57 protein-coding genes (1 of these 57 only partly in view) are annotated in these 55,500 nt (G+C 68.5%); 24 read left to right on the top strand and 33 right to left on the bottom strand.

The window, feature by feature from the left end; all coding sequences use genetic code 11:
• The first annotated feature begins 67 nt into the window (after nt 1–67).
• Both ACWDXS_RS03870 and ACWDXS_RS03875 read left to right on the top strand, forming a co-directional pair.
• Nucleotides 68–1,024, top strand: a complete 957-nt coding sequence (locus tag ACWDXS_RS03870) for an LLM class F420-dependent oxidoreductase (RefSeq protein ID WP_378990271.1) — start codon at nt 68–70, stop codon at nt 1,022–1,024.
• A 71-nt stretch (nt 1,025–1,095) separates the two neighbouring features.
• Entirely contained in the window at nt 1,096–2,118 is a 1,023-nt protein-coding gene (locus tag ACWDXS_RS03875; RefSeq protein ID WP_449963401.1) for a CaiB/BaiF CoA transferase family protein, read from the top strand.
• 75 nt (nt 2,119–2,193) lie between these two features.
• On the opposite strand, the gene ACWDXS_RS03880 is transcribed toward ACWDXS_RS03875, so the two are convergent.
• Complete coding sequence (locus ACWDXS_RS03880; RefSeq protein ID WP_449961721.1) at nt 2,194–3,213, bottom strand: 2Fe-2S iron-sulfur cluster-binding protein; 1,020 nt, start codon at nt 3,211–3,213, stop codon at nt 2,194–2,196.
• A gap of 95 nt (nt 3,214–3,308) precedes the next feature.
• Between ACWDXS_RS03880 and ACWDXS_RS03885 the strand changes: the two genes are divergently transcribed.
• The 5 genes from ACWDXS_RS03885 to meaB are packed head-to-tail and all read left to right on the top strand — an operon-like array spanning nt 3,309 to nt 8,351.
• Complete coding sequence (locus tag ACWDXS_RS03885; protein ID WP_449961724.1) at nt 3,309–4,712, top strand: class I adenylate-forming enzyme family protein; 1,404 nt, start codon at nt 3,309–3,311, stop codon at nt 4,710–4,712.
• Complete coding sequence (locus ACWDXS_RS03890; RefSeq protein WP_067445220.1) at nt 4,690–5,592, top strand: acyl-CoA dehydrogenase family protein; 903 nt, start codon at nt 4,690–4,692, stop codon at nt 5,590–5,592. Before ACWDXS_RS03885 ends, ACWDXS_RS03890 begins: the two co-directional genes overlap by 23 nt.
• A complete protein-coding gene (locus tag ACWDXS_RS03895; protein ID WP_449961728.1) occupies nt 5,579–6,667 on the top strand; it encodes an acyl-CoA dehydrogenase family protein in 1,089 nt (362 codons plus the stop codon). Before ACWDXS_RS03890 ends, ACWDXS_RS03895 begins: the two co-directional genes overlap by 14 nt.
• Before the next feature lie 2 nt (nt 6,668–6,669).
• Complete coding sequence (locus ACWDXS_RS03900) at nt 6,670–7,437, top strand: enoyl-CoA hydratase/isomerase family protein (RefSeq protein WP_387444578.1); 768 nt, start codon at nt 6,670–6,672, stop codon at nt 7,435–7,437.
• 26 nt (nt 7,438–7,463) lie between these two features.
• Nucleotides 7,464–8,351: a methylmalonyl Co-A mutase-associated GTPase MeaB gene (gene meaB / locus ACWDXS_RS03905; protein WP_449961732.1), complete on the top strand. Its 888-nt coding sequence runs from the start codon at nt 7,464–7,466 to the stop codon at nt 8,349–8,351.
• 520 nt (nt 8,352–8,871) lie between these two features.
• Here the strand turns inward: meaB and ACWDXS_RS03910 are convergent.
• The 5 genes from ACWDXS_RS03910 to ACWDXS_RS03930 form a co-directional block, all read right to left on the bottom strand.
• Nucleotides 8,872–9,168 (bottom strand): hypothetical protein, encoded by a 297-nt coding sequence (locus ACWDXS_RS03910; RefSeq protein WP_449961735.1) that lies wholly within the window; start codon nt 9,166–9,168, stop codon nt 8,872–8,874.
• Nucleotides 9,165–9,638 (bottom strand): type VII secretion target, encoded by a 474-nt coding sequence (locus ACWDXS_RS03915; protein WP_449961738.1) that lies wholly within the window; start codon nt 9,636–9,638, stop codon nt 9,165–9,167. The genes ACWDXS_RS03910 and ACWDXS_RS03915 overlap by 4 nt, the downstream gene beginning before the upstream one ends.
• Before the next feature lie 340 nt (nt 9,639–9,978).
• A complete protein-coding gene (locus ACWDXS_RS03920) occupies nt 9,979–10,197 on the bottom strand; it encodes a hypothetical protein (RefSeq protein WP_449961741.1) in 219 nt (72 codons plus the stop codon).
• A complete protein-coding gene (locus ACWDXS_RS03925) occupies nt 10,194–10,670 on the bottom strand; it encodes a DNA-directed RNA polymerase subunit beta (RefSeq protein ID WP_449961744.1) in 477 nt (158 codons plus the stop codon). Before ACWDXS_RS03925 ends, ACWDXS_RS03920 begins: the two co-directional genes overlap by 4 nt.
• Before the next feature lie 160 nt (nt 10,671–10,830).
• Nucleotides 10,831–11,121, bottom strand: a complete 291-nt coding sequence (locus ACWDXS_RS03930; RefSeq protein WP_449961747.1) for a hypothetical protein — start codon at nt 11,119–11,121, stop codon at nt 10,831–10,833.
• A gap of 254 nt (nt 11,122–11,375) precedes the next feature.
• Here ACWDXS_RS03930 and ACWDXS_RS03935 point away from each other — a divergent pair, with 254 nt between their 5' ends.
• Together ACWDXS_RS03935 and ACWDXS_RS03940 are read left to right on the top strand one after the other, a co-directional pair.
• Entirely contained in the window at nt 11,376–12,485 is a 1,110-nt protein-coding gene (locus ACWDXS_RS03935; RefSeq protein ID WP_449961750.1) for a hypothetical protein, read from the top strand.
• Between the two features lie 23 nt (nt 12,486–12,508).
• Nucleotides 12,509–13,435: an inositol monophosphatase family protein gene (locus ACWDXS_RS03940; protein ID WP_449961753.1), complete on the top strand. Its 927-nt coding sequence runs from the start codon at nt 12,509–12,511 to the stop codon at nt 13,433–13,435.
• A 34-nt stretch (nt 13,436–13,469) separates the two neighbouring features.
• On the opposite strand, the gene ACWDXS_RS03945 is transcribed toward ACWDXS_RS03940, so the two are convergent.
• From ACWDXS_RS03945 to ACWDXS_RS03985, 9 genes are read right to left on the bottom strand one after another with little or no spacing between them, the layout of a single operon-like run.
• A complete protein-coding gene (locus ACWDXS_RS03945) occupies nt 13,470–14,345 on the bottom strand; it encodes an acyl-CoA thioesterase (RefSeq protein WP_449961754.1) in 876 nt (291 codons plus the stop codon).
• 32 nt (nt 14,346–14,377) lie between these two features.
• A complete protein-coding gene (locus ACWDXS_RS03950; RefSeq protein WP_449961757.1) occupies nt 14,378–15,037 on the bottom strand; it encodes a TetR/AcrR family transcriptional regulator in 660 nt (219 codons plus the stop codon).
• The gene (locus ACWDXS_RS03955) at nt 15,034–15,783 is read right to left on the bottom strand and encodes an acyl-CoA dehydrogenase family protein (protein ID WP_449963404.1); all 750 of its coding nucleotides are present in this window, start codon (nt 15,781–15,783) and stop codon (nt 15,034–15,036) included. The genes ACWDXS_RS03950 and ACWDXS_RS03955 overlap by 4 nt, the downstream gene beginning before the upstream one ends.
• Nucleotides 15,784–15,834: 51 nt before the next feature.
• Nucleotides 15,835–16,935 (bottom strand): acyl-CoA dehydrogenase family protein, encoded by a 1,101-nt coding sequence (locus tag ACWDXS_RS03960; protein WP_449961760.1) that lies wholly within the window; start codon nt 16,933–16,935, stop codon nt 15,835–15,837.
• The gene (locus ACWDXS_RS03965; RefSeq protein ID WP_378990423.1) at nt 16,932–17,339 is read right to left on the bottom strand and encodes a nuclear transport factor 2 family protein; all 408 of its coding nucleotides are present in this window, start codon (nt 17,337–17,339) and stop codon (nt 16,932–16,934) included. The genes ACWDXS_RS03960 and ACWDXS_RS03965 overlap by 4 nt, the downstream gene beginning before the upstream one ends.
• Entirely contained in the window at nt 17,335–18,546 is a 1,212-nt protein-coding gene (locus ACWDXS_RS03970; RefSeq protein WP_449961763.1) for an amidohydrolase family protein, read from the bottom strand. Before ACWDXS_RS03970 ends, ACWDXS_RS03965 begins: the two co-directional genes overlap by 5 nt.
• 2 nt (nt 18,547–18,548) lie before the next feature.
• Entirely contained in the window at nt 18,549–18,875 is a 327-nt protein-coding gene (locus tag ACWDXS_RS03975; protein ID WP_387444603.1) for a hypothetical protein, read from the bottom strand.
• The gene (locus ACWDXS_RS03980; RefSeq protein ID WP_067444784.1) at nt 18,856–20,127 is read right to left on the bottom strand and encodes an aromatic ring-hydroxylating oxygenase subunit alpha; all 1,272 of its coding nucleotides are present in this window, start codon (nt 20,125–20,127) and stop codon (nt 18,856–18,858) included. The genes ACWDXS_RS03975 and ACWDXS_RS03980 overlap by 20 nt, the downstream gene beginning before the upstream one ends.
• A gap of 4 nt (nt 20,128–20,131) precedes the next feature.
• Nucleotides 20,132–20,665, bottom strand: a complete 534-nt coding sequence (locus ACWDXS_RS03985) for a carboxymuconolactone decarboxylase family protein (protein WP_067444787.1) — start codon at nt 20,663–20,665, stop codon at nt 20,132–20,134.
• A 157-nt stretch (nt 20,666–20,822) separates the two neighbouring features.
• Here ACWDXS_RS03985 and ACWDXS_RS03990 point away from each other — a divergent pair, with 157 nt between their 5' ends.
• Genes ACWDXS_RS03990 through ACWDXS_RS04020 form a run of 7 tightly spaced genes read left to right on the top strand, consistent with a single transcriptional unit; the run spans nt 20,823 to nt 27,472 of the window.
• On the top strand, nt 20,823–21,131 hold the full coding sequence (locus ACWDXS_RS03990; RefSeq protein WP_449961768.1) for a hypothetical protein: 309 nt from the start codon (nt 20,823–20,825) through the stop codon (nt 21,129–21,131).
• A gap of 14 nt (nt 21,132–21,145) precedes the next feature.
• Complete coding sequence (locus ACWDXS_RS03995; RefSeq protein ID WP_449961771.1) at nt 21,146–22,324, top strand: acyl-CoA dehydrogenase family protein; 1,179 nt, start codon at nt 21,146–21,148, stop codon at nt 22,322–22,324.
• Between the two features lies 1 nt (nt 22,325).
• A complete protein-coding gene (locus ACWDXS_RS04000) occupies nt 22,326–23,093 on the top strand; it encodes an SDR family NAD(P)-dependent oxidoreductase (RefSeq protein WP_449961774.1) in 768 nt (255 codons plus the stop codon).
• Nucleotides 23,093–24,313: a CaiB/BaiF CoA transferase family protein gene (locus ACWDXS_RS04005; RefSeq protein WP_449961777.1), complete on the top strand. Its 1,221-nt coding sequence runs from the start codon at nt 23,093–23,095 to the stop codon at nt 24,311–24,313. The genes ACWDXS_RS04000 and ACWDXS_RS04005 overlap by 1 nt, the downstream gene beginning before the upstream one ends.
• Entirely contained in the window at nt 24,313–25,143 is an 831-nt protein-coding gene (locus ACWDXS_RS04010; RefSeq protein ID WP_449961780.1) for an enoyl-CoA hydratase/isomerase family protein, read from the top strand. The genes ACWDXS_RS04005 and ACWDXS_RS04010 overlap by 1 nt, the downstream gene beginning before the upstream one ends.
• 17 nt (nt 25,144–25,160) lie before the next feature.
• Nucleotides 25,161–26,306 (top strand): thiolase family protein, encoded by a 1,146-nt coding sequence (locus ACWDXS_RS04015; RefSeq protein ID WP_449961783.1) that lies wholly within the window; start codon nt 25,161–25,163, stop codon nt 26,304–26,306.
• 17 nt (nt 26,307–26,323) lie between these two features.
• Nucleotides 26,324–27,472 (top strand): acyl-CoA dehydrogenase family protein, encoded by a 1,149-nt coding sequence (locus ACWDXS_RS04020; protein ID WP_449961785.1) that lies wholly within the window; start codon nt 26,324–26,326, stop codon nt 27,470–27,472.
• A gap of 64 nt (nt 27,473–27,536) precedes the next feature.
• On the opposite strand, the gene ACWDXS_RS04025 is transcribed toward ACWDXS_RS04020, so the two are convergent.
• Nucleotides 27,537–28,430 (bottom strand): alpha/beta fold hydrolase, encoded by an 894-nt coding sequence (locus ACWDXS_RS04025; RefSeq protein ID WP_067444810.1) that lies wholly within the window; start codon nt 28,428–28,430, stop codon nt 27,537–27,539.
• The gene (locus tag ACWDXS_RS04030; RefSeq protein WP_449961789.1) at nt 28,427–28,618 is read right to left on the bottom strand and encodes a hypothetical protein; all 192 of its coding nucleotides are present in this window, start codon (nt 28,616–28,618) and stop codon (nt 28,427–28,429) included. The genes ACWDXS_RS04025 and ACWDXS_RS04030 overlap by 4 nt, the downstream gene beginning before the upstream one ends.
• Before the next feature lie 125 nt (nt 28,619–28,743).
• On the opposite strand from ACWDXS_RS04030, the gene ACWDXS_RS04035 reads away from it, so the two are divergent.
• Together ACWDXS_RS04035 and ACWDXS_RS04040 are read left to right on the top strand one after the other, a co-directional pair.
• Nucleotides 28,744–29,934 (top strand): Zn-ribbon domain-containing OB-fold protein, encoded by a 1,191-nt coding sequence (locus ACWDXS_RS04035; RefSeq protein ID WP_067444818.1) that lies wholly within the window; start codon nt 28,744–28,746, stop codon nt 29,932–29,934.
• A complete protein-coding gene (locus ACWDXS_RS04040; RefSeq protein ID WP_449961792.1) occupies nt 29,931–31,109 on the top strand; it encodes a thiolase C-terminal domain-containing protein in 1,179 nt (392 codons plus the stop codon). Before ACWDXS_RS04035 ends, ACWDXS_RS04040 begins: the two co-directional genes overlap by 4 nt.
• A 163-nt stretch (nt 31,110–31,272) precedes the next feature.
• On the opposite strand, the gene ACWDXS_RS04045 is transcribed toward ACWDXS_RS04040, so the two are convergent.
• From ACWDXS_RS04045 to ACWDXS_RS04055, 3 genes are all read right to left on the bottom strand, one after another.
• Complete coding sequence (locus ACWDXS_RS04045; protein WP_449961795.1) at nt 31,273–31,485, bottom strand: DUF2283 domain-containing protein; 213 nt, start codon at nt 31,483–31,485, stop codon at nt 31,273–31,275.
• A 248-nt stretch (nt 31,486–31,733) separates the two neighbouring features.
• The gene (locus tag ACWDXS_RS04050; RefSeq protein WP_387444624.1) at nt 31,734–32,267 is read right to left on the bottom strand and encodes an NUDIX hydrolase; all 534 of its coding nucleotides are present in this window, start codon (nt 32,265–32,267) and stop codon (nt 31,734–31,736) included.
• A gap of 286 nt (nt 32,268–32,553) precedes the next feature.
• Complete coding sequence (locus tag ACWDXS_RS04055; RefSeq protein ID WP_449961799.1) at nt 32,554–34,101, bottom strand: AMP-binding protein; 1,548 nt, start codon at nt 34,099–34,101, stop codon at nt 32,554–32,556.
• A gap of 90 nt (nt 34,102–34,191) precedes the next feature.
• Between ACWDXS_RS04055 and ACWDXS_RS04060 the strand changes: the two genes are divergently transcribed.
• The gene (locus tag ACWDXS_RS04060; protein ID WP_449961802.1) at nt 34,192–34,908 is read left to right on the top strand and encodes an enoyl-CoA hydratase/isomerase family protein; all 717 of its coding nucleotides are present in this window, start codon (nt 34,192–34,194) and stop codon (nt 34,906–34,908) included.
• Nucleotides 34,909–34,929: 21 nt separating this feature from the next.
• Here the strand turns inward: ACWDXS_RS04060 and ACWDXS_RS04065 are convergent, their stop codons facing one another.
• The 11 genes from ACWDXS_RS04065 to ACWDXS_RS04115 form a co-directional block, all read right to left on the bottom strand.
• Nucleotides 34,930–35,466, bottom strand: a complete 537-nt coding sequence (locus tag ACWDXS_RS04065) for a carboxymuconolactone decarboxylase family protein (RefSeq protein ID WP_067445225.1) — start codon at nt 35,464–35,466, stop codon at nt 34,930–34,932.
• Between the two features lie 56 nt (nt 35,467–35,522).
• Nucleotides 35,523–36,266, bottom strand: a complete 744-nt coding sequence (locus ACWDXS_RS04070) for an SDR family NAD(P)-dependent oxidoreductase (RefSeq protein ID WP_449961805.1) — start codon at nt 36,264–36,266, stop codon at nt 35,523–35,525.
• On the bottom strand, nt 36,263–37,090 hold the full coding sequence (locus ACWDXS_RS04075; protein ID WP_449961808.1) for a TauD/TfdA dioxygenase family protein: 828 nt from the start codon (nt 37,088–37,090) through the stop codon (nt 36,263–36,265). The genes ACWDXS_RS04070 and ACWDXS_RS04075 overlap by 4 nt, the downstream gene beginning before the upstream one ends.
• A 10-nt stretch (nt 37,091–37,100) precedes the next feature.
• Nucleotides 37,101–38,531, bottom strand: coding sequence for an aldehyde dehydrogenase family protein (locus tag ACWDXS_RS04080; protein ID WP_449961811.1), 1,431 nt, complete (start codon nt 38,529–38,531; stop codon nt 37,101–37,103).
• A gap of 7 nt (nt 38,532–38,538) precedes the next feature.
• On the bottom strand, nt 38,539–40,245 hold the full coding sequence (locus ACWDXS_RS04085) for a thiamine pyrophosphate-binding protein (protein ID WP_449961814.1): 1,707 nt from the start codon (nt 40,243–40,245) through the stop codon (nt 38,539–38,541).
• Nucleotides 40,235–41,161, bottom strand: a complete 927-nt coding sequence (locus tag ACWDXS_RS04090; RefSeq protein WP_378990236.1) for an SDR family NAD(P)-dependent oxidoreductase — start codon at nt 41,159–41,161, stop codon at nt 40,235–40,237. Before ACWDXS_RS04090 ends, ACWDXS_RS04085 begins: the two co-directional genes overlap by 11 nt.
• A gap of 24 nt (nt 41,162–41,185) precedes the next feature.
• The gene (locus ACWDXS_RS04095; protein ID WP_449961817.1) at nt 41,186–43,027 is read right to left on the bottom strand and encodes a flavin-containing monooxygenase; all 1,842 of its coding nucleotides are present in this window, start codon (nt 43,025–43,027) and stop codon (nt 41,186–41,188) included.
• Between the two features lie 48 nt (nt 43,028–43,075).
• Nucleotides 43,076–44,449 (bottom strand): aromatic ring-hydroxylating oxygenase subunit alpha, encoded by a 1,374-nt coding sequence (locus ACWDXS_RS04100; protein ID WP_067444854.1) that lies wholly within the window; start codon nt 44,447–44,449, stop codon nt 43,076–43,078.
• A gap of 8 nt (nt 44,450–44,457) precedes the next feature.
• Nucleotides 44,458–45,315, bottom strand: coding sequence for an SDR family NAD(P)-dependent oxidoreductase (locus ACWDXS_RS04105; protein WP_067444857.1), 858 nt, complete (start codon nt 45,313–45,315; stop codon nt 44,458–44,460).
• Nucleotides 45,312–46,910, bottom strand: coding sequence for an SMP-30/gluconolactonase/LRE family protein (locus tag ACWDXS_RS04110; protein ID WP_449961822.1), 1,599 nt, complete (start codon nt 46,908–46,910; stop codon nt 45,312–45,314). The genes ACWDXS_RS04105 and ACWDXS_RS04110 overlap by 4 nt, the downstream gene beginning before the upstream one ends.
• 475 nt (nt 46,911–47,385) lie before the next feature.
• Nucleotides 47,386–48,189 (bottom strand): FadR/GntR family transcriptional regulator, encoded by an 804-nt coding sequence (locus ACWDXS_RS04115; RefSeq protein ID WP_067444864.1) that lies wholly within the window; start codon nt 48,187–48,189, stop codon nt 47,386–47,388.
• Nucleotides 48,190–48,307: 118 nt separating this feature from the next.
• Here ACWDXS_RS04115 and ACWDXS_RS04120 point away from each other — a divergent pair, with 118 nt between their 5' ends.
• The 5 genes from ACWDXS_RS04120 to ACWDXS_RS04140 are packed head-to-tail and all read left to right on the top strand — an operon-like array spanning nt 48,308 to nt 53,466.
• Complete coding sequence (locus ACWDXS_RS04120) at nt 48,308–49,459, top strand: acyl-CoA dehydrogenase family protein (protein ID WP_449961826.1); 1,152 nt, start codon at nt 48,308–48,310, stop codon at nt 49,457–49,459.
• Complete coding sequence (locus ACWDXS_RS04125; RefSeq protein WP_449961829.1) at nt 49,456–50,418, top strand: acyl-CoA dehydrogenase family protein; 963 nt, start codon at nt 49,456–49,458, stop codon at nt 50,416–50,418. The genes ACWDXS_RS04120 and ACWDXS_RS04125 overlap by 4 nt, the downstream gene beginning before the upstream one ends.
• The gene (locus tag ACWDXS_RS04130) at nt 50,415–51,197 is read left to right on the top strand and encodes an enoyl-CoA hydratase/isomerase family protein (protein WP_449961832.1); all 783 of its coding nucleotides are present in this window, start codon (nt 50,415–50,417) and stop codon (nt 51,195–51,197) included. Before ACWDXS_RS04125 ends, ACWDXS_RS04130 begins: the two co-directional genes overlap by 4 nt.
• Nucleotides 51,194–52,366, top strand: coding sequence for an acyl-CoA dehydrogenase family protein (locus tag ACWDXS_RS04135; protein ID WP_449961834.1), 1,173 nt, complete (start codon nt 51,194–51,196; stop codon nt 52,364–52,366). Before ACWDXS_RS04130 ends, ACWDXS_RS04135 begins: the two co-directional genes overlap by 4 nt.
• Complete coding sequence (locus ACWDXS_RS04140) at nt 52,363–53,466, top strand: acyl-CoA dehydrogenase family protein (RefSeq protein ID WP_449961837.1); 1,104 nt, start codon at nt 52,363–52,365, stop codon at nt 53,464–53,466. Before ACWDXS_RS04135 ends, ACWDXS_RS04140 begins: the two co-directional genes overlap by 4 nt.
• Before the next feature lie 16 nt (nt 53,467–53,482).
• On the opposite strand, the gene ACWDXS_RS04145 is transcribed toward ACWDXS_RS04140, so the two are convergent.
• On the bottom strand, nt 53,483–55,144 hold the full coding sequence (locus ACWDXS_RS04145; protein ID WP_449961840.1) for a class I adenylate-forming enzyme family protein: 1,662 nt from the start codon (nt 55,142–55,144) through the stop codon (nt 53,483–53,485).
• Nucleotides 55,145–55,223: 79 nt separating this feature from the next.
• Nucleotides 55,224–55,500: the 3' portion of a MaoC family dehydratase gene (locus ACWDXS_RS04150; RefSeq protein WP_449961843.1), read on the bottom strand. Its footprint extends 920 nt past the window's final position; only the last 277 of its 1,197 coding nucleotides appear in the window; its start codon lies off the right edge, out of view — the gene reads right to left on this strand; its stop codon occupies nt 55,224–55,226.

Here is a 55,500-nt window from a genome sequence, read left to right on the forward strand (position 1 = left end):
GTCGGGTCGGTCGCAGCGGCGCTGACCACCGTGGTCGCGCGAAAAGTAGTGGAAGACGGAGGAATTCGTGCGTATCGGAGTGATGATCGGGCCCGAGAAGGGCGATGCGGCCCGCAAACTGTCCCGGATGCTCGACGACATCGCGTGGGCCGAGTCGGCGGGCCTGGACACCGCGTGGATACCCCAGATCCCGACCGATTTCGACGCGCTGATCACCATCGCGCTGATGGGACAGGTGACCACCCGGATCGAGTTGGGCACCGCCGTGGTGCCGCTGCAGGCCCAGCACCCCGTCGCTCTCGCCCGGCAGGCACTGTCGGCGCAGGCCGCGGCGGGCGGACGGCTGGCGCTGGGTATCGGTCCCTCGCACCACTGGATCGTGGCAGACATGCTCGGGCTGCCCTACGAGAAACCGGCGGCCTACACCGCGGACTATCTCGAGGTGCTGAACGCGGGACTGCGCGGGCCCGGCACGGTGGACGTCGAGAACTCGACCTTCACAGTGCACAATCCGCTCGACCTCGGGCCGGTGGCCCCGGTGCCGGTGCTGGTCGCCGCGCTCGGTCCGGTGATGCTGCGCATCGCCGGCGAACAGGCCGACGGGACCATTCTCTGGATGGCCGACGAGCGCGCGGTGGGAGCCCATGTCGTGCCGCGCATCACGAAGGCGGCGGCCGAGGCGGGCCGTCCAGCGCCGCGCGTGGTCGCCGGTCTGCCGGTCTGCCTGTGCCGTCCCTCCGAGGTCGCCGAAGCCAAGGCCAGAGCGAACCGCATTCTCGGCGAAGCCGAGGTCTCACCGAACTACCAGCGGTTGCTCGAAACCGGCGACGCCCGCGACATCGGCGACATCTGCGTCGCCGGTGACGAGAGCGCCATCGCCGAGGGGCTGCGCCGATACGGCGACGCCGGGGCCACCGATCTGTCGGTGCGCCTGCTGCCCATCGGCGACACCCGCGACGAACTGGTCGCCTCCAAACGGCGCACCAGGGAGATGATCGCCGCGCTGGCAAAGGACTTACGGTGATCGGGGCGCGAGGCGAGAGCTTCCAGCTCTCGCGTGCTCGCGGCGCGCGGGGCGGGTCAGCGACCGGACCGCTGGCAGGCATCCGGATTCTCGAGGTCGGCACCATGCTGGCCGGGCCGTACGCCACCATGATGCTCGCCGATCTCGGCGCCGAGGTCACCAAGGTGGAACCGGCGGGCGGCGACATCTCCCGGCAGGTGAGCGACAGCTACTTCGCCAGCCTCAACCGGGGCAAGCGCAGCATCAGCATCGACCTGAACACCGCGCGGGGCCAGGACCAGCTAGGGGAGCTGGCGGCGAATGCGCATGCGCTGCTGGTGAATCTGAAGCCGTCGGCGATCCACCGGCTCGGCTTGACCTACGAAGCACTACGCCGGTGGAACGAGCGCATCGTCTGTGTCGCGATCACCGGATTCGGTTTGGACGCCGGTGACGACCCGGCCTTCGACTACGTCATCCAGGCGGCCACCGGCATCGCGGCGCTCACCGGCGATCCCGCCGGCCCGCCGACGCTGCCCGGCTACTCCTCGGCCGACAACTCCACCGGATTGACCGCGGCGCTGGGTCTGCTCGCGCAGATCGTGTCCGGGCAGGGCGGCCAGGTGGAGGTGTCGCTGCGCGATGTGATGCTCTCGCAGCTGAACTACCACGCCTCGGCCTACCTCAACGACGGCACGGCGCCACAGCGGCGCCCGTTCGGGGCGCACACGTATTACGTTCCCGCGCAGATGTTCCCGACCGCCGAGGGGTATCTGGCGCTGTTCATCACCCACGACGGATTCTGGCGGCGCTTCGCCGGGGAAGCGGCGGTGGCGGGGTTCGAGACGATGGTCGAGCGGGCTCGCCGGCGTGAGGAGGTGCTCGCGGCGGTCACCACCGCGCTCGCGGCCGACACCGCGGTGGGCTGGGAATCGCGGCTGCGCCCGCTCGGCATCCCGGCCGCAGCCGTCCGGACACTGCCCGAGGCGCTGGACGCGACGCCGGAGGCGCTGGTGCAGGCGGGGCCACATCGACTGGTGGGCAGTCCGATTCGGATCGCCGGGTACGAGCCCACCTACGGCCCGCCACCGCGTTTGGGCGAGCACAACATCTGATCACGCACCGAGCCAGGGGGAGCCGGACCCCGGAACCTGTTCAGGTCCCGGGGTCCGTCGGCGTGCGCCGGGCGCTCACTCGTAGCGAACGGTGGTCTCGGGCGTGTCGGGAATCGCCTGGCAGGTGAGCACGTAACCCTCGGCGACCTCGTCGTCGGTGAGCGCGTCGTTGACGCGCATCGTCGCCGAACCCTGGGTGAGCACGGCCATGCAGGTCGCGCAGTTTCCCGATTCGCAGGAGAACGGCGGGGTGAGGCCGCCGCGTCGCGCGCTCTCCAGCAGCGTCTCGCCCGCATTGCGCGGCACGGTCACCTTCTTGCGACCGAGGATGACGGTGACCGTGCCCGCGGTGGCGGCGGGCTCCGGCGTGGCGGTGGGTTCCGGTTCGGCTACCGCGACAACCGGTTCGGCCGCGCCGAAGCGCTCACTGAAGATCGCGCCCGGACCCGGCAGCGCTTCCTCCACCATCGCCATGAACGCCTCCGGGCCACAGATGTAGCTGTCGGCCGCGCCGTCGTCGCCGACGAAGGCGCGCACGGCGGCCGGATCGAGCAACCCGCTGTCGGCATCCAGATGCCGGAGCACCTCGAGCCGGGTGGGGTAGCGCGCGACCAGCTCCTCGAGGGTGGCATCGAAGATCGCCGACGCCCGGTCACGGTCGACACACAGCAGACGCACCCGACGATCGGTCGTGGCCAGCGCGCTCTTGGCCAGCGACAGGACCGGGGTGATGCCGCTGCCGCCGGAGAAGCCGAGCAGGGGGCGCTCGCTCTCGCGCAGACAGAATTTGCCCGCCGGCCTGCTCATCTCGATCACATCCCCCTCGCTGAGGTTGTCGATCAGCCAGTTCGACACCCGGCCGCCGACGACCCGCTTGACCGTCGTCATGAGCTCGGCGTCGGTTTCGGGCGCGCTCGACATGGAGTACGACCGGAACAGCTCGACATCGTCGACCCGCACCCGGAACGTGCAGAACTGGCCGGCGACATAGGACACCGCGCCCTCGTGTGGAGCGAGGACAAAGGTGCGGGCGTCGGCTGTCTCCTTGATGATCCGGGTCACCGTCGCGCGTTGGAACAGGGGAGTTCTCGCCATGGACCGGCTCCTTCTGGTATGAAGATTCTTATGGAAAGAGAATACTATTCTCTCTTGCAAGATGGGATCTTCTCAGTCCCGGCCGCGGAGGCGAGATGAACGACCGGATCGCACTCAGTTTCGATGAGCGGCACTACACGCTCAGCGAGTTGGACGGGCTCACCGCGGGCCTGGCCGAAGCCCTGATCGAACGCGGTGTGCGCCAGGGGGATCGGGTCGCGCTGATGTCGTCGAACCGGCCGGAGTTCGTGCTCGCCGTGCGCGCGATCTGGCTGGCCGGCGGCGCGGTGGTGCTCATCAGCCCGGCGTGGAAGCGCGGTGATGTCGAGCACGCGCTGGCCGTCACCGAGCCCGCCTACGCCATCGGTGACCAGCCGGTGCTGGCCGAGCTGATGCCCACGCTCTCGCTCGACGCCCCGATCACGCCGAGCACCGCCACTTTCGCCGAGCCGGTGCCATCCGAGGACGCGGTGCTCGTCTTCAGTTCGGGCACAACGGGATTGCCGAAAGCGGTGCGCCACACGCACGCGTCGTTCGCGGCCGCGGTGGAGCACTGGCGGGTGGCGCTCGGCTTCACCCGCGATGACCGGATTCAGATCGTCACCCCGCCCTCGCACATCCTCGGGCTGCTCAATATCGTGCTGGCGCTGCGGACCGGCGCCTGGATGCGCCTGCATCGCCGGTTCGACCTCGATCGGATGCTGCACCACATCGAGGCCGACCGGATTACCGTGGAGATGGCGGTCGCGCCGATCGCGCTGGCGATCGCCTCCCATCCCGACCTCGAGTCCTATGACCTGTCGTCGCTGCGCTACATCATGTGGGGCGCGACGCCGGTGACGCCGAGCGTCGCCGAGACCGTCACGCGCCGAACCGGCGTCGCGTGGGTGCCCGCCTACGGCGCCAGCGAACTGCCGGTGATCGCCTGCAATCCGCTCGAGGGCGCACGCCTCGACAGCGTGGGACGCCCGGTGCCCGGCGTCGAGATCCGGGTGGTCTCCACGACCTCCGGCGAGGAGGTCGAAACCGGCGATACCGGCGAGATCCAGGCTCGCTCCGCGTCGTCGATGGCCGGATACCTCCCCGACGACGCGACCGCGGCGGCCTACGCCGACGGCTGGTACCGCACCGGCGATGTCGGCTATCTCGACGACGACGGCTGGTTGCGGCTGACCGACCGGCTCAAGGAGATGATCAAGGTGCGCGGTTTCCAAGTGGCGCCCGCCGAGGTGGAGGCCGTCCTGCACGGCCACCCGGCGGTGGCCGACTGCGCGGTCTTCGGAGTCCCCGATCCGGCCGACGGCGAGGCGATCGTCGCCGCCGTCACCACCACGGGCTCGGTCGACGCCGACGAACTCATAGAGCTGGTCGGCACCCGGCTGGCCTCCTACAAGCGGCCGCGCCGAGTGGTGTTCGTGCCCGAAATCCCGCGCCTGCCCTCCGGCAAGGTGCTGCGCCGAGTACTGAAGGAGAGCCATGGACGTCCGGCTGACCTCTGAACAGCGACAGCTGCGCGACGCCGCTGCGAAACTGGCCGACGACCTCGGCCCCGGCTCGGTCAGCGACCTGGCCGACGAACAGCGGATCGCCCGGCTCGAGAAGACGGTCGCCAGCACCGGCTGGCGGGCCCTGCGCTCCGACGGCGCCTCCGGCGTCGAAGTGGCCATCGTGGCCGAGGAATTCGGCCGCGGGCTCGTCGACGTGCCGTTCCTCGGTCCACTTCTCGCTGACGACCTCTGGTCGCCCCCCGAATCGGTACCGCACTGGACCGTCGCCGTCGACGACCGCGCGATCGACGCGCGAGGTGCCCGCCAGGCCCTGATCGTGCGAGGCGAGTCGATGCTGGCCAGCGCGGTCGCCACCGCGACGACCGGCGCCGATCAGACACGGGCCGAGGCCGCGCTCACCGGCGTACCGAAACTGCTCGGCGAGCTGTCCCCGGCGCAGGTCACCCAGTGGCGAGCGCTGGCGCTCGTGAGCACCTGCGCCGATCTGGTCGGCACCGCGCGCGGTGCGCACGCACTGGCCACCGATTACGCGAAAGTCCGTGCGCAATACGGCAAGACGATCGGTTCCTATCAGGCCGTCGCCCATCTGCTCGCGGAGAGTCTCGCGCTGATCGAGGGCTCGGTGAGCGTGCTGCGCCATGCCGCGTGGGCCGTGGACGCGATCGAACCCGAGCGCGCCGTGCAGGCGGCCGTGATCGCCAAACTCTATTGCGCCAGAGCGGCATTGACCGTGTGCGAGACCGCGGTGCAGGTGCACGGCGGAATCGGCAACACCTGGGAGTGCCTGGCGCACGTGTATCTACGGCGGGCGCTGACGTCCACCGAGCTGTTCCCCACGAGCCTGGAGGAGATCGACCGTGGACTTTCGTGATTCGCCCGAGGAAGCGGCGTTCCGGGAACGCTTGCGCGAGTGGCTGTCCGGTGTCGCGGGACAGTTCCCGACCTCGGGTGACGAGTACTGGGCCAAGCAGGGCGAGTGGCACCGAGCGCTGCACGCGGCGGGTTTCTTCGGGCTGTCGTGGCCGCGCGAACACGGCGGCCACGAACTGCCCCCGGTCTACGACGTCATCCTCGACGAGGAGCTCGCCCTGGCCGGCGCGCCACCGCGGCCCAGCCTGGGCTATCTGATCCAGGGTCTGGGCAGGCACGCCGGCAAGCAACTGCAACAGCGCTTCCTGCCCGGCATGATCGACGGGACGCAGCGCTGGTGCCAGGGGTTCAGCGAACCGGACGCGGGTTCGGACCTGGCCGCGCTGCGGACCACGGCCACCCGTGAGGGCGATTCCTATGTGCTGCACGGGCACAAGATCTGGACGAGCTATTCCGACGTCGCGGACTGGTGCCTGCTGCTGGCCCGCACCGACTCCGAAGTGCCACGGCACAAAGGCATCTCGGCCTTCGTGGTGTCGATGAAACAACCCGGCGTGCAGCAGCGGCCGCTGCGCATGATCAGCGGGATCACCACCGAATTCGGCCAGGTGGCCTTCGACGGCGCGGTCGTGCCCGCCGATCAGATGGTCGGATCACCCGGCGACGGGTGGAAATTGGCGATGACGGTGGTCGGGCACGAGCGCGAACCCTCCACGCTCGGCTACGCGGCCCGCTACGGCAAGCTGGTGCGCCAGATGGCGGCCCGGACCTCGGGCCCGCTGCCCGCCGAGCTGGCCTGGGCCGCCGTGCAGACCGAGATGCTGCGCCTGCACGTGCGCCGGCGACTGTCCGAACAACTCGACGGCGTCTCGCACGGCCCAGAGGGTTCGCTCGACAAACTACTCATGACCTGGGTGGAACAGTCGGTCGGCCACGCCGCGCTCACCGTCGGCGGCACCCGCGATCCCGAACTGCTCAGCGCCTACCTCTACAGCCGCGCGCAGAGCGTCATGGGCGGGACGTCACAGATTCAGAAGAACATCATCGCCTCGCGCATTCTCGGATTGGGAGCCTGACCATGTACGACCTGCCTGCCGAAATCGACGTCCGCGCCGAAGGTCCGCTGCGGATCATCACGCTGAATCGGCCCGACGCGCTCAACGCGGTCAACGACGACCTGCACACCGGGCTCGCGCAGCTGTGGCCGCGCCTGAGCGAGGACCGGCAAGCCCGCGTCGCGGTCCTCACCGGCAGCGGCAAGGCGTTCTCCGCCGGCGGCGACTTCGCCTACCTCGCCGAGCTGAGCCGCGACGCCGACCTGCGCGCCAAGACGATCGCGCACGGCCGCGACCTCGTGCTCGGCATGGCGCGCTGCCGGATTCCGGTGATCGCGGCGGTCAACGGACCCGCCGTCGGCCTCGGGTGCAGCCTGGTCTCGCTCAGCGACATCGTCTACATCGCCGAGACCGCCTACCTCGCAGACCCACACGTGCAGGTGGGCCTGGTCGCCGCCGACGGCGGCCCGCTCACCTGGCCGCTGCACACCAGCCTGCTCTTCGCCAAGGAGTACGCGCTCACCGGCGCGCGCATCCCGGCCGAACGGGCCAGGGAGATGGGCCTGGTCAACCACGTCGTCGCCGACCCGGTGGCCGAGGCGCTGGCCTGCGCCAAGCGCATCCTGGAACTGCCTCGCCAGGCCGTCGAGAGCACGAAGCGACTGCTCAACCTGCACCTGGAACGGGCGGTGCTGGCCAGTCTCGACTACGCGACCACCGCCGAGGAGATCTCGTTCCAGACCGCGGATTTCCACGCCACCATCGAGCGGCTTACCGCGGGCAAGAAGTAGCCGGACCGGACACTCGGGAGCCGTCGATGAACACTGGCCTGTCCGACGACATCGCCGAATTGATCGCCATGGCGCGCGCGGGTTCGATCCGCGCGGCCGGGCGGTTGCTGAGCCTGGTCGAGAGCGAGCGCCGCGAACAGGTGCTCGCCCACCTCGATCCGGCCCCGATGCGTGTGATCGGGCTGACCGGGCCGCCCGGCGCGGGCAAGTCCACCACCATCGCGGTCCTGGTGACCGGTTACCGCGCGCGCGGGCAACGGGTGGCGGTGCTCGCCGTCGACCCGTCCTCGCCCTACAGCGGCGGCGCGCTGCTCGGCGACCGCATCCGGATGGCGGCACACATCGACGACCCCGACGTCCTGATCCGCTCGGTGGCCACCCGCGGACACCTGGGCGGCCTGGCCGCCGCCGTGCCCGCCGCGATCCGGCTGCTCGGCGCGCTCGGCTACGGCCTGGTCCTGTTGGAGACGGTGGGGGTGGGCCAGTCCGAGATCGAGATCGCCGCGGTCGCCGACCCGACCGTGGTCATCCTCAATCCCGGTGCGGGCGACGCGATCCAGGCCGCCAAAGCCGGGCTGCTCGAGGTGGCCGACATCCTCGTCGTCAACAAGGCCGACCGCGACGGCGCCGAGCAGACCGCGCGCGAACTCCACATCGAAACCGGCCTACCCATCCTCACCCTGGTCGCCTCACGCGGCACCGGGGTCGAGGAACTGATCGAGGCGATCGAGACCTACCACCGGACCGACACCGCCGCGCGCGGCACAGCCCGCGCACGGGCACAGATCCTGTCGCTCGCGCAGTCACGGTTGCGTGGCCATCCCGGCCTGGACGAGTTGGCCGCCGCGGTCGCTGCCGGGGACCGCGATCCCTACAGCGCGGCGGAGCAGTTGCTCGTCGGAGTGACCCACTAGAAGCTTCTGTTTATTGCGGCCAGCCGGGGTAGGGCGGTAGTACCTCCGGGGCGGGAACGCGGGCACCCGGCTGATGTGCGGATCGATCTGGGTTCAGCGATGCGGGAAATTCCGCGGGCCACTCACACGGTTGTTCTGTCCAACGGGTGGCATTGGGGGAGGAAGGAGACATAGGTTCCCAGACAACGGGCAGGGGATGGACTGGGTACCTCGAACTGCCGACCATGCGTGGCTCAGGGTCCGGGACGTTGCTTCTCCGTACAGCGAATCCCGCAACAGAATGGATAGACCATGCTTTCCCGTCCCCGCCTGGGAAAAAATCTCCGGTCTTGTTCCCGTTCCGGCCGGAAAAATATTCTCCGGTCTTGTTCCCGAAGGCCACGTCGCCGACCCATGCGCACACATCTACGGCCCACAGTTCAAAGCCATCGCGGGCGAAATAGTTTTCAACGTTGCGTATTTGAGCGAAGATGGTGCCTCGTACCTTCCATTGATAGTCGGCGGCTCGCTCGTCCAGTTGTCACATAGTCGGCGGATCGTACTTCAGAATATCGTGACCCTGTCTCTCCTTTAATTCCTCTTCGCTGAATTGTCCGGCTCCTCCCATGAACGCTGTCTCCATCATCGAACGCATTTGGGCAGCAGGTCCGGTCGCCAGATCGATGCCGGGTTCGGCAACCCACCGGAAGTTGTAGTCGAAGCGGTCGGGCCACCGGTTCGGCTGTACGGACGGCCCGGCACAGGCACTCAGCAGTAGGTAGATGGCCATCCCGATCGCGGCGGCACCGACCGCGCGCTTGCGCTTTATCGATATCATTTCGGTTCGTCCGACTCGCGGACATCACGCCATTCGGATCTGCAGTTGTATACGCCGGGAGCGTACTTTGCGAGATCTGCGTTCAAATTGGCGTAGCCAGTTTTTTGGCTATCACAGGTATTGGCAATGTCGGTCAACGAACGAAGTTCCCCGGTCTCGGGATCGAAGTATTTCCCGATATTCGAGTCATGCCCCGCGGCGGCCACGTCGGTGTCGGTGTAGGACTCGGCGGAAGTGCGCAGTAGCGAGCCGAATTCGCGGTAGCGACCACCGACGATCTGCAGGCTCCGGGTGCGCGCGGGCTCGATCCGATCCAGCTGCGGCGCGACATCGGCGCCGTGGAGAAAGGTACTGAGCGTGCCGAGCGAACCGGCCGATGTGTCCATGACCGGCAATCTGCCGATCTTGTCGTCTGCGAGTCTGTCCATTTCGGTTGCGGCAGAGCGCAACTCGGACGGCGAAACCTGCATGATCCCCCTCCGGATGATGTGCGGCCGATGGTATCAACGGCTCGATCGGGAGAGAGACTTCCGCAGAGCTGTTTGCTGAATATTCACCGATCGAGAAGGTCCTGCGCTGTCCGCGAAACGAAGCCACCTGTGAGCGCCGGTTGTCGAACAATGGTTCCGGACGAATGAAGTGATCTGCCTCCGAGTACGAGCGAGTCTGTCTCCGGCGAATGCGCTGGTGACAGACTCGCTGTGACAGGGTTGCCTTCGCGCTGCCGGAATGGGGTGAGGTGGTTCTCCGTCTTACCCGGGCGCGCCAAGGCTTTCGGGTGGTCGGGCATACGGGGATCGGTCGGGCGGGTCAGGGCTGTAGGTACAGCCGCTCGTTGGGCAGGCGAGGCAATCCGGTGCAATGGCTGGGATAGACGGCGACGGTGCCGGGACGGTGGGCGGCCACATCACAGACGAACACCAGTGCAGCGGTCAGGCATGCCGCGAATTCCATTCGCACACTGGGGAATTGGATCGCGAGATGGATGTCGGGCTCGTCAGGGCACGGTGATCGGTCGCCGATGTTCATCGCGGAGTCCGCCTCAGGATCGATTGCGCGCATTCGATGACGACCGCACCCGACGGTCGGAACACGCTGGTAGCTGGAGACACCCACGTGCGGACCATCAGCGGGTCCGGCATCGGGGATGGCAACGCGATCTCGCCGTCGCGTATCACCACCACCCGTGCCTCCCATAGCCGCGCCACTTCGTCGGGGTCACCGATCGGTCGAATATCGGCTCTGACCAAGAAGGTCCACATGTCGGCACGTGGGTGACCGACAATCGACAACGGGGCAACCCCGCGAACGTCGAGGCTGGTTTTGACGCAACGGGCCAAAGCGGTCGGCATCATCACCGCCCCGATCAACCCGGCCCCTATGGCAATCCGTCCTGTGCGTGGGTCGACCACGGCCGGAAGGCAACACGCGCTCTTGTAGAACTGACAGCGCGACAGCGGGGTTTCGGTGAAGGCCGAGGCAGGTTGGCTGGTCTGGGTCACCGGGACTCCTCGGGCAGTCCAGGAGCAGGGGCGCGTGGCCCCCTGACTTCGTCCGTGGGTGTGGCGGGCGCGCTCGTGAGCCAGCCGGCCTCACGCATCCCTTCGAGCATTCGGCGCAGTTCAGGCAGAGACTGCTGGGGCGCGGCGAGGGCGAGTCTTCTCATCGCCGGCTCTGCCGTTCCGCGAGACGCTGCCCGACGGTTACCCGCCACTGGGCGTGCTGATTCCGAAAGGCGTCACCGTTGCGGCGCAGCGAGTTCAGGGCACGCGCCACGCGCCACGGCGACATGTTCAGGTTGCGAGCGATTGTGTCGGCGGTGAGCAGACCACCCGGGGCAAGGACATCGAGCACCTGTTGCTCAACAACTGTCAGGCTCTTGGTAGTCGTGTCGGTTGGGCGGTCGGCAACACGTCGCTTGTCGGACGCTGATGCGTGGGTGAAGACCGTCATGGCTGCTAACTCCTGTGGGGGCGGGTGGCTGCTGCTAATCACCCTCCCAGTCGGCGGGGGCCCTCACACCTGCTCAGTGGTACAAGCTCCAACGGGTTTTTGGGTAGCTTGACCTGCTCGGATGACGTGAAATACAGAAGTTGCCCATTGTGATGGGTAACCTTCCTGGCAACTACTGCTCATGGGGTGAAGGGCTGTCGGTCATGGGAACGTCGTCAAGGTCACCGGGCACGAACGCACGCACGAGTCATCAGATGAGTCCGCAGGCGCGCGGCAGGGAGCTGGCCGCGCAGGGCAAGAAACTGTGGACCGAGTTGGGATCGGTACAGGGTGCGGCGGCTGAGCTGATGGCCCGATACCCGGACGTGCCGAGTTTGCAGGCGTATCGATACGCGGCAGGCCTATCCCAAGATCAGGCGGCAGTGCGATACAACGATGTGACCGGAAACCAGACCAGCCTTGGCGGTACATCTGTCAACGCCTGGGAGTCGTGGGCTCGCCGCAGGGGGCAGGGTTCCCCGCCCCCGATGTCAGGTTTGCTCATCTTGTGTGCGGCCTACGGACGGGGGCCGCTGGGGGTCGCGGAGGAGAGCATCAGCCCAACAGAGCTCATAGCCGAAGCCTACGAGCGGCTGCCAATCGAAGATCAGCTAGCGCTGAAAAGCTATACAGCGGACAAGGTTCCAGCCGGTGGACCAACATCGGCACTCGAGCGCGGCGCGATACGGAGTCAGCCTCCCGCTCTACACATTCGAGGAGGCCAAGTCGGCCCGGAGTTCATATTGACTGTTCCAACTGTCGAATACGGGAACCCGGACGTAGACGTGTTCACCCTACTCAATCCTCAGCCCGGCAGATTGATTGATCTCACGTGGGAGACCTTCGGTTATGGGGTGGAACGGTTGTCGCAACAGATCAAGAACCTTGGCAAACGCCTTGACATGGATATCTGCTTCGGAGTCAATGAAGCCGGCTTGGTTATAGCGACATTCCTGGCTTCATCTCGCTTTTCCCGATGCCGAATAGGCTACTTGCGGTGCAACAAAATGCGCGACGGCATAGACCTGGATAGTGCATCCTTCTACCCCGAAGCCAAAGAATCTCCTACGATTCTCATCTGCGACTTCGAAGTCAAGCATGCTGACGTAATCGGCTACCTCGCCCGGCAACTACGCCGCCGCTACCCCAAGGCCGAGCTGTACTTCGCCGTCTTTGGCGCGATGACCAAAGACCGACAATTGGACGTCGACAGCTTCGACGACCTAACCGGCGCCAGGATCATGCGCGCAGCAGAATTTGAAGCAATTTTCATCGCCGCAACAATGAGCCCTCCCGGAATTGAACCTCCATTGGAGTTGCGCTAGATTCGAGCAAAGGTGACCTTCGTATGAGCGACCAGAACACGACCGAGTTGGCGCAGTACATCACCGACATAGTGCCAACTATGATGGCCGAGATACGGCCCCGCTTGGTAGAAGCCGCGCTGACCGGGCACCGATCGGAGACTGAGAATATCCGCCACGAGGACAATTTCCTGTCGGAGTACGACTTGTGGATGCACGGACGCTACAAGGAACTTCTATCCGCGTACTTGCCGTCATTCATATACGCATCGGAAGAGGCTGATCCGCAAGTCGTTGGAAGCGACCCGGAACCAGACTTGTGCATCCTCGTCGATCCGCTGGATACCAGCGAATTGGCCGTTCGATCCCTGCATGGTTACACCCACATCATGGTCTACTCGCGATTTCTGAAACGGCCCATCATTGCGGTAGTCGGCGACATTTTTCATCATGTTCAGCTATACGCGGCCATGCGAGAACCGGATGGCACCGATCGTGCGTTCATGGTCACTGCAAGCGGCGACCGCCATGCACTGAACCAGCCTTCGCGCGCCCGGCTTCCCCAAGCGCTGGTCACGAACTACCTGATGCGTCCAGAGGAACGATTTCGCCCTCTGGCAAAGCAACAACAATTCTTCGATGCACTGAGCGCGGCATCGGCGGACGGAAAAAGGAGAGGGCGAATCGGGGTTGATTTCGGCTCTGTCAGTTTGTGCCACGTCGCTGCCGGATTCACCGATGCAACGGTGGAATTCGCCAAGGGGTTTGCCGTCTGGGATCTGTCACCCGGACATTATATTTTGCACGCAGCCGGGGGCGTGACGATCGATCTCGATGGTGATCCGATCCCGCTGGACTGCGGCCTCAACAGCACAGCGGAGATCAACCAGACGATGGGTACGCGCCGAAAGTTCATCGCGGCCGGCAATCGAGTCCTCGCAGAGGAGATACGCGAAACCATGCAGCGGTGACAGCGGCTGTTGCTGTGATCTGGCGTGGTCTCGACTACCCGCGCTGTGCGGCGGGCTGGGCCGAGATCGCTTCGGTCGCTTCGGCGCCGAAGCGGACGAGGGCTTCCTGGGCGAAGGAGGCGACGAGTTCGCCTGCGACGGTGAGGACGTCGCCTCGGCCGAAGGAGCGGCCGTGTGCCAGGACCGGGCTGTGCTGGCGCAGCAGTAGCCAGTCGTCGGTGCGGAACGGGCGGTGGAACCACAGGGTGTGGGCGGTGACGGCGGAGTTGAACGCGGTGCCGTTGCCGCGCTGGCTGATGCCCTCGAGTGGGCGCAGGGCGGTGCCGATGAGGTTCAGGTCGGTGGCGTAGGCGGCCAGCGCGGCGGACAGGTCGGCGTCGACGGCGGGCGTGCGCATCCAGAACTCGTACTCGGGCAGGGCGGCGGCGGTGGCGTTGAGATCGTCGAAAGCTCTTGTCTCCCAGGGGAGAAGGTCGAAGGTGACGCGGTATTCCGGATCGAGCAGCGTGGGGACGTCCTCGATGTGCTGGATTTGCGGGCCGTCCTCGTCGACGTGCATGGATACGGCGGCGGTGGCGATGACACGCCCGGACTGCCTGGCGACGATCGCGAGGGTGGCGAACGAGCGGCCTTCGTGCTGGCGGGTCACCTCGTAGCGCAGCGGCGCGTCGTAGCCGCCTTCCTTGGCGAAGAGGGTGTGGATCGACTTGACCGATTTGTCCGGGCAGGCGAGTTCGGCGGCGCGGACGAACTGCCCCAGGATCTGGCCGCCGAAGAGCCTGCGATAGTTCAGCGGCAGGTGGGGTCCTTCGAACACGGTCGTGGCAGGGCCGAGGTCGGTGGCGCTGTCGTCGGGCGGCGACACACCCAGATCCAGGCTGGCGAGCAGGCTGTTCCAGAGATCGGTCATAGTCGAATCTTCCTATTCTACCTGAAAGAGAATTATGTTCTCACGGTGCCGGTGACGCCCGCGGCGCAGAATTCCCAGACTTCCTCGGCGGTGATCGGGCGCGCTGCCAGGTCGTCCTGGCCGCCGCTGGACTGGGCGGTGAACATCACGGTCTGCATCGTCATGGCGGCCACCCGGCGGGGATTGAGGCCGGGGCGCAGCGTGCCCGCCGACGCGGCGTCGGTCACCAGGTCGACGAAGAGGTCGAGTAGTGGTGCGTGCGCGACTTTCACGTGGGCGGGATGGGTGACCAGCAGGCGCGGCGCGAAGTCGGTGAACAGCGGGTGGCGATCCCGGGGATCGGACCGGCACAGCGAGAACAGCAGCTGTACCGCGACTCCGAGCCGGGTCAGCGGATCGTCCTCCTCGGCCGCCGCCAGGCGGATCTGCTCGGCCGTGCGCAGCAGCGCGTCCTCGAACAGGGCGAGCAGCAGTTCGTGCTTGCCGTCGAATTGCAGATAGAAACTGCGCAGCGACTGGCGCGACCGCTCCACCACCTCCTGCACGGTGAAATCGGTGCTGCCGTTCTCGGAGATGATCGACTGGGCTGCTTCGAGGAAACGCTGCACCCGCTGTTCGGCCCGCAACCGGGTGGACTTGATCGACCGTTCCACCGCGCGTTGTTTCCAGGCGGGTTCCGCGCGCTCGCTCATAGCTGCACCAGCCGCGCGGCCGTGCCCGAAGCGCGCGCGATGGCGCCCGCCTCGCGGACCAGTTCGCGGGAACTGCCGAGCAGTCCGTCCAGGACCAGCACCCGGCGGATGTGGCGGTGCAGATCGTGTTCGGCGGTGAAGCCGATGCCGCCCAGCGTCTGCTGACAGTGCCGCGCGGTGATCAGGGCGGCCCGCCCCGCGGCGGCCTTGGCCAGCAGCAAGCCCAGATCGTCGGTGGCCGCGGCTAGGGTGGCCTCGGCGCCCTCGATCGCGACGAAGGTCTCGGCGAGGCGGTGCCGGATCGCCTGGAACGAGGCCACCGGCCGCCCGAACTGCACGCGATCGACGGCGTGGGTGCGGGCGAGGGCCAGCATGGCCCGGCTCGCGCCGGTGAGCCACCAGCCCAGCGCCCGTCGGCCCTGCGCCAGTGGGATCGGCGTCCCCGCCGGGACCGCGCGGATCGGCAGATCGGCGTCCAGGGTCGGGGATCGGTCAACGCCGGACGCGTCGTCGGCGTGGTCCCAGCGCACCCAGGTCCCCCCGGACCAGGGCAGCGCGACCGGGTCGTCGGCGGACAGTCCGCCCGCCGCCCGGATGACGTCGTTGAGCAGCGGCGCGTGCGCGCCGGTCTCGCCGAGCAACCGGAACACCAGGGGGACAGTGGCATCAGGCGCGTCGGTCAGCATCTCCTGCCAGCCCAGGTCGACGAGCGCTGTGTGCAGCTCCGCGCCGGAGACGTCGCGCATGGTCTTGCGCAGCGTCTGAGCCAGCAGATCGAGTTCGGCAGCATCCACGGTTCACTCTTTCCCCAGGTCGAGCAGTCGACGCGCGATGATGTTGCGTTGGATCTCGGCGGTGCCGCCGTAGATCGTCGCGGCGCGCGAGTACAGGTATTCCGCGCGCCACGGCGAATCGGCGAGCTCGATGACGCCGGGCAGCAGATCGCGGACGGTGTCGAACAGGTGCTGTTCGGCCGTGGCGAGCAGCACCTTGTCGACGGAGGTCTCCGGCCCCAGCTTGCCGCCGGCCGCCAGACGCTCCTGCGTCGCCAGCGAGCGGCAGCGGATGGTGTGCAGGGCCAGATGGACAGCGCCGAGTTCGGCGTCGTCGTGGCCCGCCTGGTCGTGCGCGGTCTGCTCGAGCAGCTGGTCGAATCGCGTGTAGAGATAAGCGATCCGGTGCCAGAAGCAGGTGGAGCGCTCGTGTGGGAGCAGATCCATCGCGATCCGCCAGCCGTCGCCCGGTCGGCCGAGCATGCGGTCGGCGGGCACGACGACCTCGTCGAAGTACACCTCGGCGAATTCGTCGATGCCGTGCATCGTGCGCAACGGCCGCACGGTGATGCCGGGGGAGTCCATGTCGACGAAGAACGCGGTGATCCCGTCGTGGCCGATTCCGGTGCGGGTCAACAGGACACAGCGCGCCGCGTACTGGGCGAGACTGGTCCACACCTTTTGACCGGTGATCACCCAGTGCTCACCGCGCTGCTCGGCCTTGGTGCTCAGGGACGCGAGATCGCTGCCCGAGCCGGGCTCGGAGAACCCCTGGCACCACTGTTCCCGGCCGCTGAGCAGTCGCGGCACCATTTCCGCCGCCAACTGCGGGCTGGCGTAGGAGATCATCGTGGGCGCGAGCACCTCGATCATGGAGTAGATGCCGGGCTCGGCGAGGTCGCGGGTCGCGACCTCCTCGCCGAGGATCGCCCGCAGCACCGCCGGTCCGCCGAGACCTCCCACCTCGGCGGGCCAGCCGTACCGCATCCAGTCCGCGTCGAAGAGCGCGCGCCGGACCCTGGCCAGTTGCTCGACCTGTGCGTCGAGCGAATGGTCGGGCCCCGCGGACAGGTCGTTCGCGTCGAGCCAGGACCGCAGACCGGTCCGAAAGTCGGCGCGGTTCACGCACTCGGTCGTTCGAAGGCGTGCGGACGGCCGGAATCGTGGTCGCCGTTGCGACGGATGAACGTCATGGCCCTGGTGCGCAGCCGCCAGCCCGCGTCGGTGCGCGCGTAGGTATCGCTGTAGTAGCCGATCCGCATGTCGTGGGTCGACTGCTCGATGAAGCACAGCGGCTGGGTGCCGCTGGCGGTGTCGCCGTCGATCTCCAATGCCGGTGTGCCGGTGAGGAACAACCCCTTCGGCGCCGCGGCGACGAGATCGGGGAACTCGTCGAGCGGGTAGGTGTCGCCGAAGGCGCTGTAGTTGCCGTCGGGGGTGAACACCGCGATCAGGCCCTCGATGTCGCCCTTGGTGATGGTGACCGCGTACCGCGCGAGCAGCTGTTCCAGCTCGATCACGTCGTCAATTCTGGACAAAGACTTTTCCGCCTTTCATCACGAACCGCACCCGCTGGGTGACGGTGATGTCGGTGAGTGGGTCGCCGGGAACCGCGATGATGTCGGCGAGCAGACCCTCGGCCAGCCGGCCCCGGTCGGTGACATCGATCAGTTCGGCGGCCGTGACGGTCGCGGCGCGCAGCACGGCCAACGGGCTCATGCCGCGATCGACGAGCGCGACCAACTCGTCGGCGTTGCGGCCGTGCGGGATCGCGGGGGCGTCGGTGCCCACCGCGATCTTCACCCCGGCCTTGTACGCGGCCAGCACCGAGGTGCGGGCGCGCGGGAACATCTGCGCCGCCTTGGCTTGGAGCTCCGGCGGTGCTTTCGACACGTCCATGGCGTCGGCCAGGCGGGTGGTCGGCACCAGGTAGGTGCCCTTCTCGACCATCAGGGCGATGGCGTCGTCGTCGATCAGGAAGCCGTGCTCGATGCAGTCGATTCCCGCCTCGACTGCGGCGCGCACCGCGTCGGCGCCGTGGGTGTGCGAGGCGACCCGCAACCCGCGCCGGTGCGCCTCGTCGACGATCGCCCGCAGTTCCTCGGACGAATAGTGTTGCGCCCCAGGCGCTCCGGTGAGCGACATGACGCCGCCGGAGACGCAGACCTTGATCAGCTGCGCGCCGTGCTTGATCTGGTACCGGACCGCCTTGCGCACCTCATCGACACCGTTGGCGATGCCCTCCTCGATGCTGAGTTCCAGCACGTGCGGGGCGAACGCGGCGAACATCGTCGGATCGAGATGTCCGCCGGTCGGGGTGATCGCGTGCCCGGCGGGCACGATGCGCGGACCGTCGACCCAGCCGGCGTCGATGGCCTTGCCGAGCGCGACGTCGAGCAGATACCCGCCGGTCTTGACGAACAGACCGAGGTTGCGCACGGTCGTGAAACCGGCCCGCAGCGTGCGGCGGGCATTGCCCACCGCACGCAGCATTCGCAGCGGGGGATCATCCTGAACGCTGGAGGCCAGCCCGGTCTCGCCGCGCCCGCCCATCAGGAGGTTGACCTCCATGTCCATCAGGCCGGGCAGCAGGACGGCGTCGCCGAGGTCGATGATCTCGCCCTCGGGTTCGCCGCCGAGGCCGACGATCCGATCACCCTCGATCCGGATGACTCCTGGTCGGACGATCTCGCCGGTGTCGATGTCGAGGTACCCGGCGGCCAACAGCGTCAGCATGATCAGACCACCGGCTCCCGGATGAGGTGGACCATGGCGGCGCCGGAGTCGGGCACCCGCGCCTGCTTCCAGACCTCGACGGGGAAGGACACGTTCACCAGCGACTGCATCAGATGCAGCAGCGCGCGGGCATCCTCGGGCAGGTCGTCGAGCGGGAACTTGTCGCAGTAGGTGATCGCGTCCTCCAGCCGGGGGAACGCCTTGTCGTAGAACTCCTGCATGTCGGGCATGCTCGAGGCGAGACGCTTGGTGTAGCGCTGCGGCTCGGTGGGCAGGACCCAGTCGGAGAACTGCTCCAGATCAGCGAATTCAGCGGGCAGCAGTGGCATCTCGGTACTCCTGAACCTTGTCCTTGGCGACCTTGTGCAGGTGGCGCAGCAAGATCTCCTGGTCGTTGAGGGGGAAATCGGACACGATGCGGGTGGCCAGCATCGTCTGGGTGGCTTCGAGGGTGTTCGCGTCCTGCAGCGCGTACTCCTTGAAGGTGACCGCGGCCAGCTCCTGGCCCAGGCGTTCGCGCGCGGTCTTGGGCGGCACGAAGTACAGGTTCGCCTCGAAGATGTGCTTGTTCACCGCGGTCGGCCAGTAGTGGTAGGTGAGGTACCAGCCGGGCTCCCAGAACAGCAGCGACATGTTCGGGAAGATCTCGAACTCGTCGACGCCCCAGGCCCGGTGGCGGGCGGGGTTGATGCCCTCGGGCAGCTTGTCCAGGCCCTCGATGTCGGGCTTGTCCCACGGTCCGAACAGGCCGCTGCGCAGCACGCGCTCGATCGGCTTGACCATGTTGGGGTCCTTGGGCGGGGCCATGCCGCCCCACGAGGAGATCATCGAGTGCGGGCTCTGCAGCTCGTAGTGCAGCGCCTCGTAACCGGTGCCCGCCAGCTTGTCGGCCTCGTCCTTGACCGCCTGCTTCATGTGCAGGATCGGCGCGTGGTAGAACTCGGCGAACGCGTCGATGAACAGCTTCCAGTTGCTGCCGATCTCGGCGCGGTAGCTGTAGACCTCGGTGAACTCGTGGAACGGGTAGCCTTCGACGCCGGCGACGAGGGTGCCCAGGTACTCGGTGAGCGGCGGGGCGTCCTCGTCGAGGTTGACGAAGATGAAGCCCTCCCATACCTCGCAGCGCACGGTTTTGAGGCCGTAGAGCTGCTTGTCGAGGTCGAAGAACTCCTTCTCCTGCTGGACGAAGTTCACCTCACCCTCGAGGCTGTAGCGCCAGGCGTGGTACTTGCAGGTGAACTGGCGGCACGTGCCCGAGGTCTCCTCGTTCGGGAAGTCGTCCCAGACCAGCTTGTTGCCGCGGTGGCGGCAGATGTTGTGGAACGCCCGCACGACCTGATCGTTGCCCTTGGCGATGATGAGCGAGGTGCCGACCGAGGGCAGTTCCCTGGTGAAGTAGCTGCCGACCTTCGGAAGTCGTTCGACGCGACCGATATTGAGCCAGGTCTTCTTGAAGATGGCGTTGCGCTCGTCCTCGTAGAAGTCGGGGTCGATGGAGTCGGTGTAGTCCACCGGCTCGGTGCCGAGCTCGGGGTAGTGCTCCGTCCAGCTACCCGCTGTCGGCTTGGTGAAGTGGGCCAAAGGATTACCTTTCCGTGTGTTCGACTTCGACGCCGAAGGTGTTGAAGGCCATGGCCAACATGCCGTAGCCGCCGACCGTGAAGACCAGATCCATGCACTGCCGCTCGTCGAGGTGCGCGCCGAGGGCGGCCCAGGTCGAATCGGACAGGTTCGCTGTGGTGTCGAGTTCGTCGGTCGCGGTGAAGATCACGCGATCGAACTCGTCGGTGGGGGGCCCGCCCTGCGCCGCCGCGATATCGGCGGCGCTCACGCCGGACTCGTGGGCCATCTCCACGTGATGGGCCCACTCGTAGGCGCAGCCGCGTCGATGGGCGACGCGCAGGATCGCCAGTTCGCGTACCCGCGCCGGCAGTGTCGACCGGAACAGCAGGTGCACACCGAGGCTCAGGTAGGCCTTCGTCAGGTCCGGATGGCGGACCAGGGTGGACAGTGCGTTTCCGGCGTCCGCCGGGTTCTGCCGGTCCCGGGGGAGCAGACCGGACAGGGCGCGCTGAACCTGCTCGTCCCATTGGTCCGCCGGCAGCGGGGGTAGGCGCATCACTGCCTCCTCTCGATTCGGAGAATCACGTTCTCGTATTTGAACTGTAAGATTTCCATGGGTTGGGCGGATAGTCAACGGGTCATTGATTCTCGCTGAATGAGAAGCTAGTTTTCATTGAGAGAGAGTGACGTAACCTCAGGAAGGGAGATCCACCATGACCGCAGTGCCACTGCGTCCCGGTGATCAACTCGCCAGCACCGTCTGCGGTACGCGGGTGGTGGTGATCCGGGTACCGGCCAATCGGACGCCCGTGATCACCTGTGGCGCGAGCCCGATGGTCCCTGCCGTCAACGCCCCCACGGTCGCCGCGAGCGGTGCGCCGAGCACGGTGATCGGCAAGCGGTATGTGGATGTGGCCGAGCACGTCGAGGTGCTGTGCATCGCGGCGGGCGCGGGCTCGTTGAGCTGCGACGGCGAGCCGATGACGGTGAAGGCGGCCAAAGCGCTGCCCGCCTCGGATTGATGGGGGAACCACGCATGTCCGGTGGGATGAGTTTCGCGCTGAGCGAGGATCAGCAGCTGATCCGCGACTCGGTCGCCGAGCTGATGAAGAAGTTCGACGACAAGTACTGGATGGAGCGCGATCAGGCCCACGAGTTCCCGGCGGCGTTCTACGACACCATCGCCGCGGGCGGCTGGCTCGGCATCACGATTCCGCCGGAGTACGGCGGGCACGGGCTGGGGATCACCGAGGCGTCGATATTGCTCGAGGAGGTCGCCCGCTCCGGCGGTGGGATGAACGCGGCCACCGCGATTCACCTGTCGATCTTCGGCATGCATCCGGTGGTGGTGCACGGATCCGAGGAGCTCAAGCGCCGGACCCTGCCCCGCATCGTCAGCGGTGATCTGCACGTGTGTTTCGGGGTCACCGAACCGGGTGCGGGTCTCGACACCACCCGGATCAGTACGTTCGCCCGGCGCGAGGGCGATCACTACGTGGTCAACGGGCGCAAGGTGTGGATCTCCAAGGCCATGGAGTCGGAGAAGATCCTGCTGCTCACGCGCACCACCCGGTACGAGGACGTCGAGAAGAAGACCGACGGCATGACCCTGTTCCTCACCGACCTCGACCGCACCAAGGTCGACATCCGGCCGATCGCGAAAATGGGTCGCAACGCCGTCACCTCGAACGAACTGTTCATCGACGACCTGCGGATTCCGGTCGAGGACCGGGTCGGAGAAGAGGGCATGGGTTTCCGGTATCTGCTGGACGGGCTCAACCCCGAGCGGATGCTGATCGCCGCCGAAGCACTCGGCATCGGCCGGGTCGCCCTGGACCGGGCCGTGCGCTACGCCGGTGACCGCGAAGTCTTCGGCAGGCCGATCGGGATGAACCAGGCCATCCAGTTCCCGCTCGCCGACTCGCTGACCCATCTCGACGCCGCCGAGCTGGTCCTGCGCAAGGCCACCTGGCTCTACGACAACGGCCAACCGTGCGGTCGCGAGGCGAACACCGCCAAGTATCTGTGCGCGGAGGCAGGTTTCACCGCCGCCGATCGCGCGCTGCAAACCCACGGCGGGATGGGTTACGCCGAGGAGTACAACGTCGCCCGCTACTTCCGCGAGGCGCGCGTGATGAAGATCGCGCCGATCAGTCAGGAAATGATCCTGAACTACCTGGGATCGCACACGCTGGGAATGCCGAGGAGCTACTGAAATGACCGTCAACACAGCACTGTTCGATCTGACCGGACGATCGGCACTGGTCACGGGCGCGGCAGGCGGCATCGGTGCCGCTGTCGCGCGGGCCCTGGCCACCGCGGGCGCCGCGGTGCTGGTCACCGATGTCGACGGCGCCGCCGCGGCCGTGGTCGCGGAGAAGATCGTGGCCGAGGGCGGCACCGCCCGCAGCGCGGCGCTCGACGTGCGCGACCGGGCGTCCGCGGACGCGGCCGTCGCCGCGGCGGCCGAGCTGGCCGGGGGAGTCCTGCACATTCTGGTGAACAACGCCGGTGTGACCGCTCCGGCCATGTTCGCCGAGACCAGCGAGGAATCGGTGTCGCTGTTGCTCGACATCCACCTGCTCGGCACGTTCCGGTGCTCGCAGGCCGCGCTGGCGAAATTGGCGACCGATGGCACCGGCCGGATCATCAATGTCACCTCGTCGGCGGGCATCGTCGGCACGCTCGGCCAGGTGAACTACTCCGCGGCCAAGGCCGGCATCATCGGCGTCACGAAATCGCTGGCGCGCGAGCTGGCCCGCAAGCAGATCCTGGTGAACGCGCTCGCCCCGCTGGCGGCGACTCCGATGACCAGCACCCTGCGCACCAACGAGAAGTTCTCCGCGCAGATGCTGAACCGAATTCCGTTGCGCCGCTGGGCGGAACCGGACGAGGTGGCGGGCGCCTTCGTGTTCCTCGCCTCCGACGCGGCCTCCTTCGTCACCGGGCAGGTGCTGCCGGTCGACGGCGGCATGGTGATGTGATGGCCGCACACGCGGCGGCGGACCCCGCGCCGTTGGCCGGTGTCACGGTGGTGGCGCTGGAGCAGGCGGTGTCCGCGCCGATGTGCACGCGCACCCTGGCCGATCTCGGTGCGCGGGTGCTGAAGATCGAGAACCCGGACGGGGGCGATTTCGCCCGGTACTACGACGATGTGGTCGACGGCCTCGCGGCGCACTTCGTCTGGGTGAATCGTGGCAAGGAATCGGTGGCGCTGAACCTGAAGTCGCCGGCCGGAATGGAGGTGCTGCACCGGCTGCTCGACCACGCCGACGTGCTCGTCTCCAATCTCGCTCCCGGCGCCACCGCGCGGCTCGGTATCACCCCGGCCGACCTCGAGCACAGCCATCCCGACCTGATCGCGGTCGAGATCGACGGCTTCGGCGCCGGCGGCCCACTGTCGGGCAAACGCGCGTACGACTTACTGGCACAGGCGGAATCGGGAGTGTGCGCGGTGACCGGTGCGGCGGGCGCGCCCGCCAAGCCCGGTCCACCGGTCGCCGATGTCTGCTCCGGTCTGTACGCGGCGATCTCGATCCTGGCCATGCTGTCCGCGCGCGACCGGCGCACCCGCAAGGGGGCGGCGGTCACGGTCAGCCTGTTCGACACGATGGCCGAGGTGATGGGCTACCAGCTCACCTACACCCGGCATTCCGGCATCGATCAGCAGCCGCTCGGCATGAGTTCGCCCGCGGTGGCGCCCTACGGCGCGTACCCGACCGGTGACGGGCAGACCGTGGTGCTCGGCACCACCAATGACGGGGAATGGCAACGGCTCTCGCGTGAGTTGCTGGGACGAGCGGATCTGGCCGACGACCCACGATTCCGGAGCAATTCCGACCGGGTTCGTCATCGCGAGGTGCTCGACGCCGAGATCGGCGCGTGGTGCGCCGGCCACGACCTGGCCCACATCCAGCAGGCCGCCGACACCGCGGGCATCGGCAACGCCCGCTACAACACCCCGAGCGAAGTGCTGGACCATCCGCAGCTGACCGAACGCGATCGCTGGCGTCGGATCGATACCCCGGTCGGGCAGATCCCGGCGCTGCTCCCGCCCCCGATAATCAGCGGGTTCGATCCGCCGATGGGCGCGGTGCCGGCGCTGGGCGAACACACGAACGCGGTGCTCGCGGAGTTCGGTCTCACCGACGACGAAATCGCCCTGCTGCGCCTGCACCGTCTCATCGCCACGGCCGTGCCCTGATGACGTTGGGGGACAAAGACACCCGCGATGAACGGATCCTGCTGACCGAAGACCGCAACGGTGTGCGCACGCTGACCCTGCATCGGCCGCACCGCAAGAACGCGATCAATCGCGAACTGTGGGCGGCGCTGCGGGAGGCACTGGACGCGGCAGGCCGCGACCGCGACGTCCGCGCCCTCGTGCTCACCGGCGCGGGCGGGGCCTTCTGCTCCGGCGCGGATATCGCCACACCCGACCCCAGCCATCCCCTGCACAAGTTGCGCGCGCTCACCGATGTCGCGCTGCTGCTGCACGAGTTGCCGATTCCCACCATCGCCAAGGTGCATGGGGTGGCGGTCGGCGCGGGCTGGAACCTGGCACTGGGCTGCGATCTGGTGGTCGCGACGCCGCAGTCGCGGTTCTCGCAGATCTTCACCCGCCGCGGGCTCTCGCTCGATCTCGGCGGGTCCTGGTTGCTGCCCAAACTCGTGGGACTGCAACAGGCCAAGCGGCTGGCGCTGCTGGCCGAGACGATCGACGCCGAGCGGGCGCACGCACTGAACCTGGTGACGTGGGTCGTCGCCGAACCCGAGCTCGACGCCTTCGTCGTCGAGCTCGCCGAACGGCTCGCCGCCGGACCGCCGGTGGCGCTGGCCCAGACCAAGGCACTGCTGAACGAGGGCGCGGACCGCACCCTGCGCGACGCGCTGGCCAATGAGGCTCGGGCGCAGGGGGTGAACTTCGCGACCGCCGACGCACCGGAGGCCTTCGCGGCGTTCGCGGCCGCCCGGGAACCGGAGTTCACCGGCCGCTGGGCGATCGCCCGGCAGACCGAACACAACGATGACTAGTTCGAATGGAGAGCGCCATGCGTGAGGTAGTAGTAGTCGAGGCGGTGCGCACGCCGTGGGGCAAACGCAACGGCGGACTGGCGGGGACCCATCCGGCGGACCTGTCCGCGGTGGTGCTCAGCGCCCTGATCGAGCGCACCGGGATCGACCCGGCCGTGATCGACGACGTGATCTGGGGCTGTGTCTCCCAGGTCGGTGACCAGTCGAGCAATATCGGGCGCTACGCGGTGCTGGCCGCCGGATGGCCGGAGAGCATTCCCGGCACGACGGTGAACCGGGCGTGCGGCTCGAGCCAGCAGGCGGTGGATTTCGCTGTGCAGGCGGTGATGTCGGGGCAGCAGGATGTCGTCGTCGCGGGTGGGGTCGAGGTGATGAGCCGGGTCCCGCTCGGCGCGGCGAAGGAGGGTGGTGCCCCCTACGGCCCGAAAGCCCGTGCGCGCTATCAGGATTTCTCGTTCAACCAGGGCATTTCCGCGGAGCTGATCGCCCAGAAGTGGGGGCTGGATCGTCATCGGCTCGACGAATTCGCCACGCTCTCGCACGAACTGGCCGCGGCCGCCCAGGATCGTGGCGCGTTCGACGCCCAGCTCGTGCCCGTCGAGACCGAAGCGGGGACGGTGACCGCCGACGAAGGCGTGCGCCGCGGGACGACACCCCAGACCCTGGCCAAACTCAAGCCGGCCTTCCAAGCCGACGGCGTGATCCACGCGGGTAACTCCTCCCAGATCTCCGACGGCGCCGCCGCCGTGCTGGTGACGACACCGGAGCGGGCCCGCGAACTGGGGCTGACACCGCTGGTGCGCTACCGCGCGGGCGCGGTGACCGGCGCCGACCCGGTACTCATGCTGACCGGTCCGATTCCGGCGACCGAGAAGGTCCTGCGCAAAGCCGGTCTCGATCTCGCCGAGATCGGTGTCTTCGAGGTGAACGAGGCGTTCGGGTCGGTGCCGCTGGCCTGGCTCGCCGAAACCGGCGCCGACGCACAGCTGCTCAACCCGCTCGGCGGTGCCATCGCGCTCGGTCATCCGCTCGGTGGTTCGGGGGCGGGTCTGCTCACCCGGATGGTTCATCACATGCGCGACAACGGAATTCGCTACGGCCTGCAAACGATGTGTGAGGGCGGCGGCACCGCCAACGCCGCCATCGTCGAACTGGTCGCCTGAGCAACAAGGAGACATCGGTGCGCCGAGACATCTACACCGAGGACCACGAAGCCTTCCGCGGGCTGGCCAGGGAATTCATCGACAAGGAGATCGCGCCCCACTACGCCGAGTGGGAAAAGGCCGGGCAGATGCCGCGCGAGGTCTTCGAAAAGCTCGGTGCCCTCGGCATTCTCGGCGTCGCCATCCCACCGGAGTACGGGGGAGCGGGCCTGCGGGACTACCGCTACAACGCCGTCCTGCAGGAGGAAGCGGCGCGAGCGCTGGTGACGCTGAGCACGGTGCGCACCCAGCTCGATGTCATCCTCCCGTATTTCCTGGCCTACGCCGACGAGCAGCAACGTGAACGCTGGTTCCCCGGGCTGGCGAGCGGTTCGCTGCTGACCGCCATCGCGATGACCGAACCCGGCACCGGATCCGATCTGGCCGGGATGCGCACCTACGCGGTGCGCGACGGCGACGACTATCTGCTCAGCGGCGCGAAGACGTTCATCACCGGCGGCCTGCTCGCCGATCTGGTGATCGTGGTGGCGCGGACCTCGACCGATCCGGAGAACCGGCGCGCGGGCCTGACCCTGCTGGTGGTCGAGGACGGCATGCCCGGGTTCGAGCGCGGGCGGGTGCTGGACAAGATGGGCTGCAAGGTGCAGGACACCGTCGAGCTGTCGTTCGACGCGGTTCGGGTTCCCGTGGCGAATCGGCTCGGGGCCGAAGGCGAGGCCTTCGGCTACCTCGGCAACAATCTGTCGCAGGAACGGATGACGGTCGCGGTCGGCTCGGTCGCCCAGGCGCGGGCCGCGATCACCGCCACGATCGACTACGTCAAGGAACGCAAGGCCTTCGGGAAACCGGTCGCGTCCTTCCAGAACACCAAGTTCGAACTCGCCGCGATGTCGGCCGAGGTCGAGGCGGCGCAGGCCATGGTGGATCGTGCCGTGCTGGATCTGGTCGAGGGTGAAATGTCCGGCCCCGACGCGGCACGCGTGAAGCTGTTCACCACCGAAGTGCAAGGCCGCGTGGTCGATCGGTGTCTGCAGCTGTTCGGTGGTTACGGCTATATGAGCGAGTACCCGATCGCACGGTTGTACACCGACGCGCGAGTGGCCAGGATCTACGCCGGAACCAGCGAGGTCATGAAGGTGATCATCGCCAAATCCCTCGGCCTCTGAGACACCGACGAAATCCGCCCCACGACAATCCTTGTCGTGGGGCGGATTTCGTTGATCGGCGATCTCAGCGGCGCGCGATCACGCATTCCTCGATGAACGACATCACCCGGAGGTGATAGGCGGTCGCCGAATGCCCCATGCTCAGGTTGTGGCCCGCGTCGGCCTGCTCGTGGAGCAGCACGCGCGGCGCGGCCGTGAACAGCGCGGTGATCTCGCCCAACGCGAGTGGGTCGGTGCGCCAAACCTTTTCGTACGCGCCCACGGTGAACTGGACGGGAACGCGGACCTTCGCGGCGGTGTGCTCGAAATCGTGCGCCACCCACTGCGGCATCATGGTGGCCTCGTACGCCGGGCCCGGCGACGCGATCGCCGCGCCACCGAAGACCTCGGCCGGGTACAGACGGCTCGGCTGCCAGAGCAGTTCGCGCAGACGTTCGCCGCGCCCCGGCCCGGCCGCTGTCAGGTTGCTGATGGCTTCGGGGTGGTGTTTCCTGCCGGTGCCGGCGAGTTCGATGCCGAGCAACTGCGCGCCACGCTCGTCGGCGGCCATCCGGACGGCCAGTTCACACCCGGCCGAATGCGCGAGGATGAACATCCCCGCTCCGCGCTCGCGCGTCCCGAGCACGCGCTCGACCAGGGCGTAGGCGAGGTCGACGCGGCGGGCGGCCGGTGCGATGTCGGCCGCGTGCGGCGCCGAACTGCCGTAGCCGGGGCGGTCGATCGCGACCACCGTGAACCCGAGCGCGGGCGCGGTGCGCAACAGCGACAGCCGGGGGTGGCCGGGGCAGTCGAAGTAGGCGGAGGTCGTTACGCCGCCGTGGACGGCGATGATGACGGCGCGCGGGTCGGCCGCCTCGGCGACCGTGGCCGACATCGGGATTCCGTCGATATCGACGACGTAGGAGCTGATCGGTACCTCGTGCGGTAGCCGCACCAGATCGGAACCGGCACTGGTCATGGTGTGGAGTCGCCTTCGGAGTCGGTGGGGGTGAGGGTGAGATGGCCCGCCTCCGCGGAGACGAGCACGGCACAGGCAGCGATCGTGAGATCCGGCAGCACCGCCGTGCCGTAGTGGTGGGCGTACGCGCGCAGGCGCCCGATGACGGTGATGCCGCCGCTGGGCAGCGGGAGAGTTGTCCCAGTCATGAGACTCCCCATTCAATTGTCGGAAAGATCCAGGGAGCGGATCGCAATGTCACCGATTCCGGCCTGTTGCTAGACTGCATTCTCTAATATGAGAATCACATTATCATCTAGGTCGGGAGAGCACGATGCCGTTGATCGCTTCGGTCGGTACCTATCTGCCGTGCTGGGGTACCGCCGAACAGCGCGTACCCGGTGACGACGAGGACGCGATCACCCTCGCCGTCGAAGCGGGCCGGGCCGCGATCGCCTCGGGGGCCGGGGTGGAGCACGTCGTGCTGGTCAGCCGGGATCTGCCGCTGCTGGAAGGCGGCAACGCCGCGGTACTGCTGGCAGGCCTCGGTCTGGATTCCGAGCTCGAGGTCACCGAACGGCTCGGCGGCGCACCCGCGACCCTCGACGCCCTCGGCTCGGCGCGGCCGCGAACCCTGGTGATCGGCGTCGACCTCGATCCGGCCGGCGCGGCCGCCGCCGTCACGGGCGAACGCGGACTGCAGGTGCGCACCGCGGCGCGCGTCGCCCGGAGTCTGCCGGTCCGGACCCGCTACGCCACCGGCGTCGTGCACGACTACGGCGACCCCCGACTATTGCGCGAACGCGGACTTCTCGGGTCACTGGCCGCGTCCTGGCTCGACACCCCGGTCGCGGTGGCCGGTGTCGATCACGAACAGGCCACCGACCTGTGTATCGGTACTCCGCCGCCGCTGCCCACCTTGGGGGCGAGTTCTGGATTGTTCGCGCTGGCGGCGATGGTGGACGCGGGGCAGGCCGGCCCGCTGGTCGGGGTGGAACAGGGCAGTCTGTCCGGCGTCACGGTCGCGGCCGGCGCGGTGCCGGTGCATCGGCGCGAACCGCCGCCGCGGGAGAAACCGGTGACGAGCTTCGTGCCCGGGGCCGACATCCCGATCTCGCTGGCCGCCTATGAGCGCGCGTTCGAGGCGAAAGTGCGCTGGGCGGCCGGACGCCACGACGGCACCGACGAACTGGACTTCCCACCTCGCTATCGGGTGGACGACGACGGCACTTTGCGCACCGACTACACGCTGGTGCCGTTGCCCCGCACCGCCACCGTGTACACGTCGGTGACGGTGCATGTGCCGGTGCCCGGGCTGAAAACGCCGTATTCGCTGGTCATCGTCGAACTCGACGAGGTCGGCGTGCGCGCGCTGGTGAAAGTGACCAGCGCCGAACCGGGTTCGGTGGACATCGGCGATCGCGGCCGCATGGTGTTGCGACGCGTGGCGGTGCGCTCCGGCGTGCCGGACTACGGCTACGCCTTCGAACCGGAAACCCCCGAACGACAGGAGTCGGCAGCATGAGAAGAGTCGCCATCGTCGGCGCCGGAATGACGCCCTTCGCCGAGCATTTCGCGCTCGGTATCAAAGATCTGGTGCCGATGGCCTTCGCCGACTGCGCGCGCACCATCGACAAGGGGCTGCGCAAATCCGACATCCAGGCGGCGTGGTTCGGTGAGCTCGGCACCGCCGACGGGTTCGCCTCCGGCATTCTCGCCGACACCCTCGGGCTGCCCGACATTCCGGTGACCCGCGTCGAGAACGCCTGCGCCACCGGGCACGACGCGGTCCGCAACGCGCTGCTCGCGATCGCCTCCGGCGCTATCGACGTGGCCCTGGTGGTCGGCGCGGACAAGCTGCGTGAGTCGGCATCCAAGGACATGCTGTGGGAGTGGGAGGCGATGACCCGTGACATGGCCTGGGACTACCCGCTCGGGCTGGTCGCGCCTGCCGGGTTCGCGCTGCACGTGGCACGGTACCTGCACGAATCGCCTGCCACGCGCGAGCACATGGCCATGGTCGCGGTGAAGAACCATCGGCACGGCGTGCGAAACCTCAAGGCGCGGTTGCGCTTCGAGATCAGTATCGAGGAAGCCCTCGCGGCGCCGACGGTGGTCACGCCCTTCGGGCTCTACGACTGCGCGCCGCAGAGCGACGGGGCGGCGGCGCTCGTGCTGGTGGCTGAGGACGTGGTCGACCGTTACACCGACCGCCCCGTGTGGATTCGCGGGGTGGGACTCGGCATGGATTCGGTGATGCACCAGCACAAGCGGGACATGACGACGTTCCCTGCCACGGTCCGTGCCGCGCGCCAGGCGTTCGGCATGGCCGGGCTGACCCCGTCGGACATCGATGTCGCCGAGGTGCACGACTTCTTCACCGGCATCGAGTTGATGAGCTACGAGGATCTCGGGTTCGCCGATCGGTTCGAGGCCCACAAGCTCGTCGAAGCGGGCGTCACCAGCGTCGGCGGCGCGCTACCGGTCAATCCGAGCGGCGGCCTGAAGTCGAAGGGACATCCGCCGGGCGCCACCGGGGTGGCGCAGTGCGTGGAGTTGTTCGAGCAGTTGCGCGGCGACGCGGTGAACCAGGTCGACCGGGCACGAATCGGGTTGGCGCACTCCATCGGTGGCCCCACGGCGGTCGCGGCCGTGACGATCCTGGCCGGGCCCGACGCGCGAGACTCGGCTCAGTCGTAGGCGGGTCCGTCGATGACGGTGGCCGCGATCGCTGAGTCGATCAGCACAGTATTGGCGGCAATGCCAGGTGATCGCATCTCGCTTCGGGTTGATGCGGTCATCAGATCGAGCCGCCGGTTCGGGCTGCCCGCGGCGTGTGCCGAGTAGCCCGAACCGGCGGGGATCATCCGATTTGTTCAGCCGCGTCGAGTACTTCGGCCGAGATGGTTTCGCGTGCGCCGATCACCTCGATGCCGAGTAGCACGCCATCGACATCGAAATCCAGGACCATCTCGGCCCCGTCGAGTGGTACTGCTTGTTGCCGGACGGCTTGTCCGGGGCCGATGCGATCGGCGAGGTAGATCATCGCGGCGTTGGCCGTCGAATCGTAGGTCATCCGCACAAGGACAACTCCTGTCGAGTTGGTTCCGACGTCAGTTGCCCATTGTCGTTGATTCGTGATCGGACCACGCACTAGTACTTGCGCGGGCGTCGCTGAATATGAGCGATGGGTACCAGCGTGGGCGCGTGTTCAACTTGTGCTTGCTCGCGTCCAGCCTCGCGATGGAAGACCATGCGAAGCGGACCGGGTGGGTCGAAAGCGCTCGAATTGGTTGGTGGCGCGGAGTCCCGCCGAACGCACTCCTAGGTCAGTGTGAGCGCTCGGTATACGCCGACTACAGTTGCCGCACCGATGATTTCGCCACGGTCGATCATCTGCACAGCCTCATCGAGCGGCACCCACCGGATTGCCTCGGCTTCGTTGATGTCCGGGCGTGTGTCGGTGAGGTCGGCACCGCGAGCGAGGTACACCTCCTGTGGATGGTCGAGAGTGCCGATCGCGGGTTGGTAGGTCACCAAGTGTTGCATGGTGCGGGGGCGCCACCCGGTTTCTTCCTCGACTTCGCGGGCCGCTGCCGAGGCCACGTCTTCAGCGTGGTCGACGTATCCGCCGGGCAGCTCCCATACCCACTGGTCGATGATCCACCGGTGCCGGTACATCAGCAGGACCTCGCGGGAATCATTGAGCACCAGTGTCATCGCGCACCGTGGCATCCGGGCGACGTACTGAGTGAACTCCACGCCGTCCGGCAGGCGGATATCGGCGGTCGACAGCCGGATGTGCCGGCTCTCGTCGAGTACCCGCTCACCAAGGATTGTCCACTGGCTGTCGCGCATGCCGTCGACGGTAGTGGAATGCGATGGCAGAGCGGAATTGCCGAGTGCGAGGTCTGTCAGATCGGACGACTTCGATGGCCGTACCGCAGGAGGTCGTAGCCGTACCGGCCCAGCGGGCGAGTTCAGACCTGATCGCCCGGCATCATCCTTTGCTGGAAATCGAAGGTGGCCAAGCGTTCTCGAACTGCGCGCCGATGGCGTCGGTTCGACACCATCGGTCGCGCAGATTCGATCCCGTACGCGGTCGCCGCGTGGATTTCGCAGCTCTACGTCTGGGCGCGGGAGTTCAGCCGTTCATCGGTTGGCGGTCGGCGATGTTTCGTCGGACGTGGAACTTCTGTACCTTGCCGCTGGCGGTTCGGGGGAAGTCCTCGACCTGGTGTAGCTCCTCGGGCCACTTCTGTTTGGCGACACCGGCTTTGTCGAAATGCGTACGCATCTCGGTGATGGTCGGCATCTCGTGGCCGGCGCGCAGCCGCACCACGGCGGCGGCGTGCTCGCCGAGGCGGGCATCCGGTGCGGCGACGACGACCGCCTCGGCGATTCCGGGCATTGTCAGCAGGACCTCCTCGACTTCGAGGGCGCTGATGTTCTCGCCGCCGCGGATGATGATGTCAGCCTTGCGGTCGGTGATCGTGAGGTAGCCGTCGGCGTCGAGTTCGCCGATGTCGCCGGTGCGGTACCAGCCGTCGGCGTCGAAGGCGGCGGCGGTGAGGGCGGCGTCGGTGTAGCCGAGGCACAATTCCGGTCCGCGACTGAGGATTTCGCCGTCGGGGGCCAGGCGGATCTCCACGCCGGGTAGGACATCGCCGTCGGTGAACAGGCGTTTGTCCGAGGCTGCGGTGATCTGTGACCCGGTGATCGACGGGTGCTCGGTGCTGCCGTAGGAGCGGAACACCGTGATGCCCAGATCGTCGAGCCTGCGGGTGACCGCCGCGGGCACCGACGACCCGCCCAGGCCCGCGTACCTCATCCGGGGCAGATGCGCGGCGGTGAAATCGGGGTGGTCGAGCAGGCTGGTGACGAAGTACGTCGCGCCGCCGCCCACGGTGAGCCCGTCGCTGTGCATCAGCGCGAGGACGCGCTGCGGGTCCCACACATCGGCCAGGTTCACCGGCGACGCGTCCAGCACCGGGATCAGGAAGGCGTTCACCATGCCGATGAAGTGCCCGACGGGTGCGGCGGTGAGTTGTTTGCCGCGGTCGGGCGGGTACCAGGCGGACAGCTGCCGGGTTTCGTGACCGAGGGTTTCATGGCTGTGTACGACGCCCTTGGGCGCGCTGGTGGTTCCCGAGGTGAAGGCGATCAGTGCGGGGCCGGCCGGATCGGTCGGGAGGAATCCGGGCATTGGTTCGTCGGCGAGCAGGTCGTCGAAGTCGCGTCCCACCACGCCGACGATCGGGATGTCGGCGCAGAGATCGGCCTGGAACTCGAGGCGCCCGAAGCGCTCCGCTCCGATGAACACCCGTGGCGTGGTCGCCTCGAGGATGTAGGTGAGTTCCTTGCGGCCGTAGAAGTGCACGATGGGCACCACCACCGCGCCGAGGAAGGCCGACGCCCAGAAGGTGGCGGCGGCCTCCATCCAGTTGGGCAGCTGGAAGGCCACGACGTCGCCGGGCCCGACGCCGCGGGCGCGCAGGCCCGCGGCGAGGCGACGGGCCCGGTGCTCGACCTCGCCGAAGGTGCCCGACCAGGGACGCTCGGCGGAGTGCACCCGGAATTCGGTGTCCGGGGCGGCGGCGAGGCCGCGCGTCAGCAGCTCGCCGATCGGTTCGCCGGTCCACCAGCCCTGCGTTCGGTAGTGCTCGACCAAGTCGGCGGGAATGCTGCGCACGTGAGACTCCAATGCCCGATCCGAAGTTCTGCAGCGATGATGTTATTCTCTGAAAACAAGAATGACAATCTCGTGATGGGAGAATCTTAGATGGTCGAGCTCGAGCTGGACGAGGGCGTCGCGGTCATCACGATCGATCGACCGCACGCGCGCAACGCCATCGCGCCCGTCACGATGGACGAGCTCGACGAGGCGCTCGACAAGGCGGCGGGCGCACGCGCTCTCGTCGTGCGCGGCGCCGGTGACCGCGCGTTCGTCTCCGGCGGTGACCTGAAGGAACTCAGCGCTCTGCGCACCGAGGAACAGGCCGCCGCGATGGCCTGGCGGATGCGCTCGATCTGCGACCGGCTGGCGAGTTTCCCCGCCCCCGTGATCGCCGCGCTCAACGGGCACGCGCTCGGCGGCGGCGCCGAATTCGCGGTGGCCGCCGACATCCGCGTCGCCGCCGACGATATCAAGATCGGCTTCAACCAGTCCGCGCTGGCGATCATGCCGGCCTGGGGCGGCGCGGAACGCCTCGCCGCCCTCGTCGGCAAGAGCCGCGCGCTGCTGCTCGCCGGGTCCGGCGCGATCCTCGACGTCGTCGAGGCGCAGCGCCTCGGCCTGGTGGACCGGGTGCTGCCGCGCGCGGAGTTCGAGGACGGCTGGCGCGCGCTGGCCCGATCGCTGGCCACCCCGCAGGCCGCCGAGATCAAGCGCGTCGTCGGCGGGGTGTCGGCCGAGGAGGCCGTCACGGCCTTCGCGCGCCTGTGGGTGGCGGACGAGCACTGGGCCGCGGCCGACGCGGTGCTCGCCCGACGCGGCTAGTTCGCGCTCACCTGCCCGCGCTCACTCCGGTGCGGGCAGGTACGGAACCAGCGCGGCTTCGGCCGCCACGGCGAACGAGCTCAGAGCCATGGCGAGCATCGCGTACATGCCCACGGTGAACACCACATCCATCAGCTGGTGCTCGTCGAACTCGGTCGCCAGGGCGGTCCAGGTCGGGCCGCTCACGGCCCCGTCGCCGAGCAGTTCGTCGACGGCGGCCAGCAGCGCGCCGTCGATCGCCGACCACCCCGACGCGCTCGGACCCCGTTCGATTCGGGCGATCTCCTCGGGCTCGAGGCCCGCGTCGGCGGCCAGGATCGAATGCTGGGCCCACTCGTAGCCGCAGCGCTGGACCGCCGCCACCCGCAGCACCAGCAGCTCGCGCTGCCGGGCCGAGAGCGTGGAGCCGTAGAGGAAGTGCCCGTTGAAGGTGAGGAACGGTTTGGCCAGCGCCGGATATCTGGCCAGCGTGCCCAGCAGGTTCGCCCCGCTCTGCCGCCCGGTCGACGGCTTGTCGCCGATCGCCGCGCTGCGATACTCGGCCATGAACGTGGTCATCTCCGTGGACCATTCCGCCTTCGGCAACGGCGCGATGCGGGGCTCTTGCGCCGCTGTCACGTGTTCCGCCCGCCGTTGACGCCGATGACCTGGCCGGTGAGATAGCCGGCCTCCTCGCTCACCAGGAACGCGCAGGTGGCGGCCACGTCGGCGGGTGTGCCGATCCGGCCGACCGGGGTGCGCGCGATCTGCGCCTCGACGTCGATGAACCCCCGGTCCACGGTGTGGCGCAGCATCGGGGTGTCGATGAAGCCCGGCGGGATGGTGTTCACCGTGATCCCGCGTTTGGCGAACTCGAGCGCGAGCACCTTGGTCAGACCCACCACGCCCGATTTCGCCGCGACGTACCCGGCCAGCCCGGCCGCGCCGCTGTGCACGCTCGACGACGAGATGTTGACGATGCGTCCCCAGCCCTGCTCGATCATGTCCGGGATCACCGCCTGGCAGCAGTCGAAGGTCCCGGTGAGATTGATCGCCAGGGCCCGGTTCCAGGTCTCGGCGCTGATCTCGAGGAACGGTCCGTCCAGGGTGAGACCGGCGCTGTTCACCAGCACCGCCGGTCGGCCGATCCGAGCGCGGACCTCGTCGACCCCGGCGTCGATCGCCGCGCGGTCGGTGACGTCGACGGGCAGGCCGATCGCCCGACCGCCGGCGTTCTCGATCGCGGCGGCGGCGTCCTTGGCCGCGTCACCGTTGAGGTCGAAGATGGCGACGGATGCCCCGTCGGCGGCGAGCCGTGCGCTGATCGCGCCGCCGATCCCCGACGCGCCGCCGGTGACGATCGCGGTGCGGGCGCTCATTTGATGGCCTCGTCGCCGGCGAGGGTGGTGCGGTGCATCCGACGCGGTTCGCGCCGGTCGAACTCGCACGCCCGGTGGACCAGGCCCCGGTTGTCCCAGATCACCAGATCGCCCACCGACCAGGCGTGGCGCAGCACGCGCTCCGGTGCGGTGGCGCGCGCCTGGAGGTCGTCGAGCAGTGCGCGCCCCTGCTCGGGGTCCATGCCGACGATGTGGGACGTGGTCGCCCCGAAGACCAGGGAGCGCCGCCCGGTGTCGTGCTGCCACACCAGCGGATGCTCGCGCACGGTGCGCGAGGCCCATTCGGTGAGCTGCTCCTCGGTGGGGTCCGGGTAGGTCAGTCGCTGGATCGCGGCGAAGGTGTGCACCACCCGCAGGTCGGCGAAGCGCTGCCGCTCGTCGTCGGAGAGGTTGTCGTAGGCCGCGTAGGTGCTGGCGAACTCGGTCTCGCCGCCCTCGGTGGCGATCACGTGCGCGCTGAGCATCGACGCCTTGGCCGGGATGGCGTCCAACGCGCCGTCGAGGTGCCAGAAATCGTTGCTCGCGAAGTACTCCGCGTTGGGATTGTCGGGGTCGAAGCTGATCTGCATGACATCGGGGTTGGCGTAGAGCGGGAATTGCACCAGCTCGCCCAACCGCCGCCCGAACGCCGCCTGCGCGTCGTCGCCGATGTGCAGTTCGCGAAACAGCAGCACGCCGTGCTCCTCGAGCGCCGCCATGCACGCGGCCGGAATGTCGGGGTCGTGCAGCAGCCGGTCGGCGTCGGCGTCGAGGACCTCCACGCCGACGGCGTCGCTCAGTTTCTTCGTGGCCAGGATAGGCATCGGTCGCCTCTCATTCTTCCGGCGGCGCGTAACCGAGCACGCCCTTGATCTCGAGGTAGTCGTGGAAGCCGAAATCGCCCCACTCGCGGCCGTTGCCGCTCTTCTTGTAGCCGCCGAAAGGCGTGTGGAAATCGAACCCGTCGTTGATCGCGATCGACCCCGCCCTGATCCGGCGGGCGACCGCGCGCGCCTGCGCCAGGTCGGTGCCGGCGACGAAGCCGGCCAGGCCGTACTCGGTGTCGTTGGCGATCTCGACGGCGTGGTCGAGATCGTCGTAGCCCAGGATCGTCAGGACCGGCCCGAAGATCTCCTCGCGGGCGATCGTCATGTCGTTGGTGACCTCGGCGAAGACGGTGGGCCGCACGTAGTAGCCGGTGCTCAGACCGTCCGGTTTGCCCGGCCCGCCCGCCACCAGCGTGGCCCCCTCGCCGATGCCCTTGGCGATCAGTGTCTGGATCTTGTCGAACTGGTTGGCCGAGACCACCGGGCCGATGGCGAACTCGCCGTGCGGATCGCCGACGGTGACCCCCTCGGCCGCTGCGCGTGCGACCTCGATCGCCTCGGCCATCCGCGCGCCGGGCACCAGCATGCGCGAGGGCGCGCTGCAGGTCTGGCCCGAGTTGAGCATCATGCTCACGACGCCCTTGCCGACGTTCTCGGCGAAGGCGTCGTCATCGAGGATGATGTTGGGGTTCTTGCCGCCGAGCTCCTGGGTGACCCGCTTGACCCCGGCCGCCGCGTTGCGCGCGATATCGATGCCCGCCCTGGCCGAGCCGGTGAACGAGACCAGGTCGACGTCGGGATGACTCGCCAACGGCACGCCGACCGCGAGGCCGTCGCCCTGCACCAGGTTGAACACCCCGGCCGGAACACCGGCGGCATCGAGGATCTCGGCGAAGATCTGGCCGGAGAACGGCGCGAGTTCGGAGGGCTTGAGCACCATGGTGCAGCCGGTGGCCAGCGCGGGGAAGACCTTCACCGCGATCTGGTTCAGCGGCCAGTTCCACGGGGTGATCAGGGCGCAGACCCCGATCGGCTCCTTCACGATCAGCGACGCGCCACGCTGTTCCTCGAAGCGGAATCCCTCGAGGACCTCGATCGTGGTGCTGAGGTGGCCCGTCCCCAGGTCCACCTGGAAGCCGTTGGCCAGGGCGGCCGGTGCCCCCAGCTCCTCGATCAGCGCCGCCCCGAGATCGGGGGCGCGTTTCTGATATTCGGCGAGAACCGCGCGCAGCAGCGCGAGCCGTTGCGCGGGCTCGGTGCTCGACCACCCGGCGAAGGCGGCGCGCGCGGCGGCGACCGCGCGGTCCACGTCCGCCGCCGTGCCGACGGCCACCGTGCCGCACACCTGCTCGGTGGCCGGATTCACCACGTCGATGGTGTGGGGCTCGGCGGGGTCGGTCCACTGCCCGTCGATGTAGAGCTTCAGATATTCACGCATGATTTCCTCACTGAGTGCCTTCCGCGTACCAGGTGCGGAATTCGTCGTAGCTCGGCATTTCTTCCGAATTCGCCTTCGGGTCGACCGCGACGTGGATGACGCCCGGTCGCCCGCTGGCGTAGGCGCGTTTGATGGCGGGGGCGATGTCCTCGTCGCGCTCGACGTATTCGCCGTAGCAGCCGAAGCCCTCGGCGACCTTGTCCAGCCGGGTGTTCTTGCTCCAGTGCACGCCCGTCTCGAGCGAGCCCTGCCCGTAGGTGCGCTTGTAGACGCCGACCTCGAGCCCCCAGGCGTAGTCGACCGCGACCACACAGACCAGGGGGAGGTTCAGTCGCGCGGCGGTTTCGAGTTCGGCGATGTGGAACTGGAACGAGGAGTCGCCGGTGATCAGCATCATCGGTCGTTTGCCGCCGTCGGCCACGCCCGCGCCTACCGCGTAGGGCAGTCCGGTGCCCAGGTGCCCGAAGTTCTGATTCCACATGACGTCGTGCGGTTTGGCTTGCGAGTAGGTCCAGCCGAAGATCGTCGTGGCGCCGCCGTCGCGCACCATGATGCCGTCGGCCGGAAACGCCTGCGTCGCCTCCACGATCAGCCGCGCAGGGTGCACCGGCGACATCCCCGACGGCGCGGTCTCGGCCAGTTCCGCGAGCTGGGCCGCGTCCTGTTCGATCCAGCCCGCGAGCTCGGGGGTGGGGGTGCGTGGGGTCTCGCGCAGCGCCTCGACCAGCTGCGGGACGATCGCGCGCAGGTCACCGACCAGCGGCACGTCCACCGATCGGTTCACCCCGATGGCCTCGGGGTCCTGCTCGACGAGGATCCACTTGCGGTTGGCCTCGTTGGCGACCCAGTGCCGTCCGCGCCCGTAGTGCACCGGTTCGCCCAGTTCGGTGCCGATGGCCAGGCACAGATCGGATTTCACGACCGCGTCGATCGCCGCCGCCGAGAACCCGTACGGGAAAGTGCGGTCCTCGAGCCCGGGGATGAAGGAGGTGCCGCCCGAGGTCTGGATGACCGGGCAGGCCATGGCCTCGGCCAGCGCGCGGACCGACTTGCCGGCGCGTGTGGTGTGCACGCCGTGTCCCACGAGCAGCACGGGCTGGCTCGCCACGCGGATGTAGTCGACCGCCTCGGCGATCCGGTCCGCACCGGCGGTCTGTCCCACCAGGCGATACGCCGACGGCGCCAGCGCGGGCCCGACCTCGAGTTCCTCCTGGATCACGTGCGAGGGGTACTCGATGTACACCGGGCCGGGGGTGCCCGAAAGCGCCTTGCGCAGACCCTGCCGGATGACCTCGTCGGTCTGGTCGGCGTATTCGATACTGGCGCAGTACTTCACCGACGGCTCGAACAGTTCCGCCTGCTTCACGAACTGGATGCGACCGCGCCGCACCCGCTGTTCGGTGATCCGCGCGCGCTGCCCGCCCAGGAAGATCACCGGCGAGTTCTCGACCTTGGCGCACATCATGGCCCCGGCCAGGTTGGCGACGCCGGGGCCGAGGGTGCCGATGCACACCGCGGCCTTGCCGGTCATCCGGGAGACGGCCTCGGCCATGAAACCGGCCGACTCCTCGTGGTGCGGGGCCACCACCGTCCAACCGCGTTCTTCGGCGAGATGGAACATGTGCACGAAGTTGGGGTCGGGAATGCCGAACAGGGTGTTGATGCCCTCGGCTTCGAAGAGTTGCAGAATGCGTTCGTAGACTTTAACCGACATGCGTGCTGCCCTTCATAGCTGTCGCGAAGCTCTTGGTGATGTGGTCGATGTGTCCGGAGGGGACGACCGGCAGGATCCAGGGATCCTCGGTCGCCCGGATGTCGTCGATCCGCGCGCCGACCTCCTCGATCGACCAGCTCGGTTGGTACACCCCGGGGGTCTCGGCGATGAACGCCCGCGCCACGCGTCCGGCGATCGACACCAGCATCTCCCCGGTGATCGAGCAGGATTCGTGCGCGAGCCACCCCACCACCGGCGCCGCCAGTTCCGGGTCCATGGGCGGATAGGCCGAGGTGTCGATGCCCTCGGCGAGGCGGGTGAGCGCGGCGGGCACGATCACGTTGCAGCGCACGCCGTGTTCGGCGCCCTCGAGCGCGATCACGTTCGACAGTCCGATCAGCCCAGCCTTGGCGGCGCCGTAGTTGGCGACGCGGTGGTTGCCGTAGAGCCCGCCGATCGAGGAGGTGAGGACCACCCGGCCGTATCCGGCCTCGCACATCAGCGCGAACGCCGGGCGCACCACGTGGAACGCGCCGCGCAGGTGGACGTCGAGGACGGCGTCGAAATCCTCGTAGGACATCTGCGCCAGCGGTGCGTACCGGTTGTTGCCCGCGTTGTGCACGATGATGTCGATCCGGCCGAAGGCCTCGATCGCGGTCGCCACGATCGCGCGCCCGCCCTGCGCCGTCGCCACCGAAGCGGTGCTGGCCACCGCGATGCCGCCGGCGGCGGTGATCTCCTCGACCACCGCCGCGGCGACCCCGGCGTCGCCGCTGTCCCCGCTGATGGTGGCGCCGGGATCGTTGACGACCACCCTGGCCCCCTTCGCGGCGAGCAGCAGCGCGTAGGCGCGGCCCAATCCGCGTCCGGCGCCGGTGATCACGGCGACTCTGCCCTCGAACCCGAGTTCAGACATGGTGGGCTCCGCTCGCCGCGCGCCTCATCGGGCCGGTTCGGTCGGGGTGCCCAGCGCCAGGCCGGGCAGCTCGCCGGTGTCGCGCCACGCCTGGAGCAGATCCTCGAAGGCGTAGAAGCCGGGCCAGTACGGGTCGCCGAGATGGGAGCGGATCTGCTGTTCGCCCTCGTTGTTGTAGTAGCCGGGGGTGCACTCGCGCTGGAAGTTGCTGTTGTCGATCGCGCTCTCGCGCACGGTCGCGCACCACTGTTCCTGCGCGTCGGCGGTGGGTTCCACCGTGGTCGCGCCCCGGCTCATCGTCTGCTCGATGATGAAGGCGATGTGGCGGGCCTGCTGTTCGAACATGGCCGTCGTGCTCGCGGTCACCCCGCCCTGGACGAACCCGGTGAAGAACTGGTTCGGGAAACCGGTGGTCATCGTGCCGTGCAGGGTGCGGTAGCCCTTGGCCCAGTGGTCGTAGAGCGAGAGCTCGTCGCGGCCCACGTAGGGGGCGATGCCGAAGCGTCGGTCGAGGTCGGTGGTGATCTCGAAACCGCTGGCGAAGATGATGCAGTCCACTTCGTGTTCGACGCCGTCGGCGACGATGCCCTTGGCGGTGATCCGCTCCACGCCCTTGGTGCCGGAAACATCGACGAGGGTGACGTTGTCGCGGTTGAAGGTCGGCAGGTACTCGTCGTTGAAACACGGCCGCTTGCACAGGAACCGGTAGTAGGGCTTGAGCGCCTCGGCGGTCGCCGGGTCGGTGACGATCTCGTCGACCCGGTCGCGCACCCGCTGCATCGCCCGATAGTCCGCCAGCTCGCGCAGCTCCATGAACTTCTCCGGCGTCAGCCCCGCCCAGCCGCCGGTGCTGTCGAGGTGGTCGCGCACATTGCGGCTGACCTCGGTCCAGCCGTCGCAGACCAGATCGTCCTGACCGGGACCGTAGGCTTCGAACGCGCCGGTGTGGAAGTTGCGGCGGATCTCCTCCTGCCAGCCGGGCTGCAAGCTCTCGGCCCACGCGGGGTCGGTGGGCACGTTGCCGCGCTCGTAGATGTAGGACGGGGTGCGCTGGAAGACGGTGAGATGGCGCGCCGAGCGGGCCAGGTGGGGGATGGACTGCACGCCGCTGGCGCCGGTCCCGATGATCGCCACCCGCTTGTCGGCGAGTTTGTCCAGGCCCCCGCGCATGTCGCCGCCGGTGTACTCGTAGTCCCAGCGCGCGGTGTGGAAGGTGTGTCCCGCGAAATCGCCGAGACCGGGGATGCCGGGCAGCTTGGGCCGGTTGAACGGGCCCTGACACATGACGACGAAGCGGGCGCGGATCTCGTCACCCCGATCGGTGCCGATCCGCCAGCGCTGGATCGACTCGTCCCACGCCATCGAACGGGTGAGCGTGCCGAAGATCGCCTTGTCGTAGAGACCGAAGTGCCTGCCGATGCGCTGGCAGTGCTCGAAGACCTCGTCACCGTAGGAGTACTTCTGCTTCGGGACGTAGCCGACCTCCTCGAGCAGCGGCAGATAGCAGTAGCAGTCGGTGTCGCACTGGATGCCGGGGTAGCGATTCCAGTACCACGCGCCGCCGAAATCGCCGGCGTGCTCGATGATCCGGAAGTCCGCCACCCCGGCCTCGCTGATCCGGGCTGCGGTGACGAGTCCGGCCAGCCCGCCGCCGAGGATCGCCACGTCGATGTCCTGGGAGATCGGCGGTCGCGGCTGGACCGGGGTGTACGGGTCGGCTTCGTGATACTCGGCGAAGTCCGCCTCGGCCGTCACGTACTGCTGCTGGCCCTCGGGGCGGATGCGCTTGTCGCGTTCGGCGAGATACTTCGCCCGGAGCGCTTCGTGATCGACCTCGGGTGTCTGCGTTGGTGCGCAGTTCTGCATGCGAATTCCTCGGTGTGGTGCGGTGTTTCGGGTGATCAGGGCACGGACTCAGGCGAGGTCGCGCGGTGCGCCGGTGCCCATGTAGGTGGCCAGGTTGTGGTGCAGGTTCACGACGCTGCGTTCGCGGTAGGGATTGGGCATCGGCCCGGCGAAGCCGCGCGTCTTCATGCCCTGCTGCACAGCGGCCATGTTCGAGAAGTCCTGGGGCAGGACGGTGCGCCAGGCCGGATCGTCGGCGGCGGTGTACTCCCACTCGGTCTTCGGTTCCTGGCCGGCCGGGAACAGTTCGTAGACGGCCGCCTCGAAGATGCACTTGTCGGGGTCGTAGCCGTAGGGCCGGGCGCTGTAGCAGAGCATGTTGTTGAGCGCGTGCCCGATCTGGAAGTTGGGGAAGATCTGCCACGCGGTCCCCGCCGCCGCGACGACCTGCGGGTCCACCGTCGGCCACACCACCCCGCGATCGGCGTCGTACTCGCGGGCCGATTGCAGCCAGTGTTTGAGCACCTGATCGGCCGGGGTGCCCTCGGGCAGCTCCGCGACCAGCCGATTCGCGGCGTCGACCAGGGTGCGGGTGGTGTTGGTATTGGCGTTCTCCCAGGTGAAGTTCTGGAGTTCGGCCGTGGACATGCGGGCGTCGGGTCCGGCGCCGAGGCGCAGCTTGGCCTGGTTCTCCTCCATGCCCTTGGGCGCGTCGTAGCCGATGTTGCTGTGCTTGCCCTGCGCGCGCGACCACCCGAGGAAATTGCCGAAGTTCATGAACTCGGGGTGGGTGTAGGGCACGTGGTAGGTCTCCATGAACGCCTCCAACGCGACCTTCCAGTTGCAGTCGAAGACCAGCCAGCGCCGCCACCGATAGCGCATGTTCTCCAGCTGGAACGGATCGAGCAGCCCGGCCGCGGGCTCCAGGTACTCCCGCAGCGGCTCGGCCTCGGGGTCCATGGTGATCCAGATCCAGCCGCCCCAGGTGTCGACCCGCACCTCGCCGAGCCGGGTGCGGTCCGGGGTCAGCCCGCACGGCCAGTCCTGCTGCTCGGCCGCGAAGGTATTGCGGCCCTCGAGGTCGTAGCGCCAGCCGTGGAACCCGCAGACGAACTGCTTGCGGCGGCCGTGGGCCTCCCGCGCGCCCGGGGGAGTGTCGATCAGCCGGCGGCCCCGATGCGAGCAGACGTTGTAGTAGGCGCGCAGCGTGTCGGGCGCCGAGCGCACCACGATGATCGAGTCGTCGAGGATGTCGTAGGTGAGGAAGTCGCCGACCTGGGCCAGTTCCTCGACCCGACCGACCTGCTGCCACACCTTGGTCCACAGCTTGTCGCGTTCGGCGCGGGCGTAGTCCGGCGACAGATAGGCCTCCACGCCGATCGTGCGCGGGGTCGACAGCGCCTCCTCGGTAGCGGTGAGCGCGGACTCGGTGGTGTCGGTCATGACCTCTCCTAGCGGGTGATGGCGGTGCGGAACGCGTCGTCCTCGAGGAACAGCGATGTGTGATCGGCGTCGAGATGGGTCCACTTGAGGTCGAGTCCGCCGTCGACCAGCAGCGTCTGACCCGTGATGTAGGTCGACAGGTCCGAGAGCAAGAACAGGATCGCGCCCGCCTGCTCCTCGGGCCGCGCGCGCCGACCCATGGCGATGGCGCGCCGGTCCCGGTCGGCGTCCTCGCCGACATAGGTCGCCGAAGCGGGGGTCTTGGTCACCCCGGGGGCGATGGCGTTGACCCGGATGCCGTCGGCGGCGAGTTCGACCGCCATGGTCCGGGTCGCGGCCACCAACGCGGCTTTGGCCGTGCCGTAGCCGATGTGGAACGGCGCGGTGTTCATGCCGCTGATCGAGGAGATCGAGACGATCGAGCCGGGCCGTTGCCGCGTTTTCAATTCGGCGGCGACGGCCTGACTCATGAAGAACATCGTTTCGAGGTTCTGGGTGAACAGCGCTCGCCAATCGGCGCGACTCACCCGCAGCGCGGGCATCCACGTCGCCGGGGCCGCGCCGCCCGCCACGTTGACCAGACCGTGCAGGTCGCCCTCGGTGGCGCGGATTGTCGCGAGCACCGTGGCGATGCCGTCGTCGGTGGCGGCGTCGGCCGCCACCGGCACCACCGCGAGCCCCTGCTCGATCAGCGGGTCGATGTGGGTCGTGAGGTTGTCCTTCGATCGGCTCACCGCGATCACGGTGGCCCCGGCCCGCGCGACCATCTCCACCACCGAGGTGCCGATGCCGCCGCCCGCCGCCCCGGACACCACGACGACGCGTCCGCTCAGGTCGATCGACCCGGCCGCCACCGCCGGGTTCATGCCGTGGCGCGCAGCGCGAGCACGCTGCCCTCGGCGTCGGCCGACAGGTACAGGGTCCCGTCGGGTCCGGCGGTGATCCCCGCGAAGGGGCCCTGCGGACCGGAGAACGGCGGCAGCCCCCGCAGCGGCTTGGGGGTGACTCCGGGCGGTGCCCCGACCGGCAGGTTCTTGGCCAGGGTGGTCCGGACCTTGGTCGCGAGATCGACGCTGATCAGCGACTTGCTGCCGACATCGACGATGTAGAGCGTGTCGCCGCGCACCAGGATGCCCTGGGGCTGCTCGAGCGCGTCGACCACCGTGTCGACCCCGGCGCTGCTCACCGAGACGATGCGGCCCGCGCCGGCTTCGGCGACCAGGCAGGTCCCGCCGGTGGTGAACGCGACGCCGATCGGCTGGTTCAGGCCCGAGGCCAGCTCCTCGACCCGGCCGCCGGACCGCACGGCCAGCACCCGGCCGCGGCCGAACTCCGTGGCGACGATGTCGCCGTTGGGTCCGAGCGCCACGCCGTAGAGCTGGTCGAGTTCGTCGGCCAGCACCTCGCTCTCCTGACTCGCCGGCCGCCACCGCGTGATCTGTCCGCCCGAGGTGGTGACCACGAATTCCCCCGCGCCGACGGCGGTGACGCCTCGGATGAAGCCGGGATAGCCGGGGCTGAACAGCATGCCGACCGTTTCCGGGGCCTGTCCCCGGCGCAGCACGTAGAAGTAGGTGCCGTCGGCGACGTAGAGTTCGCCGTCGCTGCCGACGGTGAGGTCCAGCGGCCAGTTCAGGCCCCCGGGCAGGGTGGTTCTGGTCTCGCCGCCATCGAGGATCTCGGTGATCTCGCCGGTGAAGTTGGAGACGAAGAGCCGACCGTCGACGAACGTGCAGTTGTCCAAGCCGGGGTTCAGGGTGGCCAGGACGGTGCGCTGTCCGGTTCGGGGATCGATGCGCAGGACCTCGCCGGTGCTCACCTGGGTGGAGACGATGTTGCCCGCCGCGTCGAACTTCACCGAGTCGGGCACGCCGAGATCGCCGACGACGCGTTCGGGTTCGCCGCCGCGCGGGTCGATCCGCCAGATGTCGTTGGTGCCCATCACCGGGTAGTAGAGGAGCCCGTCGGGACCGACCTCCATGGCGTTGGGCATGGCCAGGTTCTCCGCCAGGACCCGGGGCTCGCTGCCGTCGGTGAACAGCTCCATGAGCCGTCCGCCGACGCGACATTCGTTGACGAACAACCGGTTCTGGTGCACGGTGATGCCGTTCGCGCTGGGCAGATCGTCGCGCAGCACCCTGGTCTGGCCGTCGGCGCCGCGCATGCTGACCCGCCCGTCCATCACCTCGGTGGCGAACAGGTTGCCGTGGTCGTCGAAGGCCAGGTCGTCGGGGGCGATGATGTCGCCGCCCTTGGCACTGATCGTCTCGAGTCCGCCGGTGGCGACGTCGAGGGCGCTGATCTGGCTGCCGGTCACCTGGGCGACGTAGATGCGGCCGTCGGGGCCGGTGCGCAGGCCGTTGGCGCCGAAGAGCCGGCTCGGCGGCGTGAGGCGTTCCAGGCTCCACCCTTCGGCGAGGCTCGTTGCTGTGGTGCTGATGTAGCGCGCCCCTTGTATCAAGGTGGGGCCTCCTCCGGGTGAGTGCGTCGGGGTCCGCGATGGGTGGCGTCGCTGTCCTGCGGATCGCCGGAGCGTGATGCGGACCACTTCATCGGTGGCTCGGAGCCTGCCAGCAAGCGGTGAGCATTGCAAGTATTGTTATCCTTGTAAGGATTAGCTAGCATGCGCGAAGAGTGAGAATCGCAATCTCTTCTGAGGCAAGGCAAACTCTACCGCTGATGACGTGCGGTTTTGTGGGGAATTGCGTGGTGATCCGCGCACGAAGAAGCCTCGCGCTGGGTCCCACGGGGTGGGTCGCGTGATTCGACTCCGTCAGCGGGGGTGAACGCGGTGGCGTACTGCCGGTCGGCGCATAGCGGGGGGCTACGGCACGCGGCGACTGAATATTGTTGTGCCCCGCCGTGATTCGACTATCGGCGTGGTGCGGTCAGGCTGCGGAGAGCCGCGCGAAGTCCGGGGGTTCGGCCGGACTCGGCTAGAGGCGAGCGCGGTGGCCGGACTGGATCGACTGGCGCGACATGGCCGACGACGCGTTGACGACACCGCCGTCGAATCGCTCGAGCACCACGGACTGGGTCGCCGCCAGGTGCGCGCGTGCCAACCGCTCGGCCTCCTCGGCCTCACCCGCGGCGATCTGCTCGACGAGCCGGCGATGGAAGCGCACGGCGTCGCGTGCGTCGGCCTCGGACGGGTACTCGCCGCGCCGGGTCGTCGCTTCCGCCCAGGCTTGCTCCTGTGCCGACCACAGGGCTACGAGCGTGCTGACGACGTAGCGAATGGTCACGTTCGGGGTGAACGAGACGACGAGATCGTGGAACTCGCGAGCGGATTGAGTGAAGGCCACGCCGTCGCCGACCTTGGTGGCCGAGTCGTCGACGGCGGCCTCGAGGGCTGGGACGACCACCTCGGCGCGGTCTTCGCGCCGGGCGCACGCGGCGGCGCACATCGGCTCGAGCGCCTGGAGTCCGGACGCGAGATCGCCCAGCGTCACGCGGGCGCCCTGCAGGGCGAGCCCGAGGTGATAGGCCGCGGAGACCTCGTCGGGCCGGTGGACCTCGGCGCCGCCGACGTTGCCGCGCCGGACCGTGACCAGGCCCTCGGTCTCGAGGATGCGCAGCGCCTCCCGGATGGAGGGGTAGCTGACGCCGAAGTCCTTGACCAGCTGATCCTGGGTGGGGAGGCGGTAGTTGTCGTCGGAGAGGATGTGGTCGCGCAGTTCGGCCGCGACGGTCTCCGCGATGCGACGCTGCGGAACTCGGCCCCGTCTCGGGGTGGTCAACGAACCCGCCGATCATCCATGGCGGGAGTGTAATTGATCGCGGGTCAACCATTCAAGTATTGCTATCCTTATTATGTCAAATATTGCTATCCTTATGAGGATTAACTACAGTCCGATCATGGATTTCACGATGGGAACGGCCGCCGCGGACCTGCGGGGGGAGCTGCGTCGTCTGGTGGACGAGCACGTCCCGGCTGATTTTCTGGGGGCCTTCACCGACGACCCGGCCGATTTCGAGGCCGCCCAGCGGTTCTCCCGCCTGCTGGCCGAACGCGGCCTGCTCTGCCTGGCCTGGCCCGCCGAGTTCGGCGGCCGCGACGCCTCCATCTGGGAACAGACCGTGGTGCGCGAGGAGATGTGGGCCCACCACGAACCGCGCGGTGCGCAGTACATGGGCGTGAACTGGGTGGGGCCCACCATCATGCGCCACGGCACCGAGGCCCAGCAGCGGACCCATCTGCCGCCGATCGCGCGGGGGGAGGTGATCTGGTGCCAGGGTTTCAGCGAACCGGACTCGGGCTCTGACCTGGCGTCGTTGCGCACCGCGGCGCGCCGCGACGGCGACGGCTGGCGGATCACCGGGCAGAAGGTGTGGACCTCCTACGCCGCGATGGCCCAGTGGTGCTTCCTGCTCGCCCGCACCTCGACCGGCGAACGCAAACAGTCCGGGCTGACGATCTTCCTCGTCCCGATGTCCAACCCGGCCATCGAGGTGCGCCCGATCCGTTCCATGATCGGCCCGCACCACCTCAACGAGGTCTTCTTCGACGACCTGCGGGTGACCGAAGCCGATGTACTCGGCCCGGTCGACGAGGGCTGGAAGGTGGTGCAGGAGGTGTTGGCCTTCGAACGGGTCGGCATCGCCCGCTACGCCCGCTGCGAACGGCTGCTGCTCGCCGCGCCGTCGGCGCTGGGCGAGCGCTGGGACGCGCTGCCCGCCGAACTGCGTGGCCGATGGGCCCGCATGCTGACCCACTGCCGCCGCGCGCGATTACTGGCCTACCGGGTGCTGTCGCTGCAACGCCTGGGCCAGGTACGACCCAGCGACGCCGCCGCCTACCGCATCGCGGTCACCACCCTCGACCAGGACAGCGCGGAGGTACTCGTGGAACTCGCCGCCCACCTCCACCCGGCCGGCGCCGACGGGCCACATCGGTTCCGGCGCGAGGCCGAGGAACACTGGCGCTACTCCCAAGCCGCCACCGTCGCCTCGGGCAGTATCGAGATGCAGCGGATTCTGCTGGCCCGCGCGCTGCTGGCGGCGTCGTGAACATCGAGCTGAGCGCGGACGCGCTCGAATTCGGCCGACAGGCATCGCTGGCGCTGGCGGCGGCGGGCGGTGACGACCTGGTCCAGCTCGGTGAACGCGAACCCGCGCGGCGCGAGAGCGTGTTCGCGCCGGTGCTCGCGCGGTTGGGTGCGTGGGATCTCGATCCGCGCGGCGACGCCGACGAACTGGAGGCGGCGGCGGCCCTGTGCCGCAGCGCGGGTTACTGGGCGCTGCCCTATCCGCTGGCCGAACGGCTGGCCCGGCCCGCCGATCTCGCGGTCGACGGACTGCTCGTCGTCGCCGAGACCAATCCGGCCGCGCCCGTCGCCGACCTCGCGCTGCGCTGGGCGGCGGTCACGATCACCGGTCGACGCTCCGCCGTCGAGGTCGGGCCCACGCACGCGCCCCGGACCTCGGCGTTCGTCACCTCGCTCGCGCTGCGCCACCTCGACGACGACGGCGCCGCCGATGTGGCGTTGGGGCTGGTGCTGCCGTGCTGGACGCTGCTCGGCATGCTGGACCGCGCCCTGGATCTCACCCGCGCCCACGTGCTGCTGCGCGAGCAGTTCGGCAAGCCGCTGGCGCAGTTGCAGGGCGTGCAGTTCCAGTTCACCGACGCCGAGGTGGAGCGTAGCGGCGTCGACATGCTGGCCAAGTACGCGCTGTGGAGCATCCAGGCCGGGCGGCCCGAGGCGCTCGATGACGCGCTCGCGCTGCGCTCGGCCGCGATCGAGGCCGCCGAGATCGTCTTCCGGGTCGCGCACCAGTTGCACGGCGCCATCGGCTTCTGCGACGAGTCGCCGCTGTCGTGGCTCTCGCGCTACAGCCTGCCGCTGCGGCGGCTGCCGTTGGGCCTGTCCGCGACCAGCGAGGTCCTCACCGACCGCCTCGGCCGCACCGGGCTGACCGGGCTGTTCGGCGCGGGCCGTGCCGACGACCGCCCGGAGGTGGCGCGGTGAGATACGACTTGCCCGACGAACTGATCGTCGAATGCGACGGCCCGATCCGCACGGTGGTGATCAACCGGCCCGACGAGCTCAACGCGGTGAACAAGGCGCTGCACTGGGCGCTGGCGAATGTGTGGCGGCAGTTGGCCGCCGACCGCGACGCCTCGGTGGTGATCCTCACCGGGGTGGGTCGCGCGTTCAGCGCGGGCGGCGATCTGGGCTGGATCACCTCCTTTCTCGACGACCCCGTCGGCCGCGACGAGAGCATCCGGGAGGGCGCGCAGATCATCGAGGAGATGCTGCGTTTCCCGCTGCCGGTGATCGCGGCGGTCAACGGGCCCGCCGTGGGGCTCGGGGCCAGCCTCGCGGTGCTCTGCGATGTGGCGCTGATCTCCGAGCGGGCGCATCTGGCCGATCCGCACGTCGCGGTCGGGCTGATCGCCGGGGACGGTGGGGCGGCGTTCTGGCCGCTGCTCACCCCGATCCTGCGCTCGCGCGAATTCCTGTTCACCGGTGACCGGATCTCGGCGGCCACCGCCGTGGAACTCGGGCTCGCCACGCGCAGCGTCGCCCCCGACGCCCTGCTCGACGAGGCACGGACGTTGGCGCACCGGCTGGCCGCGCTGCCGCCCGAGGCCGTGCGCGGCACCAAGCGGATCGTGAACATGTATCTGTCCCAGGCGCTCGGCGGTCCGATGCAGGCCGGTTTCGCGGCCGAGGTCGCCACCATGCAGTCCGCCGCGCACCGCGATCGGCTGCTGGCCCTGCACGAGAACGCGCGCCCCCGATGACCTCGACCGCGCGGACCATCGACGCCTTCCGCGCCGAGGTCAGGCAGTGGTGCCGGACGCGGATTCCCGCCGACTGGCGGCAGGCGCAGACAGGAGTCGCCGAGCGCGAGTTCGTCGATTTCCAGCAGTCCTGGTTCCAGACGTTGCGCGGGGCCGGTTTCGCGGTCCCGCACTGGCCGAAGGAATACGGCGGCGGCATGTCGACGGCCGAGCAGGTGGTGCTCTATCAGGAGCTCGCCGCCCACGACGCGCCCCGACTGGTCCTGGCCTTCGTCTCGATCCACCACGCCGCCGCCACCCTGCTCGCCGCGGGCACCGACGAGCAACGCCGTCGCCACCTGCCGGCGATCCTCGACGGCGAGATCTGGTGCCAGGGCTTCTCCGAGCCGGGCGCGGGCTCGGACCTCGCGGCGCTCGCGACCACCGCCCGCCGCGACGGCGACGGCTATGTCGTCTCCGGACAGAAGCTGTGGGCCAGCGGCGCGCGGCACGCGGACTGGTGTCTGCTGCTCGCCCGCACCGATCCCGACGCGCCCGCGCGCCACGGCATCTCGTACTTCCTGCTGGACATGCGCGCCCCCGGCGTCGAGGTGCGGCCCATCCGGCAGGCGACAGGGGAGTCGCACTTCTGTGAGATCTTCCTCGACGAGGTGGTGATCCCCGCCGATCGGCTGGTCGGCGCGGAGAACGAAGGCTGGCAGGTGGCCCAGCGCACCCTCGGCGCCGAACGCGGCATGACCATGCTCGAACTGGCCGAACGGCTGGGCAACAACGGTTTCCGCCGCTTGGTCGAGAGCTGTCCGCTCGATGATCCGCTGGTCGCCGACCGCCTCGCCGAACTGGAGATCGAACTCACCGGGCTGCGCGCGCTGTGCGCCGATGTCGCGGCCGCCGAGGATCAGCCCGGCCCGGCCGACGCCTCGATCGTGAAACTGTTCTACAGCGAACTGCTGCAACGGATGACCGACTTCGGCACCGAGATGGCCGGGCTGGCCACCCACACCGAGCTGCGCAAACCGCTGTCGAGCGGCTGGGAGTCCGGCGCCTGGATGCTGGACTTCCTCGGCTCGTGGGAATGGACGATTCCGGGCGGCGCCAGCGAGATCCAGCGCACCATCATCGGTGAGCGCGGCCTCGGCCTGCCTCGAGAACCCAGGGGAAAACGATGACCTCCGACGAGCACGACCTCGCCGACCTACACGACGAGGTGGCCGGGGTGGCGCGCGAGCTGCTGCGCCGATCCGCCGCCGCGCCCGACTGGACGGCGATCGCGGACGCGGGCTGGCCCGGCCTCGAGGTCCACGCCGCCTTCGACGGTGCCGAGGCCACCTTCGCCGAGGTCGCGGTGGTCCTCGCCGAGTTCGGCCGGGCCGCCGCGAGCGGCGCGTATCCGGCGGTCGCGGCGCTCGGCGTCGGCGCGCTCACTCGCGTCGTCGCGACGCCGCGGCGCGACCAGCTCCTGCGCGAGACCGCTGTGGGCGCGGCCGTCCCGATCCTCGTGCTCGCGGGTGAGGCGACGGGACCGACGCGGTTCCGGATCGAGCCGTCGACGCGGGGGCCGCTGCTGCACGGCACGGCCGATTTCGTTCTCGACGCACCGGCTGCCGGACAGTTGCTCGTCCCCGCGCTCGATCGGGCGGGCCGAGGGGTGCTCGTCGAGGTCGATCCCCGCGCGCGGGGGCTGCTCGTGGCCGAACAGCCGGTGCTCGACGCTACCCGCCGGTTCGGCAGCGTTGTCGCCGACGGGGTGGCGGTGGCCCCGGAGTCGTTGTGGCCCTTCACCGATGACGATGCCGTCCGGGTGCTCGATCGGCTGCGCGACCGGGCCGCCGTCGCGGTGGCCTGCGACAGTCTCGGCCTGAGCCGGGCCATGCTCGACGCCACCGTCGCCCATGTCGGTACGCGCGAACAGTTCGGCCGGCCGATCGGCTCGTTCCAGGCCGTCAAACACGCATGCGCCGACATGCTCGTGCAGGTGCGGGTCGCGGGCAAACTCGTCGAGGCCGCGGTGCGCGACCAGGCGCGTGACGCCGCCGACGCGTCGACCTCGGCGTCGATGGCCAAGTCCTACGCGTGCGCGGCGGCGGTCGACATCGCGGGTAAGGCGATGCAGTTGCACGGGGGCATGGGCTACACCTGGGAGAGCGGCATCCACGTCTATCTCAAGCGGGCCGCGCTCAACCGTTCGCTGTTCGGTTCGCCCGCGCGCCATCGCGCCGCACTGGCCCGGCGGTATTCCGTTCAGGCGCCGCATCGCGCGGGCGCCTGAACGCCAACCGGCCCGGCTATCCCCGTAGCCGGGCTTCGGCCAGTTCGCGCAGATCGCTGGACTTGATCTTGGCGCTGCCGGTGAGCGCGATATCGGCGTCGTCGAAGAACAGCACGTGGCGCGGCACCTTGTAGCTGGCGAGCTGCGCCTTGAGGAAGGCGCGGATCTCCTCGGCCGCGGGCTCGGCCCCGGCGTGCGGCACGATGCACGCGACGACCACCTCGCCGAGGGTCGGATGCGCGACGCCGACTGTGCGGGTGACCTTCACGCCGGGATGGTTGTTCAGGGCCGCGTCGACCTCGAGCGGTGAGACGTTCGCTCCGCCGGTCTTGATGATGTCGGTGAGCCTGCCCTCCCAGTAGAGCCGGCCCGTGTCGTCGAGGTAGCCGCCGTCGCCGGTGTGGAAGTACCCGTCGGGGTCGAAGGTGTCCTCGCGCCGGACCCCGAGATAGCCGAGCATCAGGGTGGGGCCCTTCACACAGATCTCCCCGCGCGCACCCCGCGCGACGATCTCGCCGGTGAGCGCGTCGGCGATCTTGATCGTCATGCCGGGCAGGGCAAGGCCGCTGCTGCCCGCGTGCACCTCGGGCGGGGTGTCGGCGGGGAAACACGTGGCGATCGTGAAGGTTTCGGTGCAGCCGTAGGCGTGGCCGGGTTCGTACCACCTGGTCGAGACGGTGGGATGGTGGGCGATCGGGGTGTCGTAGTCCACGAACCGCATACTGCTCAGATCGACGGTGGCCCAGTTGGGGGCGGCTTCGAGCTGGGCCCACTGGTGCGGCCAGGCGACCGGGAAGTTCACCCGCTGCGCCGCCATCAGATCCAGTGCCTCGGCGGCGTCGAAGGTCGGCTGGAGCACGAGGACCCCGCCCGCCGCGAGCGTCGAGCCCAGCGCCTGACCGAAATTGCCGGACCAGAAGAAGCCGTTGGCCGCCCAGCACCGCACATTGTCGGCGGGGGTGAAGGCGAACATGCGCTGGAAGCGCCACATCTGGATGGTCACCCCGGCGTGCGCGCTGAGGATGCCCTTGGGCGTGCTGGTCGAGCCGGAGGAGAAGAACAGCACCGCCGCGTCGCTGGGCCGCACCGCCGCGGCGGTGGCCTCGACCAGCGCACGGGGGGTGCCGTGGCCCTCGGCCAGGAAGTCGGCCCAGGTCTGGATCGCGGTGCTCGGTGTCGGCTCGCCGATCATCGCGAGCCTGCGCAGGAAAGGGAATTCGGTCGAGTCCAGCGCGCCGGGCTCGGCCGTGCCGATCCGGGGCTCGAGCTCGGTCAGGATCGCCGCGAAGTCCTTGCCCGCCACGGTCCGCTCGAACAGCAGCACCGAGACGCTGGACTCGCGCAGCAGGAATTCCAGTTCGGCGCGGGTGGAGAAGGTGCTCAGGGCCACGGCGACCCCGCCCGCGAGCGCGGCGCCGAACATCGCCGCGATCCATTCGGGCCGGTTGGTCATCAGCACCCCGACCCGGCCGTCCTTGCCGAGGCCGGTGGCGCGCAGCGCCGTGGCGACCTCGACGGCGCGCTCCCACAGATCGGTGTAGGTCCACCGGATCTCGCCCTGTGCGGATGTGGCGATCACGGCCTCGCGATCGCCGTACTTCTGGGTCACCGTGCGCAGGAACCCGGGCAGCGTGAGCGGCCCGAGGCCGGGCTCGCTGCTCAGGTCGGGTCCCGTCACGAGCGAAACAGCCTGTGCGGATACGGTTTCGGACTCCACGCCCATCATCGGCCTCTCTCGCGGATTCGTCTCGGCGCCGCTAGAACGGCAGCTCGACCTCGGCGGTGCAGTCCACCAGCACACCGAAGTCCTGATTGGTCAGGCGCAGCTTGATCTGCACGATCGGCACGCCCCAGGCCGACTCCGCGTCCTTGCCGATCACCTCGGCGTCGAAGTAGGTCACATCGCCCTCGAAAGCGGGCAGCCGGAAGTTCGCCTTGGAATGGCGGACCATGCCGTCGTAACCGGCCCAGTAGGCGAGGTAGTCGGTGCACCAGGCGCCCATGGTGGCGCCGTAGCCGTAGGCGCGCGCCATC

The organism is Nocardia sp. NPDC003183 (genome assembly GCF_053590715.1).

Coding starts and splice junctions, on each gene's coding strand:
- ACWDXS_RS03880 (WP_449961721.1), bottom strand. CDS start 3,213: ATGGCGAGAACTCCCCTGTTCCAACGCGCGACGGTGACCCGGATCATC.
- ACWDXS_RS03885 (WP_449961724.1), top strand. CDS start 3,309: ATGAACGACCGGATCGCACTCAGTTTCGATGAGCGGCACTACACGCTC.
- ACWDXS_RS03890 (WP_067445220.1), top strand. CDS start 4,690: ATGGACGTCCGGCTGACCTCTGAACAGCGACAGCTGCGCGACGCCGCT.
- ACWDXS_RS03900 (WP_387444578.1), top strand. CDS start 6,670: ATGTACGACCTGCCTGCCGAAATCGACGTCCGCGCCGAAGGTCCGCTG.
- meaB (WP_449961732.1), top strand. CDS start 7,464: ATGAACACTGGCCTGTCCGACGACATCGCCGAATTGATCGCCATGGCG.
- ACWDXS_RS03910 (WP_449961735.1), bottom strand. CDS start 9,168: ATGATATCGATAAAGCGCAAGCGCGCGGTCGGTGCCGCCGCGATCGGG.
- ACWDXS_RS03915 (WP_449961738.1), bottom strand. CDS start 9,638: ATGCAGGTTTCGCCGTCCGAGTTGCGCTCTGCCGCAACCGAAATGGAC.
- ACWDXS_RS03920 (WP_449961741.1), bottom strand. CDS start 10,197: ATGAACATCGGCGACCGATCACCGTGCCCTGACGAGCCCGACATCCAT.
- ACWDXS_RS03930 (WP_449961747.1), bottom strand. CDS start 11,121: ATGACGGTCTTCACCCACGCATCAGCGTCCGACAAGCGACGTGTTGCC.
- ACWDXS_RS03935 (WP_449961750.1), top strand. CDS start 11,376: ATGAGTCCGCAGGCGCGCGGCAGGGAGCTGGCCGCGCAGGGCAAGAAA.
- ACWDXS_RS03940 (WP_449961753.1), top strand. CDS start 12,509: ATGAGCGACCAGAACACGACCGAGTTGGCGCAGTACATCACCGACATA.
- ACWDXS_RS03945 (WP_449961754.1), bottom strand. CDS start 14,345: ATGACCGATCTCTGGAACAGCCTGCTCGCCAGCCTGGATCTGGGTGTG.
- ACWDXS_RS03950 (WP_449961757.1), bottom strand. CDS start 15,037: ATGAGCGAGCGCGCGGAACCCGCCTGGAAACAACGCGCGGTGGAACGG.
- ACWDXS_RS03955 (WP_449963404.1), bottom strand. CDS start 15,783: ATGCGCGACGTCTCCGGCGCGGAGCTGCACACAGCGCTCGTCGACCTG.
- ACWDXS_RS03970 (WP_449961763.1), bottom strand. CDS start 18,546: ATGCTGACGCTGTTGGCCGCCGGGTACCTCGACATCGACACCGGCGAG.
- ACWDXS_RS03975 (WP_387444603.1), bottom strand. CDS start 18,875: ATGCCACTGCTGCCCGCTGAATTCGCTGATCTGGAGCAGTTCTCCGAC.
- ACWDXS_RS03985 (WP_067444787.1), bottom strand. CDS start 20,665: ATGCGCCTACCCCCGCTGCCGGCGGACCAATGGGACGAGCAGGTTCAG.
- ACWDXS_RS03990 (WP_449961768.1), top strand. CDS start 20,823: ATGACCGCAGTGCCACTGCGTCCCGGTGATCAACTCGCCAGCACCGTC.
- ACWDXS_RS03995 (WP_449961771.1), top strand. CDS start 21,146: ATGTCCGGTGGGATGAGTTTCGCGCTGAGCGAGGATCAGCAGCTGATC.
- ACWDXS_RS04000 (WP_449961774.1), top strand. CDS start 22,326: ATGACCGTCAACACAGCACTGTTCGATCTGACCGGACGATCGGCACTG.
- ACWDXS_RS04005 (WP_449961777.1), top strand. CDS start 23,093: ATGGCCGCACACGCGGCGGCGGACCCCGCGCCGTTGGCCGGTGTCACG.
- ACWDXS_RS04010 (WP_449961780.1), top strand. CDS start 24,313: ATGACGTTGGGGGACAAAGACACCCGCGATGAACGGATCCTGCTGACC.
- ACWDXS_RS04015 (WP_449961783.1), top strand. CDS start 25,161: ATGCGTGAGGTAGTAGTAGTCGAGGCGGTGCGCACGCCGTGGGGCAAA.
- ACWDXS_RS04025 (WP_067444810.1), bottom strand. CDS start 28,430: ATGACCAGTGCCGGTTCCGATCTGGTGCGGCTACCGCACGAGGTACCG.
- ACWDXS_RS04030 (WP_449961789.1), bottom strand. CDS start 28,618: ATGACTGGGACAACTCTCCCGCTGCCCAGCGGCGGCATCACCGTCATC.
- ACWDXS_RS04035 (WP_067444818.1), top strand. CDS start 28,744: ATGCCGTTGATCGCTTCGGTCGGTACCTATCTGCCGTGCTGGGGTACC.
- ACWDXS_RS04040 (WP_449961792.1), top strand. CDS start 29,931: ATGAGAAGAGTCGCCATCGTCGGCGCCGGAATGACGCCCTTCGCCGAG.
- ACWDXS_RS04045 (WP_449961795.1), bottom strand. CDS start 31,485: ATGACCTACGATTCGACGGCCAACGCCGCGATGATCTACCTCGCCGAT.
- ACWDXS_RS04050 (WP_387444624.1), bottom strand. CDS start 32,267: ATGCGCGACAGCCAGTGGACAATCCTTGGTGAGCGGGTACTCGACGAG.
- ACWDXS_RS04060 (WP_449961802.1), top strand. CDS start 34,192: ATGGTCGAGCTCGAGCTGGACGAGGGCGTCGCGGTCATCACGATCGAT.
- ACWDXS_RS04065 (WP_067445225.1), bottom strand. CDS start 35,466: ATGACCACGTTCATGGCCGAGTATCGCAGCGCGGCGATCGGCGACAAG.
- ACWDXS_RS04070 (WP_449961805.1), bottom strand. CDS start 36,266: ATGAGCGCCCGCACCGCGATCGTCACCGGCGGCGCGTCGGGGATCGGC.
- ACWDXS_RS04075 (WP_449961808.1), bottom strand. CDS start 37,090: ATGCCTATCCTGGCCACGAAGAAACTGAGCGACGCCGTCGGCGTGGAG.
- ACWDXS_RS04080 (WP_449961811.1), bottom strand. CDS start 38,531: ATGCGTGAATATCTGAAGCTCTACATCGACGGGCAGTGGACCGACCCC.
- ACWDXS_RS04085 (WP_449961814.1), bottom strand. CDS start 40,245: ATGTCGGTTAAAGTCTACGAACGCATTCTGCAACTCTTCGAAGCCGAG.
- ACWDXS_RS04090 (WP_378990236.1), bottom strand. CDS start 41,161: ATGTCTGAACTCGGGTTCGAGGGCAGAGTCGCCGTGATCACCGGCGCC.
- ACWDXS_RS04095 (WP_449961817.1), bottom strand. CDS start 43,027: ATGCAGAACTGCGCACCAACGCAGACACCCGAGGTCGATCACGAAGCG.
- ACWDXS_RS04100 (WP_067444854.1), bottom strand. CDS start 44,449: ATGACCGACACCACCGAGTCCGCGCTCACCGCTACCGAGGAGGCGCTG.
- ACWDXS_RS04105 (WP_067444857.1), bottom strand. CDS start 45,315: ATGAACCCGGCGGTGGCGGCCGGGTCGATCGACCTGAGCGGACGCGTC.
- ACWDXS_RS04120 (WP_449961826.1), top strand. CDS start 48,308: ATGGATTTCACGATGGGAACGGCCGCCGCGGACCTGCGGGGGGAGCTG.
- ACWDXS_RS04135 (WP_449961834.1), top strand. CDS start 51,194: ATGACCTCGACCGCGCGGACCATCGACGCCTTCCGCGCCGAGGTCAGG.
- ACWDXS_RS04140 (WP_449961837.1), top strand. CDS start 52,363: ATGACCTCCGACGAGCACGACCTCGCCGACCTACACGACGAGGTGGCC.